Origin of the sequence: Pedobacter sp. Leaf132, assembly GCF_920984695.1 — a bacterium.
In the GTDB taxonomy this organism is placed as follows: domain Bacteria; phylum Bacteroidota; class Bacteroidia; order Sphingobacteriales; family Sphingobacteriaceae; genus Pedobacter.
Map to the genome: position 1 here is coordinate 319,661 of NZ_CAKLBO010000003.1, position 57,671 is coordinate 377,331.

The window sequence follows — 57,671 nt, forward strand, 5'->3', positions numbered from 1 at the left end:
CCCGAGCAGGCGATTAACCTTTTAAAATAAATGCCTCCTGGTAAGAAGGCATTTAGAGCGAAAGACGAGATTCGAACTCGCGACCCCGACCTTGGCAAGGTCGTGCTCTACCAACTGAGCTACTTTCGCATTAACAAAACTGATATGCTGTTTCGTTTTGGTGATGCAAATATAGAGAGATTTATATTTCTGTCAAGAGATTTTTTATTAAAAATTTAATATTTAGTTTAAATTGCTGGCTTTCAGCGCTAGTAAAATTAAATCATTTTCAAATCCTCTTCCTTGTAGGTAGGTCATTAGCTTAATTTTCCGTTTTAACGGGTTAGATTCATTTAGCGTAGCGGCCTTTTTTTGTGCTAAATTTTCTAAAGTCTGCATGTAATCATCATCATCCATACTATACAATGCTTTTTGTAAAATTCTATCAGGCACGCCTTTTAATTTTAAACCTTGCTTAATTTTTATTCTTCCCCATTTTTTAATATTGAATTTGCCCGATGTGTATTGTTTAGCAAAACGCTCTTCGTTAATAAAATTATTAACAATTAAGTCTGATAAAATTTCTTCGAGTTCATCTCCGCGTAGTCCCCATTCTACTAATTTGTATCGTACTTCTTTTTGAGAACGTTCCTGATAAACACAGAAATTTTCAGCTTTTGCTAAAGCCTGCTTTTTATCTAAAATTGCGCCTTCTCTTTTATCGCTTTTCATAATTATTTACTGAAATTCGTAAAAATAAAAACGATTACCATATTTTTTTAAATATAGACCATGCTAAATCCGATATATACCATTTCAAACATTGTAGAAATATTAAGTGCCGATGCAAGAATTTTTGATGATAAATCTATTATACAGTATTTGGTTACAGATAGCAGGTCAGTTCTAATTCCCGAAAATTCGCTTTTTTTCGCACTTCAATCCCATAGGGATGGACATGAGTTTATAAAAGATGCTCGTAATAAAAGAATTACGAACTTTGTAATTAGTGATGAAAAATACATAAATCAGTATCCTGATTGCAATTTTATTATAGTTACAGATGTTTTGGTCGCGTTGCAGAACTTGGCTGCCGTTCATCGTAATCATTTTGATTTAACCACTATAGGCATTACCGGAAGTAACGGAAAAACGATTGTAAAAGAATGGTTGTACCAGCTTTTGGCTGCCGATTATAATATTGTTCGCAGCCCTAAAAGTTATAATTCACAAATTGGTGTACCACTTTCAGTTTGTCAAATTGATGCGCAAAATACATTAGGCATTTTTGAAGCAGGTATTTCTGCTGTAAATGAAATGGAAAATCTTGCCAAAATTATTAAGCCAGATATTGGTATTTTAACCAATATTGGCGAAGCGCATGCTGAAGGTTTTGCATCAAAAGAAGAAAAACTAATAGAAAAGCTAAAGCTATTTAAGAATGCTGAATTACTTATTTATTCTCCTGACTATGTAGGGGAGGTAAAATTTACGGATTTACCTGGAAAAACAAAATTTAGCTGGAGCAATAATCAAGCAGCAGATTTAAGAATAATCTCTGTAGAACAAGTTGATGAAACTTCTTATTTAAAGGCGATTTTCAATGATCGTGAAATTGAATGTGTTTTACCCTTTCGGGATAAAGCCTCAATAGAAAATGGAATAATTTGTTGGGCAACTTTACTCGCTTTGGGTTACACCGCAGAGCAAGCTGATTTTAAATTAGAAAAGCTGAGCCACGTTAGTATGCGTTTGGAGCTTAAAAACGGCATTAACCAATGTTCTATAATTGATGATTCTTACAGCGCTGATATTTCCTCATTGGTGATTGCCCTCGATTTTTTAAACCAGCAGAATCAACATCCCAAAAAAACAGTAATTCTATCTGAATTATTTGAAACAGGCAAAGCCGACCTCGATTTATATACTGAAATTGCAGATTTACTTTTGCAAAAGAAGGTTAACCGTTTAATTGGAATTGGTTCGCACATTAGTAAATATGCTGAAATTTTTAAATTTGAAACTCAATTTTTTGAAGATACTGATGTCTTTATTGAGGCTTTCCCAAGCCTGCAATTCAGCCACGAAACCATTTTAGTAAAAGGAGCGAGGCGATTTGAATTCGGCAGAATTAGCAAATTGCTTACACAAAAAATACACGATACGGTTTTAGAAATAGATTTGAACGCGATGGTTAATAATTTGCAGTTTTATCGATCTAAAATAAAACCAGGCGTTAAAATTATGGCTATGGTTAAGGCTTTTTCTTATGGTAGTGGAAGTTTTGAAATTGCAAATCTTCTTCAATTTCACAAGGTGGATTATTTGGCAGTTGCTTATGCCGATGAAGGCATCGCTTTGCGAAAAGCCGGAATAACCTTGCCAATTATGGTTATGAGTCCGGAAGTTTCTGCTTTTGATGCCATTATTAAACATAACCTTGAACCGGAAATTTATAGTCTTGATATACTAAACAGCTTTTTGAATGCCCTTTCGGGTACTGAACTCAATTACCCAATTCACTTAAAAATTGATAGTGGAATGCATAGGTTAGGATTTGATGCAATCGAAATTGAAGAGTTAAGTGATATCCTTAAAGATTCTAACAAAATAAGTGTTCAAAGTATATTTTCTCATCTCGTAGCCAGCAGCGAGGCCGAACATGATGGTTTTACACAACAACAGATTGATAAGTTCAATCTGATTGCACAAAAATTAATAAATGCTTTAGGCTACAAACCTCTACTTCATATTTCAAATACATCTGGCATTAGCCGTTGGTCCGAGGCACAAATGGATATGGTGCGCTTGGGTATCGGCTTATATGGTTTTGATGCTGCTTTGCAACATAACAAAGGTTTGAAAACGGTAATGGTTCTAAAAACAACTGTTACGCAGATAAAAACACTTGATGCAGGCGAAACCGTAGGTTACAGCAGGCGAGGTGTAATGCCCGAGGGCGGGAAAATTGCTACAGTAAAAATTGGCTATGCCGATGGATATAGCAGAGCCTTCGGCAACGGTGTCGGGAAAATGATTATTAACGATAAGTTGGTGCCAACAATTGGTTCTATTTGTATGGATATGACAATGCTTGATGTTACCGGAATAGATGTAAAGCCTGGTGATGAGGCTATTGTTTTCGATAAAGAGCATTCAATAATGCAACTTGCAAAAGATACAAACACAATCCCTTATGAAATTTTAACAAATATTTCTCAAAGAGTAAAAAGAGTATATTTTTATGAATAATTGGTTTATTCGTTCATTTGTCATTGTTCTCATAGTTCATTGGGCGTGATGCTGATTGTTCATTCATTCATTTTTCATTGGGCTGGATGCAGATTATAAATCAAGCTAACCAATGAACTAATGACAAATGAACTATTTAAAGAATTTTAAATAAATTTGTAGCATGAATAAAGTAGGGAAAGCTATTATAAACTATTTGATTAAAGGTTTGTTAATTGTTGTGCCCATTGCAGTGAGTATTTTCATCGTAATTTGGGCAGTTACCACTGTAGATAGCTGGTTGAATGTTAATAATATTTTAGGTGTAAACCCGCAAACGGGCGAAAGTAGAAACATACCAGGGTTGGGTTTACTAACCGTTTTAACCATTATTTTACTTGCCGGAATTTTTGTAACCAATTTAGTTACCGAACCAATGTACAATTGGTTTCATAGAATGATGCATCGTTTACCGCTGCTTAATTTTATTTATTCTTCGATAAAAGATTTAACCGAAGCTTTTGTGGGTGATGAAAAGAAATTTAACCATCCGGTAATTGTGGAAGTAGAAGGGAACCTGAAAAAAATTGGTTTTTTAACACAGAACGATTTAAAAAAACTAAACCTAGTTGATGAAGTTGCGGTCTATTTTCCGCTTTCTTATTCCTTTGCCGGACAATTATGTATCGTAAAACGAGATAAAGTTAAAGATTTGAATATGACAGCGGCTGATGCAATGAAACTTGTAGTAAGCGGTGGCGTTAGTGGTTTATAAAATAAAATGATTCAAATTTATCATAATAACAGGTGTACAAAAAGCCGCCAGGCTTTACAAATGTTAGAAGCCAGCGGAAAGCCGTTTGAAATTGTTTATTATTTGGAAACGCCGCCAAATAAAGCGAAGCTCGAAGAATTAATAGCAAAGCTGAATATTAAGCCTTTAGACTTAATTCGTAAAAGCGAGCAGATTTTTATCGAAAATTATAAAGGTAAAAGCTTAAGCGATGCTGAATGGATTGAAGCAATGGTCAAAAATCCAGTTTTAATTGAAAGACCAATTATAGTTTCCGCGGATAAAGCTGTTGTTGCAAGGCCAACAGAACGAATTAAAGAAATTTTGGGATAGATTATTCGTTATTGCGAGGAACAGTATATCCTTAATGCCCGGGAAAGCAATCTATTGTTTGTATACTTTACTTTTTTAACTTGATGTTTCGATATTATTTATCCCTGACTGTAAATTACAAGGATTAAAATAGTTAGAAACAAAATTTTACACTAGTAAACTTAAAAAATACTCCTTACTGTCGACATAAATATTACGAAGAGAACCAAAGCATAAATTAACCTTGAATAATATTCTCTTATAAATAGCCCGGCAAAAATCAATAAATCGTCATCAACGTTGCTATGAATTAATCCACTATTTGTTGTCGAATTAAATATAATTTGTTTATCCTGATGGTTATTCAGGCTCCATCTGCTTAACCAGCTATTCTGAAAACTCCAGTCAAATTGCTCTCCTGTTGGAATGGAAACCTTCGCCTTAAAAGCCATCCAATCATAACGAATTACAGCTAAAACCTCGTTTTTATTATTTAGAATTTTAGTTTCCGGAACAGAATAACCTTCACTTTTTAATAAGTAAATTCCATTTTGTGTGGTTGCAATAGCCGTATTTTTAAATGAGCTAAAGTTTAACGAAAATTTTAAATACGCTTGCTCGTATACCTGATAATTACTATCAAATAATCCTTTTCTCCAATTTAATATTTTCTCCATCTGTATCGCCTTTACCTTTTTGACTCCCGAATAAACCAATCGTTACAAATAATGTTTGCAAATAAAAAAAGTGCTTGCGTTAACAAGCACTTTTTTACCTATAATTGAATTTTGAAGGATTAACTTGAAATGATTAAATTTTGAATCACTTAATTATAGAATTTTTATAAAAATCTTGAAAATCCTCTCAATCCTACTTAAAAATTAGGTTTTAATACATACTTATCGTAGAATCTGAAGATATGTTCAGCAGCCTCTTCAGCAGTATCAACCAAGCGGAAAAGATTTAAATCTTCTTCGTGGATATTGTGTTCTTTTAGTAACATGGTGTTTTTCAACCAATCAATCAAACCGCCCCAATAATCTTTGCCAATTAATACAATAGGGAAACGGGCAATTTTGCCGGTTTGAATCAAAGTTAAAGCTTCAAAAAGTTCGTCCATTGTGCCAAAACCTCCAGGTAAAACAATAAAACCCTGACTGTATTTCATAAACATTACTTTACGCACAAAGAAATAATCAAACTCTAATAATTTGTTGTGGTCGATATATTTATTGTGAAATTGCTCAAATGGCAACTCTATGTTTAAACCAACTGATTTACCTCCATTTGTATGTGCACCTTTATTACCGGCTTCCATAATACCCGGACCACCGCCTGTAATAACGCCATAACCACGGTCGGTTAATAATTTGCCGCATTGCTCTGCAAGTTGGTAATATCTGTTTGTTTCTGCTGTACGTGCAGAACCGTAAATGGTAACACATGGACCTATTTTGGCTAGTTTTTCAAAACCATCTACAAATTCGGCCATTATTTTAAAAATCTGCCAAGAATCTGTTACTTTAATTTCCTGCCAATCTTTATTTTCAAAAGCACTCCTAATTTTTTCTTCACTCGTCATATAAAAGTATTCTAATATTAAAATTTTGTTTGCGCATCAGTTTTTTTGCTGATGAAGAGCAAACCTATAAATGTGATTAAACCATTAATTAAAATAAGCTCAACACTAAACACATATCCGCCGAAAATTTCTTTGGAATAGCTCGAAAGCAAGTAACATAAAAAAGGCGATAAAATGCAAACTATCGGCACTAATTTATCGTGTAAACCTCGTTTTTTTACAAACAATCCAAAACTATAGAGGCCTAAAAGCGGTCCGTATGTGTAAGATGCAATAGTAAAAATTAAACTTACCACCGATGAACTATTCAATGCATTTATCACAATAATTACCAGGAACATTAAAATTGAAAAAGCAATATGAACAGTATGGCGTTTTTTTACAGCATCTTTTGCATTCATTTTATCAGCTTTTGCCATGTCTAAAAAATCTACACAAAAAGATGTGGTTAGCGCTGTTAAAGCAGAATCTGTTGTGGCAAATGTGGCTGCGGTTAAGCCCAACATAAATATAATTGCGGGTAAAGCACCTAAGTTATTCAGTGCAATTTCGGGGAATAGCAAATCTGTTCTTGGTTTTCCCGTGATGTGATCTAAAGGAATATCAATACCATTTTTAGCTGCATAAATGTATAACAATGCACCAACGCTTAAGAAAAATACATTGAGGATTACAAAAACTCCGGTAAAGGTAAACATGTTTTTCTGAGCTTCTTTGATGGTGCCCATACTTAAGTTTTTCTGCATCAAATCCTGGTCTAAGCCAGTCATAGCGATGGTTACGAAAATCCCGCCAATAAACTGTTTACTGAAATAAAACTTGTTCGTTAAGAAATCATCCAAAAAGAAAATTTTGGAATAGCTGCTGTTTTTAACGGTTTCAAAAGCTTGCGGAATGCTGTAATCTAAACTATTACAAATAAAATAGATGGTTAAAAATACTGATAAAACAAGAAAGAATGTTTGTAAGGTATCGGTGATGATAATGGTTTTTAAGCCGCCTTTAAAGGTATATGACCAAATTAATGCAAGCGAAATTAACACGGTTAACCAAAACGGAATGCCATAATTATCAAATATAAATCGCTGTAAAACAATTACTACAAGGTATAATCTGGTTGCCGAGCCAAGCGTACGACTTAGCAGAAATATTGATGCGGCGGTTTTATAACTGTAATGCCCTAAACGTTGTTCGATGTAGCTGTAAATGGATGTTAATTTCATCCGATAGTATAGTGGTAATAAAACCGTACAAATGATGATGAAACCGACTGCGTTACCTAAAACAAACTGAAAATATTGAAACTGATTACCAGCAGGAGCACCAACTTCGCCAGGTACGGAAATAAAAGTTACGCCAGAAAGCGCCGTTCCAATCATTCCAAAAGCCACTAAATACCATTTAGAATTTCTGTTGGCAACGAAAAACGAATTATTGTCTGATGAATCTTTTGAAGTAACGAATGAAATAATAATCAGCAGTAAAAAGTAGCCAATTAGGAAGCATAGAAGAATGGTTGGTGACATAATTTGGTTTTAAGCTGATAAATGTAAGAAATTACTAATTAGTAAAGAAGTTCATTTCTTTAGTAGTTCATTTGGCTGAAAATTTAATCAGTTCATAAGCCTTTTATTTAGCCATTTAATATCTTCACACACCCTAATGGCTAATGAACCAATCACTAATGAACGCTTAACTAAAATACCAAACGACTAAAAAACCAAACAACTATTTCCTATTTTTACAGCATGAATTTTTCATCCAAACTGCTTGAAGATGCGGTAAACGAATTCTCGAAATTACCTGGCGTAGGACAGAAAACCGCTTTAAGGTTAGTTTTATATCTTTTGAATAAGGAGCAAGAAGAAGTTAATCAGTTTGGAAATACTTTAATTAAGCTTAAGCAGCAAATTAAAAACTGTAGCATTTGTTACAATATTTCTGACCATACCATCTGCGAAATTTGTACATCGCACAAGCGAGATAAGGAAACAATTTGCGTTGTGGAAGATACGCGTGATGTAATGGCAATTGAAAATACTGGTCAGTATTTTGGCGTTTACCATGTTTTGGGTGGCTTAATTTCTCCAATGGATGGGATTGGTCCTTCTGATTTGTATATCGATAGTTTAGTTCAACGTGTTGCCGCCGGCGGAATTAAAGAAATAATTTTGGCGCTTAGTCCGAACATGGAAGGCGATACTACACTTTTTTACCTGTACAAAAGGTTAAAAGAATTTAATATTCCGGTTACTACAATTGCCCGCGGAATTGCTTTTGGTGGCGAATTAGAGTACACAGATGAAATTACACTCGGTCGGTCGATAATTACACGTGTGCCATACGAGACCGCGATGATGAAATAAGGGCAGGACTTTTAGGATTTTAGATTTCCAGTATAAAATCAACAGAAAAAGGACCTGTAAACCAAAACGACCAAAAAACGAACAAAACAATATATGAAAGATAAAGTAATCATCATTACAGGCGCATCTAGCGGAATAGGGAAAGCGTGTGCTGAAGAATTTGCCAAACGCGGTGCAAACCTTGTTTTAGCGGCACGCCAATATGTTACACTTTGCGAAATAACTGCCGATTTAGAAAAAAGATTTGGCATTAGAGCAGTAGCAGTTCAGGCTGATGTAAGTAAGGAAGCAGATTGTGAATTGATAATTAAACAAACTTTAGTTTCTTTTCAGAGAATTGATGTTTTGGTAAACAATGCAGGTTTATCTATGCGTGCTTTATTTAATGATTTAGATTTATCGGTTCTTAAAAACCTAATGGATGTAAACTTTTGGGGAACGGTTTACTGTACAAAATATGCTTTACCGGAGATTTTAAAAACCAAAGGAACGGTTGTCGGGATTTCATCAATTGCGGGTTATCGTGGTTTGCCAGGCAGAACAGGCTATTCTGCATCTAAATTTGCAATGAATGGTTTTATGGAATCTTTACGTACCGAACTTTTAAAAACCGGCGTTAATGTTTTGGTTGCTTGTCCGGGGTTTACGGCATCAAATATACGGGTAACTGCCTTATCTAAAGATGGTGCAGCGCATGGAGAAACCAGTATGGATGAAGGCAAAATGATGACCTCGGAAGAAGTTGCGAGTATAATTGCCGATGGAATTGAGCAACGCAAGCGTACTTTAATAATGACCGGCCAAGGTAAATTAGCCGTTTGGATGAATAAATTGTTCCCTGCTTTTGTAGATAAAAAGGTTTTCGATTTGTTTGCAAAGGAAAAAAATCCGCTGATAAAAGCATAAAGATATCTGTACAGCAACGACCTATTATTTGAGTTTCTGGCACAAGCTTAAATTAAATAGCCCCGACAGAGTGGAAAGCCCGGAATGGTAGCGCAGCGAAATGAGGACTTGGAGCGGTGGCGGGACTGCTGTAACCAATGAGCAGAGGTTTGACGCTACAAAAAAAGAAAGAAGAATTATGTTAATATTTCAGTAATTGCCAGGCACAGTTTGTTACGACTGTTCGGGAAAGCAATCTTTATACAATTGATGCTGTGGCTTACACTAACGAATTATAAAAACATTTTTATTAGCCTTAAAACAGCTCTGAAGTTCCTAAATAGCCATTAACAGATTTTAAAATATCTTTACCAATTTCAACAGCATTACCAACGCCAACACCTTTTATTGCCGCAAGTTGCTCGGTTGTTTTGGGTAATTTAGCAGCAATTGTTTGTAAAGTTTGGTCAGATAGTACGTTGTGTTCTTGTACATTCCTTTTATCGCTTATTTTCTTCCTTAAAATTATAAGCTCATTATACAATTGCTGATTTACAATTTCTTTAGCTTGTTCAACAACTTTTTTCACCCTACCGGTTTGGATGTGTTCATAATTGCTTCCGGCTTTATGGTAGACTTTAGCAAACTCATCGGTAGTAAAATTGCTCCAGGAGATTTTAAAAAGTGCTGATTTTATCGCTAAATCATTTACAAAATCGCTAATACGACCTAATATTTTTTCTGCCCGCTCATCTCGGTAAACATTCATGTCATTAAACTTATCTGCAATTGCAAGTATTGATTTAAGTTTCGGGCTAAAATATTGTGACGCTTTAATTAATCTATCTACAATAACTGTATTTTCTACAACCGGCAAAGATTTATTTTGTCCTGATAATTCCTTTTTGATAAATCTATCTCCAATGGCAATAATCTCCGTTTCTAAAGGTTTAGAAATTTCATCAACAATAGTATGAAAAGCTGCGTTTTCATGATTGTTCGGAAAGTTTGATTTTTTAAGAAAATTCCAGTTTTTCGCAAGGGCACTAAAATCCAGCAAATCGTGAATAAGATTCCATTCATAATTTATGGAGGCTTTAGCTAATGTTTCTGCACTTGGTTTGGTTAAAATTGCATTATGGGTAAAACTTATCACTTTGTTATCTGTAATGATGTTTTCTGGCTTTACAGGCGACTTTAAAATTAACCCTTCTAAACTCCTGCAACGGCTTAAAGCAACATAAGCCTGCCCGTGGGTAAAAGAAGAACTTACATCGATAATCGCTTTATCAAAGGTTAACCCCTGGCTTTTATGAACGGTAATTGCCCAAGCTAACTTAAAAGGGAATTGTGTAAAAGAACCCGTATTTACCTCACTAATTTTATTTTCACCGTCTAGATTGTATTTTACATTTTGCCATTCTTCTCGGTTAATTTCTATGGTTGTGGCATTATCATTGTCAAATGAAACTTTTATAACGTCTCCATCAATGGCTTTAACAACCGCAGCTTTTCCGTTATAATACAGTTTTTTACCCGATGAATCGTTTTTAATAAACATAACCCTTGCACCGATTTTCAGTTCTAATACTTCATCAACCGGATAGGCATCTTTAGGGAAATCGCCCGTAACTTTTGCTGTAAACTGAAAAGTTTCACCATTCAATTTCTCCAGGTACTCTTGATTAATTTGAGTTACCTGATTGTTGTGTGTAGTAAGCGTAATGTATTCTTCCTTACGGATATCGCCTAAATTTTCGTCATATCGCTCATTCAGTTTTGACAGTAATTCGCTGCTTAAATTATTTTCCCTGATTCCGTTTAATATATTTAGAAAAGTTGGGTCGGATTGACGGTAAACTTTATCTAATTGAAAAGTGATTATCGGGTTTGAAAGTATCGCTTTACTATCAAAAAAATACGGACTAGCATAATAATTTTTAAGGATATGCCAGGCATCATGTGCAATAGGAGAGAGCTGGTAAAGGTCGCCAATCATTAAAACCTGAACACCACCAAACGGTCGGTTTATGGCTTTTGTTTTTCGCAAGGCGATGTCAATATAATCGAGCACATCTGCCCGAACCATACTAATTTCATCAATAATTAATAGCTCCAAGCACATTAAAAGCTTAATTTTCTCAACCGAATACTTTACCTCATCGCTAACTTCCTTATCAGGTATTATTGGTCCGAATGGAATTTGGAAAAAGGAATGAAGCGTAACACCACCGGCATTTATTGCAGCAACGGCAGTAGGTGCAACAATTGCATAGTTTTTTTCAGTGGTTTCTTTTATGTGTTTTAATAAGGTGGTTTTACCGGTTCCGGCTTTACCGGTTAAAAAAACTGGCTGGTTTGTACTTTTAAGAAAATCGAGAATAAGCTGATGTTGATGCGCCAAGGTTTTTGGATATTTTAAATTATGCAATAAAACATGCGTAAGACACCAAAAATACAATGTTACTTTTGTTTATGCTAATAATGTTAGTATTTAAATAATATTATAAACATCTTTAATTTGGTATTTTATGATTTTTCTCAAAATTTACCGGTAGTTGGTATTGAAGAGATAAAATTACTAGCTTAACTCTTAAAAGTTATTTTTTACTAATGCTTGTTGTTATCTGGCTGATTTTCAATAAAAACGATATAGTATAGCTTTCTAAAAGCTTGCAAATAGAGGTTGTGTTTGTATTATTCGTAATACTTTTAAGTTGTTGTTGAACAATTTGTGTTATTAACTGTTCTGTACCTTAATGAATAGCCCTAAATTATACAGTTGTGTCCTCGTTGATGATGACAGAACATCCCTCTCTCTATTAAAAAATTACATCAATCAAATTCCAAAGCTAAAAATGCTTGGTAGTTTTGATTCTGCAGCAGAGGCGATTACCTACGTAAGAAATGCCGATGATGAAATTGATTTTCTGTTTCTGGATATTGTAATGGATATATCAGGTATCGATGTTGCCCAGATTTTACGCGATAAAGTTAAATACATAATCTTCATTACCGGCTACGATGGTTTTGCTTTGAAAGCGTTTAATGTAGGTGGCGACCAATATTTAACTAAACCTGTGCAATTTTCTAAGTTTTTAGAAACTATAAACCAGGTTTTAAGGCGGAATAATGTTCAGGTTAACCGAAAATAAACACTTGGTAATTTTTGATTTTTTATTAATATTTTTCAGGAAGTTTATTCTTTAAGAATTTTGGTAGCCTGCCAGCTTTCTGATTTGGTAGAAAAAACGTTCTATCAATCTTAAATCCTGAGTAACAATTTCAGCACTGCCTTTAAGTTCTTTATCAAATGTTAAAGTTTTTTGGTAAGATGTTTTTAAGCCGTTTGGAAGTAAAACATCTACATAATAATTCCCCTTTTCATCTGGTGTGAAAGAGATATTCTGAACAATACCTTCAACAATGCCATATTCCTGAAAACGGTAATTATCTAATTTTATTAACACTTTTTCTCCTTTAGCTATTTTACCAGAATTAGTTGCGGCAACTAACATTTTACCTATAAGTAAACTGGTATTATTGGGTAATATAGAAAGAACAGGTTCTCCGCGTTTTACAAATTGATTTTCGCCCCAAAACTGCTGAAAACTTGCTACACCTTCGGTAGAGGAGATTATCAAATAATTTTGCTCCCATTGCCGCAAAGATTTTCTTAATTGTTCCAGAAGTTGTAGCGTTTGCGAAGCAAAATTAATCTTATCCTTTTCTGCATTTATGGTTGTTCCACTTTTAGCTTTATTAAGGTTATCAATCGCTTCTACTGTTTGGGATAATGAAATATCTATATTTTCTATGCTTTGCTGCGCCTGTAAATATTTAATTTTTTCATTTTCAAACTCAAAAGATGATATTACTTTTTGGCTAAAAAGCTGCTGTGCCCTGAGATAATTTTTTTTTACTAATTCTATCTTTGAAAGCTCGAAAACCTTTTGGCGTTTTAAGGTTGCGAGTCTGCTTTTGTTGGTTTGTATATTTTGGTCTGTAGCAATATTTTCAGGAGCATAAGGCTTAAGTCTTGTAAACAACTTTTCATCTTGTAAAGCTTTTGAAAAAGTGTTGTAATCACCTTGTAGCTCACCCAGCTTGTATTTAGATAGTTTTTCTAACGGAAAAGAATTTAATTGATTTGGGGCAACAGAATCTATAAGTTGTTTAAGCGATAGTACATCTGCATAATTTGCTGTTGATTGCAAAACCATCAATACATCGTCTTTTTTAACCTTTTGATGGTCGGCTACAAATATTTTTTCAATTTTAGAATCAGTTCTGAATTGCAGTTTTTCTGGCGGATTTTGAGAGGTAACAATTACAGTTGCGGGTACAAATTCTGGGTATTTGATAAAATAACTCATCAAAAAAATCATTAATAATATAGCAAGTATTATAACATTTCCCCAACGGAACATCCAATGTGGTGGTTCTGATAAAACGTCCTGTACAGCTTCAGAGCGAAGTTGCACTTCATCTAATTTATCTCTTTTAGTTTCCAAGTTCGAGCTGATTTTTAATAAGTTTATAATATTCACCTTTTTTAGCAACCAATTCATCGTGATTGCCTTCTTCTGCAACCATTCCTTTATCCAATACGATAATTTTATCGGCATGTTTAACAGTTGATAATCGGTGTGCAATTACCACGGCGGTTTTACCTTTAAAAAACTGTTCTAAATTTTCGATGATTACTTTTTCGTTGTTCGCATCTAAAGCACTTGTTGCCTCATCAAAGAAGATATATTCTGGCGATTTGTAAACGGCTCTTGCAATAAATAGCCTTTGTTTTTGTCCGCCACTGATGCCAATACCTTCGTTACCAATTTTGGTGTTGTAGCTTAGCGGTAAATTTTCTATAAATTCCTGTATGTTGGCAATTGCTATGGCTTTTCTTAGCTTCGTTTTATCTACAGTATCTTCGCCAATGGCGATGTTATTGGCTATGGTATCATTAAATACATAGCTTTCTTGCATCACCACGCCGCAATGGTTTCGCCAGTAACGAGGCGAAATATTTTTCATATCCGTATTGCCGATTTTAATTTCGCCCACGCCAGGCTCGTAAAATTTAGTCAGCAATTTTAACAAAGTTGTTTTTCCGCTACCGCTTGCACCAACTATTGCTGTTGTTTTTTGATATGGGATGGTTAGGCTTAAGTTTTCGAATACAAAAGCATCTGTACCGGTATACCTGAAAGAAACATTCTTTAATTCAATATCTTTCGGTGCTATTTCCGTAGTATATTGAATTAATTCGCTCTCTTCATCTTCTTTATTGTGAATTTCACCTAACCGTTCAAGCGAAATTTTCGCATCTTGAGTTTGACGTATAAAATCGATTAATTGCATTAACGGATTATTCAGCTGCCCGATAATATATTGGACCGAAAGCATCATGCCTAAAGTAAGGTTACCGCTTAATACTAATTTTGCAGCTAAAAAACTCACCAGAATATCTTTTATCTGGTTAATGAAACCACCACCAACAGATTGCCATTGTTCTAAGGATAGGGCTTTAATTTTTATTTTAAAGAGTTTGACTTGTAAAAATTCCCAGTTCCATCGTTTTTGCTTTTCGGCATTATGCATTTTAATTTCCTGCATACCGTTAATTAATTCTATTACAGTGCTCTGTTCCTGGGCTACTTGAGAGAACATTTTGTAATCTAATTCTTTTCTTTTTCTCAGGAAGAAACTAATCCAACCAACATATAGAATAGCTCCAAATAAATAAACAGTAAATAGCTTGTAATCGTAAATTAGCAATACAACACTAAAAATTATTAGGTTCACCATCGAGAATAATGTGTTTAAAGAGGAGTTAGTCAAAAGTTGCTCTATTCTATGATGATCATTAATTCTTTGCATTATATCTCCAGTCATCCGGGTATCAAAGAAACTAATTGGAAGTTTCATCAACTTTATAAAAAAATCAGAGATGATGGAAATGTTAATTCTTGTAGAAAGATGCAGTAAAATCCAGCTTCGTATAATTTCGATACCCATTTTTCCAATAAAAAGCATAACCTGAGCAAGCAATACCAAATAGATAAAATTAATATCCTGATTTTGAATGCCTACATCAACAATACTTTGTGTAAGAAACGGGAAAATTAAAGAAAGTAAACTGCCAGCTAATAAACCAACGGCTAGCTGGATAACAAGCGATTTATACTTAAGCAAATACCTTGACAGGAAAGAAAAACTTGCTTTGCTCTCTTCTTCGTCAAATTCGTTTTTGTAAAAAGACGGGCTTGTCTCTATAATTAAAGCAATGCCTTCTTCAGTATTTTCATCCGCATTTTCACCAATCCAATGTTTAATAAATTCTTCCTTTTTGTAAGAAATTAAACCAAAACTCGGGTCTGAAACATAAACGTTTTCCGCTTTATCAATATTATAAACTACAACATAGTGGTTCTTATTCCAATGAACGATGCATGGTAGGGGTGCATCAGCAACCAGGGTGTTAAAATCTATTTTAACTCCCAAGGTTCTAAATCCTAAAGTTTCTGCCGCATTACTAAGGCCAAGCAAACCGCTACCTTCTCTGGTGGTTTCAGAGAGTGTTCTTAAATGTTGCAAGGGTATATTTTTTTTATAGTGTTTAGCTATAATACGTAAGCACGTTGGTCCGCAATCTTTAGAGTCTGGTTGTTTGTAAAAAGGGAATTTTTTCATGTTAAGTATTCCAAATTCTGTCGAAATTTTCGGATAACTTTTCTTCGTTTATTGTACAACCTGATTCAGAAATTGTAACTCCAGAATCTTTTAAATTGAGATAACCTTCTTCATTATTCCATTTCGAAATATAGGGGTTGTAAGTACATTCAGAATGATGAAACCAATGTTCTGCACCCTTGCTTGGCACACGACTATCTACACACATGTATCTAAATTCACAGTCTTTACATACCAGCATCTGATGTTTTTTTATTTCGCCTAGTTCATTGTATTTTGATGATGAAATTATTTCTAAAAATTGTGTTAAAGTCATTGATTTGATACTACCAAAACTCTCTAAATTATTTAACCCATTCTTTATATTTCCAGTTTCATCGATGTAGATTTTGCCAAAATAGTAAGAATGAAAATTGTTAGATTCTAGAAAATGTTCTGTATTAATAACCAATTTATCGATACTGAGATTTCTTTTATAGGTAGAAAATTCTTCTTCATAAAAGTTATAGTATATGTTTTGAGATAGTTGCGTTTTCTCTACAACGTTTTTTGAATTGAAAAAATTTACTGAAAAAATTATACTGTATTTTGCAATTTGCTTTTTATACGCTTCCAAATTTTCAATGTTAATGTTTTCGATATATAGATAAATACTATCTATCTCAAGCTGACTGACTTTTTCTAAAATCGAAAATAAGTTTTCATCTATATTCTCCGATATAATTGATAGATTTAAAAGATATTCAACTTTAATTAAATTTAAAAAGTTAGAATCTATGTTCGAATGGATAATAACATTAGTTACGCGATTAGGAGTTTCAAAATTCTTATCCAAAATTGTGAAATGCTTTTTTTGTTCTTTATTAGATAGTCTAAATATAATTTCCTCTTTCATCAAAAAATCGATGAGTTCATCTCGCTCTGCAACATCTTTAATTTTGTCGAATTGTATGAAGTCGTTTGTATCCAGAAGATCATAATGTTCTTTTGGAATAAGAAAATAATCCTTTCTAAGAATATCATAGATAATTGCTCTGTTGTATCCATTTACTGGCACACATAATTGATTTCTCAAAAATAAATTGTTCATAATGGGGATTTATAGAGAAAGTTTAATTGCAAACTATTGGTTGTAAAAATTTTTGACTGCCTGGTTTTTATCAGGTATTTAGGTTTATCTTTTTTTATTAAAGATTTTAAATGGATAGGAGCATGTCCAATAAGTATCTCGAGTTCGATATTTTTCATATTAGAGATTTAAGGCGATTTGCTTTTCTAAATTGTAGTTGCAGGGTGTAGAAACCATCCCAAATTGACCAATTGGATTTAGATCTAAAAAATAATATTGATGATCTTCTTTTGAATAAACAATATCGAAAGATGCACAATTTAAACCTATCGCATCAAGCAACTTTTTTATTTTGCGTTTGTACGATTTGGGCAATTCATATGGGGTTATCCTATTGGGTTTTGAATTGTCGTAATTTCTAAAATCTACTTTGGTTTTATTATTATTTTGCGAAAAAATAGCCATTGCATAAAAGCTCCCATTTAGATAGAAACATCTTAATTCGTAGGCCTTAATAATATTTTTCTGAAAAAATGTAGGCACAAATTCATCTGGTAAACTTTGAATATCATCAAGGACTATTTCACAGGTGTATGCCATGTGAAGCGAATTTTCCGAGTCGTAAACAGAAAATGGTGCATTAAGAGGTTTTGAGATAATATTTTTTTCTTTATTGTAAAAATCTATAAGTACGTTTTTGAAACTTGTAACTACATAATTTGGAGCAAGTACATTAAATCTTTTGCATAAATCTAAAATGTATAATTTATTAATATCGCTAGTTTTAAAATTATTTACAGAATTGATTTTATCAAAAGCATAATGCATATATTCCACTAAGCATGTATTTTCTATAGATAAATAATTGTCAATATGCTTGCTTTTAAAGTTATTCATCAAATATAAATCGCCTCTTCTGTACCATATTTTGCTTATTTCGTTGCTTTTCAATATTTTACCATCAATATTTAATGAGAAACCTTGATCTTTAAGCGATATTAATTTTACACTGGTACTTTCGTTAATGCGAATAAATTCTTTTTTTAGATATATTAGCCAATTAATAACTCGGCTTGTAGAATAATCATCATCAATAGAAAAAATTAAAATCATAGGTTTATAAATTCAGCTTTTAATTAATTAGTATTTCAAAAACGGAGGGCAGAGCCTCCGCTTTTTAATAAATTGTTTTTACTCAACTAGCAAGGGCTACAATCATAAAAATCCATATTCGATCCGGTCTGTTTACCATTATCATCAAAAGTAGTAGTGTAGGTGTCAGAGCAATGACGGGCTTGCGTTGCGCTCGAGCATTCATGATAAGTTGTAGCTAGTCGGCCTCCGTTGATTTGGCAGCTTGATAGATCAATCCTTTTTTCGAATAAATTTTTGTTGTTTTTCATGTTTTTGTGTTTAAATTTTTAAAAATCTGCTTATTAAAATACTTTAATAATTAAGGGCAGTTGAAGTCTGTACATGTTTTTATCACAGTACCTTTGTCTGTTTTTGTTATGTACTTTGTGTCTGAACAGTTATCAGTACTTGTGGCCGTTGAACTTTCTTTTTGAGTAGCTTCTTCAGCCAATCTTCCCCCATTAATTTGACAACTTTTTAAATCGATTTTCTTTTCAAATAAGCTTTTGTTTGTTTTCATAATAAATAACTTAATTAAGGTTTCGCCAACTTACCCTGGCGTTTAGGTTTTTAATTAATCTAAAATCGATACACAACGTATGGCTTACAACAGGTAGTTAATATGTGTAAGGTTTGAATGTTTTTTCGTGAATTTTTGAGGTAAATTCGTTAAAGAATCTATTTTGAAAAAAAGTTTAAACGATTGAATATGCTGATTTTAAGGTTCAGATAGCCATAAATTAAATTGTTTTTGAACAGCATGATTTTGTTTTGTTTATTCTCAAATAAAGCGCAAACCGATACAGATATGAGCTGAAATCCAGCAGATATTTGATGATTATTTTTTTTAGCTTGTACTATTTATATTTTAGGCACTTCTTATATTTTAACTAAAAGTTTGGAGAGGCAAAATTTTACTAACGATAACTTAATTCATGACGTTTGATAAAAAAATCACATATACCTTTTGTTTAATCTTTAGTTTTTTCTTGGTTTCAAATTGCAGAAACGATGAAAAAAAATCTAAAATAGAAATTGGAGTAGCACCAGTTGAATCAAATAAAAAGGATTATTTGGCGCTGATTATTTCATTAGATACTTTGCCGTCATCATCAGTTAAAGAAGTTATTTTAAAGGAAGATAGTCTGCTCAATTCAAGCAATGGGGGTGAGGCAAATCCTTTTATTTATTATTTTAAAGCACGTAGATACGTTTACGATAAGAAAAAAGACAGTGCCTTAGCAAGCTATCAAAAAATTAAGAGTACAAATCCTAACTCGGATGTAGAATTTCTTAAGGTAAGTTCTATCATAAATCTCAAAATAGGTGGTGGCGTAATGGTAGATCCACCTTTAATGAGCGAAATTTTTTCTGCTTTAAAAGCTGCTGAGCAGGTGAAAAGTAAATTAACATATCGTTTTTATGATTTACTGGCACAGGCATATTTCCAAAATCACGAAGAAAAAAAATCAATTGAGTATGCTGCTATTTATTATAAGCTTCACCCTTATAATACACATACAGTTGTAAGTCAACGTTATTTTGATATTTCATTTTTACTGGCATCCCGTTTAGGTGATTTTAAAAAAATGTCTCTTTATAATGCTAAGGCGAGAGCTTTAGCTCTAAAAATAAACGATAGTTTAGCTATAGCCCGAACTTATGATAACGAAGCACAAATTTACAGTAAGCAGTTACAAACGGGTAAGGCATTAGCAAGTAGCAAAATTTTCTTCGATTACTTAAAAAGGAGCAATAACCTTAATGATGTTGCTTTTAATAATCTTGGAACCGCTTTTTATCAAAATAAGCAGCCAGATTCTGCTATAAAATACTTCCGAGATGGCATTGCTTTGGCTAAAAAAGATATTTCAGGTAAACAAAAGGCCATGCACTACAATGGTTTGGTTGATGCCTTTAAAATGAAGGGCGATTTTTTACATGCGCTTGAAGCTGCAGATTCTGCTTATTTAATCGAGTTAAGAAGTTATAAAGCAATTGAAGCGGTTAAAGTGGCCGAAATGCATGAAAAATACGAATCTGAGAAAAAAGACATTAATATTGCTGAATTAAATGCCAGAAATAAACTTAATGAAACCATTATCGGGCAGCAACGCTGGACTATCTTTTTAACGATATTGGTTTTTGTAAGTGCGCTTTCCTTCTTTTATATATTTTATCGCCAACAGCGTTTAAGGGAAAAAAATAAACTGCTTAAATCCGAAAATAAGCGGTTAAATGTAGAGCAAAAAATGCTGCAGGCTCAATTAAATCCACATTTCATATTTAACGCTATCGCAAATTTACAAAGCCTTATTGCATCTGGGCAGAATGATGAATCTGTTCAATACCTCAAATCATTTTCGGGGTTATTGCGTGGTATTTTAGAGCAAAATAGAAAAGATTTTATCGAAATTGAAGACGAAATTTGCTCTTTAAATAACTACCTCCACCTGCAACAAATGCGCTACACCGATGCTTTCGATTATAAGATTATAGTTGATGAGCATTTAGATACGCAAGAAACGTTAATTCCGCCAATGCTTATTCAACCTTTTGTAGAAAATTCAATTGAGCATGGATTTAGAAATTTAACTTATAAAGGTTTGCTTTTAATATCTTTCACAATCAAAAATGAAAAGTTAATTATAGAAATTGATGATAATGGCAGCGGCTTAAAAGCAAAGCAAAATGAAAAGCACAACAAGCAATCGCTTGCTCAGGTTATTTTAAAAGAAAGAATGGATTTGTTATTTACACAAAATGGAGAAAATGCCTATTTCAAAGTAAAGAATAAACTGGGGGATGCTGAAACTGGTGTGCATGTCGAAATTCAAATCCCGGTAACAATTGATTAAATATAAGCCATGAAGCTATACATTTTAGAAGACGAAATCAGAATTTTACAGCATATTTTGCAGATTGTTGAAAAGATAGACTACCTTGAAGTTGTAGGTTCGGCAGGTGAAATTGCAGTTGCCGGTAAAGAAATACCTGCCTTAAAACCCGATATAATTTTAGCAGACATCAGACTTAAAGATGGAGATAGTTTCCATTTATTTGATGCAATTGGAACAAATGATTTTCAGGTAATATTTTTAACAGCCTATGACCAATATGCCATTCAGGCTCTAAATTTAGGCGCATTTGGATACTTGCTTAAACCCATTGATGAGTTATCATTAACCACTCATTTAAATAAATGTTATCATCATCGTCAGCAGGAAGCAATAGGGCAGCAGCAACTTGCCATTGCCAAAGAGCATTATCTTGCGCAAGGCCTAGCGGCAACAAAACGCATCGCTTTAAAAAGCCTTGAATATATCGAGGTGGTATCTATTGAGGATATTATTTTTTGCAAAAGCGATAAAGGCTATACAACCTTTTATTTGAATAATGGTAACGAAATTTTGGTTTCCAAAGGGTTAAAAGAATACGAAAGTTTGCTAACGCCTTTTGGTTTTTTAAGATGCCATCAATCTTATTTAGTTAATTTTAAATATGTAAAAAAATACTATCGCGAAGGCTATTTACAAATGGAAAATAAAGTAAAGATTTTAGTTTCAAGCCGAAAAAAAGATGAAGTTTTACGGTATTTAGAAAATATCGCATAGCTTCTATCAGCTTAGAAGATTGAACAAAATTCAATTTTTTATTTTTTTTTAAACTAAAATACAATTACAGCGTTTAATAAGTGTAATAATAACACTAAGCCTATGTATAATTCAGCAAAAACTGAAACCAGAATAATAAATTTCGATGGAACAATTATCGTTCTAAATGCTGAGAAATTTAATGCAAAACGATATGCTGTTAGAATAGATGGCATTTTTAGCGGTCATTTGGAAAGAAAGAATAACGCATTAATCCTTTCTATGGGTACCGAAATAAAAGAACCTTTTTTACAGAAAATAAGCGAGATATTTAATGTTGATAAGCAATTGGCTATAAACTAATGTTTTCTGCTGACTTAAATTTTCAGAATTAAAGTTATACGAGGCATAACAAACGTTCTCAATAAAATTTAATAGCTTCTAAAACTTTTTTTGCTGGTTAGGGTTATAACAGTTATAATATCCCAATAATGTCGAAACGTAACTCGCAACTAACCAAATTAATATTAGATACTCCTAAAGATAAATTCTCATTTATCTGGCCAATAAGCTTAATCATATTATTGCTTTCATTAACTTATTTTTTTGGTCCTGATAATTACGCATTCTGGCTTGCAAAATAATATCCTATTGTAACATAATTACCGTTAAATTTTCTCTTAAACTGTAGATTTCTTTACATTAACATAAAGCTTTATGGCATTATAATCCTTATTTTTGCGCCATAAAATCAATATCTCTTTTGAAGTCTAACCAACAAAGATCTTTCGGTCTAAATATTTTATATTTCTTTTTGGGTGAGTATTTTTCTGATGCATTGAGAAATACAATTACAATTGTTTTGCCAATAGTGCTGTTTTTTTGGCTCAAACTACCCGAAATGGCTTCTGGAATTGGTGTTGGAGCATTATTGGTAAGCTTAACAGATTTTCCTGATAATAAGTTCAATAAATTTAAAACTGCCTTATATGGCATTGTGGTGTTTTTCTTAACAACCATTATCATCTCACTTTCGCTATCGTCTGCGTGGTTGCTTGCAGTTGTTATGACAGGTGCCGCCTTTGTTTTTTCGATGTTTGCAGTGTACGGAAACCGAATTAGTATTATTGGTACAATGGCACTTGTGGTTTGCTGTTTTGTTATGGGCTTGCATCCCGTAAATCCATTTCATTTTAGTTTTTACATGCTTATTGGCGGTGTTTGGTACTATCTGGTAAGTTTATTACAGATTTTAATCTTTCCTTATCGCTCCTTAAATCATGCAATTTTTGAGTGTATGATGAGTAGTGCAGTTTTTTTAAAGGCCAAGGCGAATAATTATGATGTTAATATACCCTTTGATGCATCGCAGAAAGAAATTATTAAACTTCACATAAAGGTAAATCAAAAGCATGAACTCATCCGTAATTTATTGCTAACGGATAAACAGGCAATGGCGCCAGATAATAATGAGGGGCAGATTTTATTGGGTAGGGCTTTATTGCTGATAGATTTATACGAGCAACTTAATGCCGTACATTACGATTATGCTCGTGTACGTGAAGTTTTGAAAGCATCATCGCTTGCCTTAATGACGAAGCTACTAAATTTACTGGCTTTTGAACTCGAAGATTTGGCAAGAAACATCAAAGATAAAAGCAAAGATTCTATCCATTCTTCAAATCAGAATTATCATGAATTAATTGATTTACTGAACGTTGAAATAGCAAATGCAACAGCCATACAAAAGGATTTTCTATCGCAGTTTATTGCGAATACAGATTCTGTAGTGCACAGTCTTGAATTAATTAAAGCGCACACTACAGCAAAAAATTTACAATCTGAAATAGTTGGTATCAAGCCGAATTACCCGGCATTTGTAACGGTAGACAATTCTACTTTGAAAGAAAATTTATCGTTTAAATCACCATTTTTCAGGTTTGCTTTACGCTTGGCGCTTTGTTTCCTTTTTGGTTTTTTGTTAATAAGTCAATTATCTTTAAATAAATATAGTTATTGGTTGTTTTTGACTTTGGTTATTGTGGCAAGGCCAAAATTTACCGTAACCTGGAGAAGAAACCTGCAGCGGTTAGCAGGTAGTTTGGGTGGTATTATCCTTGGTTTGGTATTAATCTATTTAATTAAAAGCCCGGCAATACTGTTAAGCTTATCTGTGTTTTTTCTACTTGGATTCTTTTCTTTCAACCGGATAAATTATACCATCAGCGTTTTATTCATTACTCCGGCAGTAATTTTAACACTTGGAAGTTATCATGGGCATTTCGATCATATTATACAAGAACGGATTCTTTTTACAATTCTAGGCTGTTTGATAGCCGTTTGTGCATCAATTTTATTTCCTATATGGGATAGTAAACAACTAAAAGATAAAATTAATCAGGCCATAAAACTCACAAAAACCTATTTAATAAATACGGTCAGCAGCCAACATCAAGCAGATAAAAATTTGCTTAGAATATCAAGGAAAGATGCAAATATGAGCCTATCATCACTTTCAGAAGGTATAGATTCTGCCAGTCAGGAACCTTTCAGAAAACGCGGCAGTCTAAATACTTACTATCAGATTCAACTGTTTATATATCAGATGAATGCCTTGATTACTTCGTTAAATATTTTAGACAATGATGTAACCATTTTTGAACAAAATATCATCAATAAAATATCTAAAAATTTAAGTTTTGAAGATGATAAATTAAACAATCTGCACGAGGAAGATGAGGGTGCTATTAGACAAAAGAATTTACCTGAACAAAAGTTAGCTCATATCTTAGTATTATCAGAAAATTTTAAATCTCATTACAAAGAATTAATCTGATTACATCCGGCATAAATAAATTTTTAAAACTCAGCTTTTACCTATTTATCGCTTAATTACAAACGCGTTTTGTGTTTTGCTTTATGGTTTCGTAAATCTCTTTTGCTATGTCGCTTTCTGCCAATTTGGTAATAATTGCATAAACAGGATTTACAATTATGGATACCAGATTTTCATCTTCTCTCTCAATGCTTAGCGTTTTATTATCCTTGCTTAAAACTGTTTTAACGTGAAACAAGCCAGTAGAGATTAACTCCATTTCATGCAAATAGTTATTTACTGATTTATTAAAAGGGATATAGATATATTCTTTAGTCGTCATAATTGTATATGGGTAGATATTAATAACAATGAGATTTCAAAAAGGTTACGAAATATTTTGAATATCTATATCAGGGTTTGTTAACCACATATCAAATCATGTTTTATATCTTTATAATGATGATTAAAGCTATGGAGTCTATCCAAAATATTTACGGAAATATCGACATTTATCTTTTCGACCAACTGATGAAAGGTACTTATGCAAACTGTCAGCGCATTTTAGATGCGGGTTGCGGTAGCGGTAAGAATATTGAATTCTTTTTACGTAGCGGCTGCGATGTTTATGCAATTGATAACAATCCAGATGCAATAGAATCGGTCAAGCAACTGGCTTTGAGTTTATCACGGCAAAGCTTAAAAAATCATTTTCTTATTGGTGATGTAGCGCTAATGCCATTTAAAGAAAATTTTTTTGATTTGGTTATCAGCAGTGCTGTTTTGCATTTCGCAAATAATCAACAGCATTTCGAAACCATGCTCAGTGCTATGTGGAAGGTGTTGCGAAAAGGTGGTTTTCTTTTCGTTCGTTTAGCTTCTGATATTGGTATCGAATCTTTAGTGCAACCAATTGGTAATGGCAGATACATTTTACCCGATGAATCTGAAAGATTTCTAGTAAATCAGGATATGCTTTTAAAGCTAACCAAAACCTTAGGTGGTGTTTTGCACGAACCAATTAAAACAACCAATGTGCAGAATTTAAGGTGTATGACTACCTGGTGTGTTCAGAAACTTTAAGCCGAATGCAATTTGTATCATTTTAGCTGAACAATGTATATAAAGAAGCAATATTTGGTGCGTAATAACTATTTTCATTCCTTTATTACTTGCAAAAAACACTTTTAAATTATTGCTATTAAACCGTATTAGAATCATCAACCTGTAAAAAATGTCTGTAAAAAACCAAAACTTAGCAAATAGCAGTTCTTTAACTGAATCGGGGATTACGCCTGATAAGAAAACGTTTTTACAATCCATTACCGAAGATTGGTGGGCTTTAATTTTGGGTGCATTTATTATTGCTATTGTTTTATTGCTTAAAGTTAATGCTGCAAGTTTGAATTTGCCGGTTTATAAATGGAGCAACCAGTCAGATTTATTTGATAAAATTCTTTCTACAAACAATCTCTGGCTTATCATTAAAACCGGCCTTGCATTTTTAGCATTAGCCGGAATTGCAATTCAATTATCCGGAGGAAATCTAATTCGCTTTGCAAAGGGTTTTATATTGATTTACATGTTGGCAACACTTTCGTTTATCATAGGAGGAAATAAAAATGTAGCCTATTACGGTTTGGAATATGTGGTATTTGCGCTTCTAATCGGAATTATACTGGGTAATCTTTTTAATTTGCCAAAATGGTTAAAGGAAGCAGTACGATCTGAGTTTTACATTAAAACCGGACTGGTTATTTTAGGTACAACTATACTTTCTGCAGATTTAATTAAAGCGGGCTTGCCGGGTATAATACAGGCTATTATTGTGGTGACTGCGGTTTGGTTTTTCTCTTTATGGTTAAGCAGAAAACTTAAAGTAGATGATGAATTTGGAATTATCCTCGCCTCAGCAGTGTCTATTTGCGGCGTTTCTGCAGCAATTGTTGCAGCGGGTGCCATCAACGGAGACAAAAAGAAACTTTCTTATGTAACAACGCTTGTGCTAATAATGGCTATACCGATGATGATTATTTTACCATGGATGGTGAAATATTTCAACATTCCTGAAGTGATTGGCGGAGCATGGTTAGGTGGAACCCTTGATACTACTGCAACAGTAACCGCTGCCGGAGATTTAATTGGACCAATAGCCGTTAAAGCAGGTGTAATTGCAAAATTTTCGCAAAATGTTTTTATTGGTGTAGCTGCTTTTTTTATTGCCATTTGGTGGGCTTACAAAAAACCAAAAACTGATGGCGTAGCAATAGAAGCTGCAAAAGTTGAAAAGCCTGGCTTGCAGATTGTTTGGGAGCGCTTTCCGAAATTTGTTTTAGGTTTTATTGGCGCTTCACTTGTGTTTTCTTTTCTATTATCTGTAGAAACAGCTAAAAGTGTAGCACCTACCTTAAATGGTATTCGAACCATTTGGTTTGCCTTAGCGTTTATCGCGATAGGAATGGAAGCTAAATTCTCATCGTTGGTTAAGTTGCAAGGCGGAAAACCAGCGCTTACATTTGTTACGGCTCAGATTTTTAACATCATCTGGACACTTTTATGGTCGTACATTTTATTTGGCGGCTATTTATTTCCAGTTCCTGATTTTAAATAACCATTTCATAAATCAGCATAATCTTTTTTTAAGCGTTTCATTAAAATGCTTTGGTTTTTATTGAAAGGTTAAACAGATAAAACTATTTTAATCTAAGGTCACTTTTTGGTTGAATAAGTCGGATTTGTACAACAAATTTTCTTTTTGGTACAAACATTAATAAAAATTATATAATAAGTTTGTTACACAATTTTACAATAGTCGATACGAATCATCCCATTTATCTCGATAAGTATCTGAACAGAAAAAATTATTAACTAAAGCTTTACTAGTATCAAGCAAAATATAAGTATTTGAGGATTGTTTTATTCAATATTATATTCTGATTGCCAGCAGCCGACAAACTAAATACTCAAAAACCAAATTGATTAATTTCTTTCAGAAAGAATAAAGCTTTAAAATATGCATAAAACGTTTTAGTTTAATTGTGCACTAGCAAATTCGAATTCTGAGAAACTAATATATAATCAACCTAAAACTAAATAACTAACCAACCAGTATGAACATGAGGGATATTTATTCCAGCAACTGTGTTAAAGAAAAAATGTTTTCTAGCACAACCAGAAACGTACTCAAATTTGCTTTGCTGAGTGCTTCAGTAATCGGTTTGCCAACTTTAGCAAGTGCAAAGGGTACTAATGCAAAGAACGTGATTCTGAAATCTTTGGAAGCCGCTAAATACACGGGCAGCACCAAAATGAATTTTTTTAAACCAATAACTGGCTTAGTAACAGATGAAACTGGTAGTCCACTGCCTGGTGCTACAGTAGTTGCTAAAGGCACGAATGCTAAAACAGTAACAGATGCTGATGGTAAGTTCTCCTTTAACATTCCTGATAATGCTACTGTTTTAGTTATTTCTTATATCGGCATGACACCGCAGGAAGTAAATATCAGTAACTTAACTAATGTTACGATAAAACTTTTACCATCGGGAAGTGCCAATTTAAATGAAGTTGTTGTAACCGCTTTAGGTGTAAAGCGTGAGAAAAAAGCATTAACCTATGCTGCACAACAACTTAACGCGGTTGAGTTAACCAAAGCAGGTGCGCCAAACTTTATGGAGGCTTTAAGTGGTAAGGCAGCCGGTGTAGATGTGGGTATTAGCAATTCGGGTGTTGGTGGTTCTACAAAAACTGTTTTAAGGGGTTCTAAATCTATTGCAGGGAGTAGTGAAGCACTATTTGTTATTGATGGTGTACCGGTAGTAAACAATAAAGGCGGACAGCCAGGCTCTTATGGTGGTACAGATGCTGGAGATGGTTTATCAGCGTTAAACCAGGATGATTTTGAATCGGTAACGATATTAAGAGGCGCAAATGGTGCAATTTTATATGGTAGCCAAGGCGCTAATGGTGTAATCTTAATTAATACAAAAAAAGGACAGGCTGGTAAGATTGCTATTGCTTTAAACTCTACAACCAATTTTAGCTCAGTTGCTACATTACCAGAGTTTCAGTACAATTATGGAGCTGTTGGCGGTAACGATAGAAGTTGGTCTAAAACAAAAGGCAACTATCAAAGTGGCTATATCGAAGATTTTTTCCAAACTGGTGTAAACACCATTAACACTATTTCTGTATCAGGAGGAAATGAAAAAACAACAAACTATTTTTCTTACGGAAATAACTATGCAACTGGCGTTGTACCTACAAGTACATACAATAAACATAATGTTACTCTAAGTCAGGAAACTAAATTATTTGATGATAAATTGGTTTTAAGCGGAAACGTAAGATTCTCTTATGAGAAATCAAAAAATCGGCCGGGTGCAGGTTATTATAATAACCCCCTAACAGGTTTATACCTTTTCGCACGTGAACGTGATTTCGACAGTTTCAAAAACAATTATCAAATCTTTGATACAACCAGAAATTTATTCAGACAGAACTGGTATTCTACAGAAGAAAAACAAAATAATCCGTATTGGGAACTTTATAACGACCCTAAACTTACAACAAGCCATAGGGTAATTGCTACAGCAAAGGCTTCGTATTCTTTCCTGCCTCACTTCAGATTTGATGTAAGAGGAAACATTGATTACAACGATAGGTTATTAGATTATCGTTATGCTGCCGGTGGTAACTCGGTAAGTGTAAGTAGTAATGGTAGCTGGAATTATTCAAAGTACAACGATAAGGCTTTATATGGAGATGCGATTTTGAACTATGATAATACCTTTGGTAAATTTAGTTTAAACAGTGTTTTAGGCGCAAGTATTCAAGATTATACTTTTAATGATGGAATGACATTCAGTAACGGAACTGTGCCATTGCAATACCCTAACTTTTACAGTTTTGCTAACTTACCATATAATTTGGTAGTTAACCAAACATTTAGCCGGGTTCAAAAACAGGGTTTGTTTGCCAATGCATCATTAGGATTTAAAGATATGTTGTATTTAGATTTAGCCGGTCGTAATGATTATGCTTCTACATTAGCTACCACGGGTAACGATTCATACTTCTACTATTCGGCAGGTTTATCAGCCATTATTAGCCAAATGGTTTCACTGCCAAAAGCAATCAGCTTCTTAAAATTAAGAGGTTCAACCTCAAGAGTTGGGAACGAAGTGCCATATAATATTGTAAATCCTGGTAACACCATTGGTGGTGCTGGTGGTCCGGATGGTATAGGTGGTATCAACAGAAATACACAAACTCCATTTGCTACATTGGTTCCTGAGAAAGTTATCAGTAATGAGATTGGTTTAGAATCCCGTTTCTTTAATGATAGGTTAAATTTAGATTTTACTTATTATAAAAATTCAAGCACTAATCAGTTTCTTTCTTTAACTGCGCCTTCGGGATCTGGTTATACTTTCTATTACGTTAATGCAGGTAAGGTAAACAATCAGGGTTTTGAGTTAACTTTAGGTGGCGACCCTATCAAAACTGATAATTTCAAATGGAATTCTACTGTGAATTTATCTCAAAATAAAAATAAAATTGTAGAGCTTATTGCAGATAATCCTAATTATCAGGTTGGTAGTAATGATGAAGGTTTTAATTCAATTATTAAATCTGGTGGTTCTTTCAACGATTTGTACATCTACAAACTGGCACGTAACGCTGCCGGGCAAATTATATTAGATACTGATGGTAAGCCAACAAGGACCACAAACCAGGAATATGTCGGAAATCTAAACCCGAATTTTATAGCAGGTTGGAACAATACATTTACATACAAAGATTTCAGCTTAAGTGCTTTAGTTACAGCTAAGTTTGGTGGTGTCGCATTTTCAAAAACAGAAGCATTCTTAGATTCGTATGGTGTTAGTAAAAGAACTGGTGAAATTCGCGATGCAGGAACCACTATGCCAATTAATGCTATTCAAGGTACAACACCTGTTACTTCAATAGATCCGGAAGTTTACTACAGCGTAATTGGTGATAGAAACGGAATTATGGAAACTTATGTGTTCTCCAGAACCAATGTGCGTTTAGCGCAGGTTTCATTAGCATATAACATTCCACTTAAAGGCTCTACCTTTAAATCTGCATCTGTTTCATTAGTAGGCAGAAACTTATTCTTCTTCTATAAAAAAGCGCCTTTCGATCCGGAACAAGCAATGAGCACAAGTAATAGCAACCAGGCAAATGATGTTTTTGCTGTTCCTGCAACCCGTTCTTATGGATTTAATTTAAAATTGAACTTTTAATAAATAAAGTGATGAAAAAAATATGTTTAGTGGTGCTCGCTTTGATTTTATTCAATTCCTGCACCAAAAATTTCGAAGAAATTAATACAAATCCCAATCAAATAACAGATAAGCTTTTAGAACAGGATTTTAATCTAGTAGGTTCTTCTTTCTCTGTAATGTTATTCAATCTTATGGGTCATCAAATTGAAGAAGATTTATGTTATGATAATTGGATGGGTTATATGGGTGCACCTACGCCATATGTTGGTGGTGTAAACAATACAACTTATTACTTACGTTGGATTGATGCTTACTGGAATCGTGTTTATGGAAGTGTTATGTCGCCTTCTAAACAAGTAATTCAATTGGCTCAGGAAAAAAATCTTCCGCTTTTTGGCGATTGGGCAAAATTTGTTAGAATATTGGCAATATCTAAATTAACGGCTATTCATGGCCCTGTTATTTTCTCAAATTACGGAACTGCAGGTTTAGGTACAATCAAATACGATAAAGAATCTGATTTGTACAACAACATGTTTACTCAATTAGATCAAATTGAAGCAAACTTCAAAGCAAGTCCTAATTACACTGGCTTCGCTAAATTCGATCCAAGTTACAAAGGCAGCATAGCCTCATGGTTAAAATTGATTAACTCCGTTCGTCTTCGTTTGGCAATGCGTTTAGTAAAAGTAAGTCCTGCAGTGGCTAAAACGCAAGGTGAAAAAGCTTTGGCAGATCCTGTTGGATTAATTAGCGCCAATTCAGAAAACTTTATGATTCCATTAAATGGTAACGTAATGCCGGTTTCTATGATCAGTTTTGATTGGGGTGATACACGTATGGGTGCAACTATGGAATCTTTTATGGTAGGTTTAAAAGACGGACGTATGGCTAAATATTTTAATGAAGTTACTGATGCTTCGTTAGTAACAGACCACCCGACTTATAAATACAAAGGTATTCGTAGTGGGGCTTTTATCAATGCAAAAGATGATAGAATCTCTTATTCTACAGTAAGTTCTGATTTTAAAACTGTTCAAAACCGAAGAGGGTTTACAGCTGCAGAAATTTCATTTTTAAAGGCTGAAGCTGCTTTAAGAGGCTGGGCTAACGCAGGTGATGCCAAAACAAATTACGAGAATGGTGTTAGACTTTCATTTTCTGATTGGGGAGCTGCTGGTGTTGATGCTTACTTAGCAGATGCAACTAGCAAACCAATTAATTACATCGACCCTAAAGATGCGAGAAATAGTTTTACCGCACTTTCTACCGTTACAGTTGCCTGGAATGCAGGAGATTCTAACGAGTTAAAACTTGAGAAAATTATCACTCAAAAATATCTCTCCACTTTTACAAATACGTTAGAGGCTTGGGTAGATTTTAGAAGAACAGGTTACCCTAAAATTCCGCACGTAGCTAAAAATGATAGTAGCCCGGATTGGGGTATTATCACTTCAGATCAATGGATTAAAAGAATTGTTTATGTTCCGGCAGAAAGAACAGGTAATGCTGCTGCGGTAACTGAAGCATCTACATTTTTAGCTTCTGGTAAAGATGATATTGCATCACGTTTATGGTGGGATACAACAACTACAAGCAATTTCTAAAATAACTTAAAATAGGAGAATGGCTACCTGAGATGGTGGCCATTTTTTTTGCAAATTTTTTTTAAAAAAAATTATAACTATGGAAAGATGTTTTTGTTAATGCGGTGGATACATCTGTTTTTTATACGTTCCGGGAGCCAAACCAGTAAATCTTTTAAACATTTTTGAAAAATACGATAGATTATCAAATCCAATTTGTGTAGCAATCTGACTGTAGTTTAAAGCAGTTGTAGCCATAAGGTATTGTGCCCGTTCTACACGTTTTTGGTTAACGAAATTAATCGGTCTCATCCCGGTATGTTGCTTAAATTGTCGGGAAAAATAATCGCTATCGTGGTTTATCCTTTGTGCAAGATGCGAAACCGATAAAACAAGATTTAAATTATCCAGGATGTAATTTACTGTTTCAACCATCTTTTTCGAATGGTGGTTGTAATGGATTCTGCTTTCGGTTTGTTTATTTAAAAACCTGGAACTTAGTTGTTGCAGTATGCCTTGTGTTTCATGAAAAACTGCAGGATGCTGCTTATAATTTAATTGCTTACAATCTGTATAAAAGGCTTCATATTCGTAACTTTTAGGGTCATAAGATTTACGAATGCCCCGGTCTGGATTAATCTTCAGAAGTCTGTTAAATAAATGATGATCTAATACGGATGCCGGCACTTTTTGAATCGATTTAATGTCTTGCAACATAGAATATCCAATACCTTCATCATCAAAAAATTGCACATAATACTGTGCTAAAGTGGTATCGCAAGCCATTGTAATCATAGTAAAACTCGGAATTAAGTATAAATAACCTTCCTCAAGAATTACCTTTCCGGTTGCATCTGAGAGATAGCCACTACCGCCATTTATGTAATAGATTCTTATGTAAGGACTTATGATGTTAGCATATTGCCAATTTGAAGAAAGTTCTACGTAGTCTACATTGAGCAGTGAGTATCGCTGTTGATTGAAACGGTTCGGCATTGCAGATTTTATTAATGTAACTCTTCCTTTAATGTGAGTTATTTAGGGATTGTATATAAATCTGTAATAAAGATATATAATTTTAGCTCAATGGGATTTTTTTGCTTCCGCTTTTCAATTTAAAATAATACATATTTTTTTTAAGTAGCTGTGAATTGTTGTGAAATAAGTTGATAAATTCGGGTCAAAAAAACTTCCTAAATCCCTGCAACCAGTTATGAGATATATAACCCTTACCATTTTACTTTTTGTATCGTTAACAAGTTTTGCTCAAAACAATTTACAACTATGGTATGATGCACCTGCAAAAGAATGGACGCAAGCTTTACCAATCGGTAATGGCCAAATCGGAGCAATGGTTTTTGGTGGTGTCGAAAATGAACTTTTCCAATTAAACGAAAGTACCTTGTACAGCGGCGGACCGGTTAAAAAGGTTATCAATCCGGGTGCAAAAGCCTATTTACCCGAAATAAGAAAAGCGCTGATTGAAGAGGAAAATTTTACGAAGGCAAATTTGCTGGCTAAAAAAATGCAGGGCTTTTATACAGAATCTTACATGCCATTAGGTAATTTGATTATAAAGCAATCTTTTAAGGGCAAAACATCAAATAGTTATAAAAGAACACTGGATATTTCTCAAGCCATATCAAAAACAAGTTTTTCGGTAGATGGCGTAATCTATAACCGCGAAGCTTTTACATCCTTAAATAAAAATGTTCTCGTTATTTACCTAACCTCTTCAAAAGTTGGAGGTTTAACGTTCGATGTATCGGCAAACAGCTTGTTGAAAAATACAGTCGTTTCAAAAGATAAGGCACTGGTTTTAATGGGGAAAGCACCAGCTCATGTAGATCCAAATTATTATAACGTTACTGGCAGGCAGCCAATAGTTCAGGAGGATACATCTGGTTGTAATGGTATGAGGTTTCAATATAGAATTAGTCCGAAATTAAAGGATGGAACCCTGCAGATTGACGCAACTGGCATCCATGTTTCCAATGCAACTGAGGTAATGCTCATCGTTGCGGCAGCCACAAGTTTCAACGGCTTTGATAAATGCCCCGATGCTGAAGGTAAGGATGAAAATGCTATTGCTTCGAAACTTATATCAAACAGCATTAATCAATCTTACGCATCTTTAAAAGCCGAACATGTAAAAGATTACCAACAATATTTTAACAGGGTTGAGTTTAGCTTAAATAAAGGAATTGATAACCAAAATACTAAATTACCATCTGATGCCCGCTTAAAAGCTTACAGTAAAGGCGCAAAGGATACGGATTTGGAATCGCTATATTTTCAGTTTGGACGTTACCTTTTAATTTCTTCCTCGAAACCCGGAAGCCCGCCAGCAAACCTTCAAGGCATTTGGAATAAAGAATTACGTGCCCCATGGAGCTCAAACTATACGATAAATATTAATACTCAAATGAATTACTGGCCTTCGGAGGTTACAAATTTATCTGAATTAACTACGCCTTTATTCGATTTTATTAAGGATTTATCGGTTACCGGAAAGCAAACTGCAAAAGAATTTTATGGTACCAGAGGTTGGGTTGCACACCATAATTCTGAAATATGGGCAACTGCAAATCCGGTTGGCGACCGTGGCGATGGCGATCCGGTTTGGGCGAATTGGTATATGGGCGGCAACTGGTTAACCAGACACTTATGGGAGCACTATTTATACACTGGCGATAAAAAATTCTTAAAAGAACAAGCCTATCCATTAATGAAAGGAGCTGCCGAATTTTCTATCGATTGGCTGGTAGAAAATAAGGAAGGATTGCTGATTACTGCGCCTTCAACCTCTCCCGAAAATAAATTTTTCGATAAAAATGGGGTAGAGCAAGGTTTATCAATGGCCACTACAATGGATATGTCTATCATTCGCGATTTATTTGCCAACACCATTGCAGCAGCCAAAATTTTGGGTATCGACAAATCTTTTAGAGATACCTTAATTGCTAAACAGGCAAGGCTTTATCCTCTAAAAGTTGGGCAGAATGGAGGCTTACAAGAATGGTATAAAGATTTTAAGGAAACAGATCCATTACACAGGCACGCGTCTCACCTGTATGGCCTATATCCGGGTTATGAAATCACTGAAAAAACACCTGAATTTTTTGCCGCTGCTAAAAAATCACTTGAACTTAGAACTGATTTAGGCACAGGATGGAGCAAAGGCTGGAAAATCAATTGGTGGGCCAGACTGAAAGATGGCGACCATGCTTACAAATTAATAAGGGGACTGCTAAATTATGTTGATGTTTCTGAAGACAATGGCCGTCAGGGAGGAACGTATCCAAACTTTTTCGATGCACATCCACCTTTTCAAATTGATGGTAATTTTGCGGGTACAGCTGGAATGGCAGAAATGCTTTTGCAAAGTCACCTGAATAATATACAATTATTACCGGCCTTGCCACAAGCATGGAAAAATGGTAACATTACTAGATTGCGAGCCCGTGGTGGTTTTGAAGTCGCCATATCGTGGGATAACGGCTTGTTAAATCATGCCGAAATTATTTCACTTTTAGGCAATACTTGCGAAGTTCAATCTGCTACTCCTTTTGCAATTAGGGGCGTTAACGCAAAACTCGAAAAAACAGCTGGTGGTTACAGCATGAAATTTGCGACTACCAAAGGCAAAAAGTATAATTTAATAAAAATATAGTTTATTGAAAATTCATTTCTGAAAAACCATTAGAGTATCTAAAGTTAATTTAAGAGATGAAAGCAATTGTCGCGATGCATTGTTAAACGTATATGGTAAAGCCAAAAAATATTGCCGAATCTATTATTTCTACAGCTCAAAATCGCGGGCCAGAAAAAAGTACTTGCCCATCAGAAATTGCACGAGGTTTATTTCCAGATGATTGGCGAACGCATATGAAAGAAGTTTTAGCAGTTGCTATAGAACTTGAAAAGGACGGACGTGTAATCATCACTCAAAAAGGAAGCAGAATTGATACGAATCATATCAAAGGACCAGTAAGAATCAAAATTGTATGATTTAGAATTATTCTGTTCGCTTTAAACATAAACTGCATTTTTATACTTCTAGATTTCACTGATTAATCAATAAAATTCATAATTTTTAAATATTAAGCACTACTGCTATCCTTTAACCGGAAACAAATTTTCATCTACCTGTGTGCCCTGGCCTGCAACTCTACACCATTTACCTGCATTTTTATGGTAAACTTCGAGTCTGCGTACTTTAATATCTACATCTTTATTGTCTACTACTAATTTAACCTCAATTAATAAATTAACCACAGCCATGGTACCATCATAAATTCTTATAAATTCATTTCCGGGAATGGGGCGAACAGATTTAAATATCAGTTTTTCTTTCTTCTGTACCTCAACCCATTGTTCATGAGAAAATGATATATCACCTTTTGGACCAACGGCAATAAAATCATTGCAATCTATAAGTGTGCCTGGTTTTTGATTGCGAAGCAACGTCCGTATTTCTGCACGTTCTTTTGCAAAACTTGTTGTATCAATTTGAGCGAAACCAGCAAAGCTGGTAACCGTTACGATTAGGATGGTTAGGAATGATTTCATCTTGAATTTTTATTTAAACTTAAGAAATTAAGTTTATTTTATGCCGATATTTTTAATAATTAATGAGGTTAAGTTATTGAAATTCAGCGCATATTAAAGCAATTTATAACATTCTGAATTAAATTATTTATATTTTATGTGTGCTTTAAAGAGGTGATACTCATAGTTAAATTTTTGATTAAGCATTAAAGAACTCAAAAAACCATTCTAATGTTGTTTTGTTGTTCCTACAAATTCAAATAATTCCGAAATTTAAGGCTTGCCAAAGCTTCCAATAGATTAAGGAATTACACGCCATTATGAAGAAAACCATTACAGTACCGAATCAGGAAGCAACAAAAAAAATGTTACCGGTAATTTTGGCAACAGCTATTTTTATGCAGATGCTCGATTCTACCATTTTAAATACTTCATTAAGTGCTGTAGCCGCTGATTTAAATGAATCGCCACTCAATATGCAAAATGCAATTATTGGATATGTTTTAACCCTGGCGGTTTTTATGCCAATCAGTGGTTTTTTAGCAGATAAATTCGGCACCAAAAAGATATTCATCTTCTCGCTCATTATATTTGGTTTAGGTTCTTTATGTTGCTCACTTTCTACCAACCTTACACAACTGGTTTTATCCAGAATGATACAAGGTGTTGGTGGCAGCCTGATGACACCCGTTGGCAAACTGGCCTTAATCAGAACATTTGCCAAAAAAGATTTGCTCAATGCTATGAATTTTGCCATTATACCGGCATTAATTGGTCCGGTGTTAGGGCCGCTTGTAGGCGGCTACATGGTTGATTATTTATCCTGGCATTGGATATTTCTTATCAATGTTCCGATGAGCATACTTGGTATTGCACTTAGTTTAAAATATATGCCCGATTATCGCTCTACAGTTATAGATTTTGATTTACGTGGCTTCTTAATTTTTGCAGCAGCTTCGCTGGCGTTGTCTATTGGTTTAGAACTTTTTGGTAGCGAGGTTTATGTAACGCCAGCCTTGTTTGTATTGCTACTGGGTTTCATGCTGATGTATTTTTACTACCGCCATGCCCGTAGTGATGATAACCCAATATTTCCACTAAATTTATTTAAAGTAAGAACCTTCAGAGTAGGCATTCTTGGTAATCTGGTTACCCGCTTGGGTATTAGTTCAGTTCCATTATTGTTGCCTATGATGGTGCAGATTGCCTATAATGAATCTGCCGTGGTTTCTGGTTGGATGGTTGCTCCGATGGCTTTAACGGCCATGCTTGGTAAATCCAGAGTGATAAAAATTCTGCGCCGTTTCGGCTATCGTTCTACGTTAATGGTAAACACCTTTATAATTGGTGTTTTAATATGCTGTATGGGTTTGCCTTTGGTAAGCCAATCCATCTACTACTACATTCCTATTATAGCCATATTGGGTTTCTTTAATTCTATACAGTTTACTGCCATGAATACCATTTCCATTGCAGATTTACGCCTATATCATACCAGTAGTGGCAATTCGTTAGTATCGGTTAATCAGCAACTGGCCATTGGCTTTGGCGTTGCATTTGGTTTAATTGTGTTAAAGATTTTTCAGGGAGATGTAAAGGTTATAACCGAAGACATACACGATGCCTTTAGAAAAACCTTTTGGGTTATTGGTATCCTTACCATTTGTTCTAGCTTTATTTTCAGGCGTTTACACGAGAAAGACGGACTGAATATGAACACCTAAAGCTTCTGCTAAATCAAACTCAAATAAGAAGTAGCAATTTATGGTCTTGATGGAAGAGTTTTGCTGCATAGTATTAATCATTTTAATATCAACTTCCAATAAGATGCCAGCTTACATGGAGATGATGTACACAGCGTAGGTTAAAAGATTTATTCTGCTCAAAACGTATAAATATAGTATGGGCAGTAATATTACTGCATTTAAAAAGATGGCATAGATTGAAGGGATAAATGAATAGCTTTAAACAATAATCGAAAAGCATAATGCCAACACAATTACCAAAGGTAAAGAAGCGGCGAATGTAACTTTGTTTTAACTAACTTAATCCCTAAAGTAAATATAATTTTAATATGCTTGTGTTAACATTGCAATTTTAAATGCCATTTGCTTAACTACTCACATCTCATTCAAAAAAAAATGACTACCCAAATAGATATATCTGCTGATTTCCAATCGATATTGAACCCTGATTTAGACACCATAAACTTCGAACGTATATTAGAACTCTTTCAGAAGATAAACTGGAAACACCGCATTGCCTCAGAAATAGAGTCTGCATTCCGCAAAAGTACAAGCACTTTATTTATATACCATAACTAGCTTTTAATTGCTTTTGGCAGGGTAATAGGCGATGGACGTTATTATGCAATGCTTGCAGATATTGTGGTAGATCCTGATCATCAGGGACAAAAAATAGGTTCTTACATCGTTAATGCCTTAAATGCAGAACTAAAAGATTACCATTTTGTAAACTTAAGTGCCGCACCCGGCGCCGATAAGTTTTATAAGCGTTGGGTTGGAAAAAACAAACTACCGCTTACATTTGGCCTCAAGGGCCGAAACAACTTAGGCAACATTGCGAAGATTCAGAATAAATTAAGTGCAGAATGTGCTAATCATGTAAGTCAATCATCAATTACTTTTTATTTTTATAAATGCTTTCTCATTGTTTCCTGCCTTTCATCTCCATGTCACTAAAACAATGAACATGTATTCGGGTTATCAATTCATATTTTAAAAGTATTTCCTTCGGATATTAAATTTTTAGAGATGAAGCATTTTGATGCAATAATTATTGGTGCAGGGCAAGCCGGTGTTCCTTTAGCAAAAAAACTTGCTGAGGCAGGTAAGAAAACCGCAATTATAGAAAAACGCATGGTTGGGGGAACCTGTATTAACGATGGTTGCACACCAACCAAAGCCATGATTGCTTCTGCAAAACTGGCCCATCAGGCTAGAAATTCTGATGAACTTGGCGTTGAAACAGGAGCCATAAAAGTTAATTTCAAAAAGATAAAGGCACGTAAAGATGCTATCGTTAGGCAATTCAGAAATTCTGCAGAGGAAGGCGTTAATTCAACAAAAGGCTTGACGTTGTTTATGGGCGAAGCCAGATTTAGCGGAAAGAAAGAAATCACCATATCGTTAAATACGGGTGGCGAAGAAGTTTTAACGGCCGACTGGATTTTTATTAATACCGGAGGCAAAACTGTAATTCCTGAAATTGAGGGACTGAATGAGATCGAGTATTTAACTTCAACAAGTATTATGGAGCTGGAAGAAATACCCGAACATTTGCTGGTGGTTGGCGGAAATTATATTGGATTAGAATTTGGTCAGATGTTTAGCAGGTTTGGGAGTAAGGTTACAATTCTTGAAAAATCAGCTTCAATAATAGCCAAAGAGGATGCAGATGTATCTGCAAGCTTAACCGAAATTTTAGAAGCAGAAAAAATACAGGTTATCACGAATGCGCAACTGCTCAAATTCTCATCAAAAAAGAAAAATGAAATAATTGCTGAGTTTAAATCTGGTAAAGATAACGAGAAGTTAAAAGTTAGCCATGTTTTAGTAGCAACAGGCAGAATACCCCAAACTGAAGTGCTAAACCTATCGCAATGCGGAATAAATGTTGACGAAAAGGGCTATATTGTTATAAATAATAAGCTGGAAACCAACGTTAAAGGAATTTTTGCTTTGGGCGATGTTACACCTGGTCCTGCTTTTACACATTTTGCTTACAACGATTATACAATTGTGTACCGAAATTTGATAGAAGGCGCAAATTATAGCATTAAAGGCCGGCCAATACCATATTGTATGTTTACCGATCCGCAATTGGGCAGAATTGGAATTTCAGAAAAGGATGCAAAAGCCCAAAAGCTTGATTATAAAGTCGCTGTTTTACCAATGTCGTATGTAGCCAGAGGAATAGAAACCGGCGAAACTTTAGGTTTGATGAAAGCTATTGTGGATACTAAAAGCAAAAAAATACTTGGAGCGGCTATTTTAGCATCAGAAGGTGGAGAAATTATGTCTGTTTTACAATTGGCAATGGAAGGCGGTATAACGTACGATAAGATTAGGTATTGCGTTTTTGCGCATCCAACCTATTCAGAATCACTCAATAATCTTTTTATGAAACTTGACGATTAAATGGTTGAACTTCAGAACGTTAGTAAAACATACGGCAAAAACGTTGCAGTAAACAATGTTTCTTTTAAAGTTGAAGAAGGAGAAACAATGGTATTGCTGGGTACAAGCGGCTGCGGTAAAACCACAACCCTTAAAATGATTAATCGCTTGGTAGAACCAGATGGCGGAACAATTTTACTAAATGGGAGCGATGTAACACAGCAAAATACCGAACAGTTGAGAAGAGGAATTGGCTATGTTATGCAAAATATTGGGCTTTTTCCGCATTATACAATTGAAGAAAATATTGCAGTTGTTCCGAACCTATTAAAGTGGGATAAAAAGATAACCTTAAACAAAATTGACGAGTTAGTTGATAAGCTTCATCTTCCGAAAAATATACTACAGCAATTGCCAGATGCCCTTAGTGGCGGGCAACAGCAAAGGGTAGGGCTTGCCAGAGCGCTGATTGCTGACCCCGCGATTTTACTTATGGATGAGCCTTTCGGCGCTTTGGATAATGTTACAAGGTCAAGCATTCAACAAGAATTTAAGAATCTAGAAGAACTCAAAAGAAAAACAATTGTGATGGTTACTCATGATGTATTGGAGGCTTTTGAACTTGCAGATAGGATTTGTTTAATGGATAAAGGCAGAATTATGCAGATAGGCACACCAAAGGAATTGCTTTTTAAGCCTGAAAATGATTTTGCAGAGAAATTTTTGGATGGTCAGCGACTTGCGCTAGCTTTTAAAGTAATTCAAATTAAAGATATTTGGTCAAATCTTCCTGATAATAAAAGTGCTGAAATGAAAGGTTTAAATGTGGATTTAAGTATTTGGGAGGCGATGGAAAAACTTCGTTCAGGAAACTTCAACGAATTAAATTTTAAAAATCCTAAAGGAGAAACTAAAAAAGTAAACTTTGAAGATTTAACAAAAGCCTTTAATCAACATACAAATTTAGTTAGGCATGAATGAGCAGCAAACCTTATGGCAATTCATGTCGATGGAATCGGATAAATTGCTTAGTCAAAGCTTACAACACATTGGCTTAACTTTTATCTCCTTACTTTTTGCCATTGCAATCGGGTTACCACTGGGGATTTTAATAGCACGTAAACGCAAACTATCCGGCACAGTTTTGGGTATTGCCGGTGTTTTGCAAACCGTACCAAGCATTGCCTTACTGGGTTTTATGATTCCCGTTTTAGGTATCGGTGCAAAGCCTGCAATTGTGGCATTACTTATTTATGCTTTGCTACCCATCATCAGAAATACTTTTACCGGCATTATTGGTATTGGTAAGCACATAACCGAAGCGGCAAAGGCTTTAGGAATGAGTAAAACTCAAATACTTTTTAAGATTGAAATCCCTTTGGCAATGCCGGTGATTCTTGCCGGTATACGCACCGCTACGGTTATAAATGTTGGCGTGGCAACTCTGGCATCATACATTGCAGCAGGTGGTTTAGGCGAATTTATTTTTGGTGGCATCTCCTTAAACAATACCAACATGATTTTGGCAGGCGCCATTCCTGCAGCTTTACTGGCTATAATTTTAGATGGGTTACTTTCCATCATTCAAAAATTCGATTTTAAAAAACTTAGGAGGATTTTGATGGGCCTCCCAATTGTTTTAGTTGTGCTAAGTGCATTTTACATTCTACCATCTGCCTATGGCTCTGGTTTGCGGGCGGGTTTTACACCAGAATTTATGGGTAGGCAGGATGGAGATTTAGGGCTTAAATCTGCCTATGGATTAAAAATACAAACGGTTGTTATCAGCGATGCGGTGATGTATAAAGCAGCTTTTTTAAAAGAACTTGATGTAATTAGCGGTTACTCTACCGATGGAAGACTGAAAGCTTTTGGACTTAAAATTTTAAAAGACGACAAAGGTATTTTTCCGCCTTATTATGCAGCGCCTATCGTACTTCAATCTTCCTTAAAAAAATTTCCTGAGTTAGAAAAAACCTTGAATTTACTGGCAGGTAAAATTACCGATTCTGTAATGACTGATTTAAATTACCGTACAGATTATCTACATCAAACGCCAGAAAGGGTAGCTAAAGATTTTCTGTTGAAAAATAATCTTTTCAAAACACCACGAAACGGGAGCGGAGAAACGGTGAAAATCGGCTCAAAAATTTTTGGTGAGCAATATATTCTTGCTGAAATCTATAGCATACTCATTAAAGGAAATACAGATTACAAGGTTGAAACCAAAACCGGACTTGGCGGCACTAAAATATGTTTTGATGCGCTGTTAAATAATCAAATTGATTTCTATCCTGAATATACGGGCACGGGTTTGCTAGCCATTTTAAAGCCAAATCCTAAATTAATAACTGAAATATCAAAAGACAAAAACAAAACTTACCGATATGTGCAGCAGGAATTTTTAGATAAATATAAAATCAAATGGTTAGCGCCAATAGGGTTTAATAATTCTTATGCTTTAATGATGCGACAAAAACAATCAGCAGAACTTAATGTTAATAGCATAACAGATCTAAAGAATCATCTAGATAAAAATTAATGAATTTTGCTGAAAAATACCTGAGCATCAGGAAGCACACTGAACAACTTTGCGGGCCTTTGCAAACCGAAGATTATGTAGTTCAGCCCGTAGCCGATGTGAGTCCACCGAAATGGCATTTAGGGCATACAACCTGGTTTTTCGAAACTTTTATTTTGAAGCCTTTCTCCTCAAATTATCAGATTTACAACGAAGACTACAATTTCGTATTTAATAGCTATTACGAAACCGTTGGAAATCGTGTTATCCGTACGGATAGGGGTAACCTGAGCAGGCCAAGTGTAAGCGACATTTATCAATACAGGAACTATGTTGATGAGGCGATGGTTAAATTTCTATCAAATGAAATTAAAGATGATGTTAATGAATTGTTGGTGCTGGGTTTTAATCACGAACAACAACACCAGGAATTACTTTTAACAGATATTAAATACATTTTAGGGAATAATCCATTATTTCCGGTATACAGCGAATTTAAATCTGAAATACTAAACTTACCATCGGCAGCCCAAAAGTTATTAAATATACAAGCCGGTGTTTATGAAATTGGTTTTAATGGAGATGGCTTTTGTTTTGATAATGAGTTAAACCGTCATAAAGTTTATTTAAATGATTTTGCTATTAGCTCTTCGCTGGTTTCTAACCATGATTTTATTGAATTTATAGCAGATGGCGGTTACAGCAATTTCAATTTCTGGCATGCTGAGGGTTGGGATTGGGTAAAAAGCAACCATATTGAAGCGCCAATGTACTGGCATAAAATTGATGGCAAATGGTTTAACTATACGCTTCAGGGATTAAAACCAGTTAATGATGAACATCCTGTAACGCATATAAGTTATTACGAAGCTTATGCCTATGCAAGTTGGAAAGGAATGCGGTTACCCACCGAGTTTGAATGGGAAATTGCAGCTAAACATTTTAACTGGGGCGAACGGTGGGAGTGGACCGAAAGCGCCTATTTGCCTTATCCTGGTTTTAGTAAAGCACCGGGTGCAATTGGAGAGTACAATGGCAAATTTATGGTTAATCAAAAAGTTTTACGCGGTGCATCGATAGCCACACCCGAGGCACATAGTCGCATAACTTACAGAAATTTTTTTCACCCGCATTTAAGATGGCAATATACCGGCATTCGCTTAGCCAAATAAAATTTTATGATACTATCAACAGAAAATACAGCTTTAGCAAATACGGAATTTCTAGAGGAAACGCTGGAAGGATTGAAACAAGAGCCGAAGCGAATGTATTCTAAATATTTTTATGACGAAACTGGAGATGTTATTTTTCAGCAGATTATGAACATGAAGGAATATTACTTAACCAATGCAGAAATGGAAATTATGAAGCATCAGGCTAATCATATTGCTGATGTACTCTCTGATAATAATGCAGGTTTTGATTTGATTGAACTTGGTGCCGGCGATGCCACAAAATCAATTCATTTACTTAAAGCATTGATTGATAAAAAACTCGATTTTAAATATTTTCCTATCGATATTTCTGAACATGTAATCGCTGAATTAGAACAAAGTTTGCCGTCAGAATTACCTGCGCTTAATTTTCAGGGATTAATTGGCGATTATTTTAAAATGCTTAAAAAAGCTACTGCCATCTCAGACAGAAAAAAGGTGGTTTTGTTTATGGGAGCAAACATTGGCAATATGGATGTTCAAGAAGCGCAAACTTTTTGCATGGGCTTGAAACATTTATTATCGCCAAATGATATTTTAATTATCGGTTTTGATTTAAAGAAAAATCCTCGAAAAATTTTAGAAGCCTACAATGATAAAGCAGGCATCACAAGCTCATTTAATTTGAACCTTTTATCGCGTATAAATAGAGAACTGGATGGTGATTTCGATGTGAATGCATTTGAACATTATGCAAGTTATAATCCCGAAAATGGTGCTTGTAAAAGTTATTTAATCAGTCTGCAGAATCAAACGGTTAAAATCGGTTCCGAAGAATTTAATTTTAGTAAAGACGAATATATTTTGATGGAAATTTCTCAGAAATATTCGAAGCAGGAAATTGAAGAACTGGCAAATGCATCGGGTTTTAAAGTGGTAAAATACTTTACAGATGAGCAACATTATTTTGTTGACGCAGTATGGAAAGTAGCCTAATCTATAAGTTCGAGTAAATGATTTAAATCGTTTTCGGTATTATAAAAATGAAAGGATATTCTTGTACCTGCGCCTCTGGGCGATACAAGGATCTTTTCGTTATTTAAGCGTTCTACAATAGCTTGATGTAATGGCAAACTCATAATTGAAGACTGTTCTTTTCGCTCCATCATCCAATAGGGAAGAAAGCCTTTTTTATGTAATGCAATTCTTGCTTTAGCAGTTAACTCCATTATCCTTTGCTCGATAACATCAAAACCAATGTTGTTAAGATAATTAAGTCCTTGATTTAATGTACCCAAATTTAAACTATCTAAATGGCCGGGCTCTAAAGTTAATGATAGATAGTCCCGACCGCTCAAAAATGGCACATCTGGTAAGCTTAATTTTTTCTTATGTTGATAAATGAGCTTTCTGGCAGCATCCGATAGGAAAATATAACCATTACCATAACCGCCCAACAACCATTTATAGCCGCTTCCTACCAAAACATCCAAACCCGATTGCTGGAAGTTAAAAGGAGCAGTTCCTAAAAATTGTGTACCATCAGCTATTAAAATCAAGTCTGGATAATCTGATTTCAGCTTTTTGATAAAATCGCTTTGCATTTTTAATCCGCTGATGTATTGAACCATGCTGAAAGCAAAAACCGTTGGTTTAAATTGTTCAATTGCCCTTAAAATTTGCTCTTCTAGATTTGCATTAATTGGAATTTCCAAATAATCGAAACCTCTGCTGGTAACCGGGTAATTTAGCGAAGGATAATCTTCCTGAAGCAACAAAAACCGATGGCTGATATCCATCCCATTTAAAACAGAATTTAATCCATTTGAGCAGTTGGAAGTTAAGAAGGTATTTTCACGTTTTACGGTAAAAACGGATGAGAGATTGGTTTTGAGTTCATCCATAATCTCCAGACTATTTGCCCTGAAAATACTTCCTTCATTAATGAAATTTTCATCGTGTTTTCTACGCCAGTTTGCAATTTCTGTAGATAGCAGGCCAGAATAAGCCGTATTTAAATAGGTGTAATTTTGAAGAATAGGAAAATGCTCAATAAAACTCATGCCCAAATGTAAATAATTGCTAACATAAATGATTTATGTTGTAAAAAACTGTAAGGTTTTTTATTTGTTGATAGTAAATCAATTGCCAGAAATATATGGAGCACAAGGAAATATTAATAGCCGAATTAAAGAAATTATTAAACGGCGGAATAGCCCATGCAAGCTTTCAGGATGCTATCTCTGGTTTGCCTTTTCATTTGCTTGGTGCAAAACCATATAATCTACCTTATAGTATTTGGCAATTAGTTGAGCATATTAGAATTGCCCAATGGGATATGTTTGAGTTTAGTAAGGATGTTAACCATAAATCTCCAGAATGGCCGGATGATTACTGGCCAAAAGAAACTGCTCCAAAAAACGAGCAGGAGTGGGAAGATTCGTTAAAACAAATTAATGATGATCTGGCAGCATTTATCAACTTAATTGAATCAGAAGATTTATTTGAAAAAATACCCCACGGAAGTGGTCAGAATATTTTACGGGAGGCTTTGCAAATTGCCGATCATAATGCTTATCATATTGCAGAAATAGTCGTTATCAGGCGTTTACTTGGTGTTTGGAAAAATTAAAATATCTAAAAATTAAAATATGTTAAAAAATTCAAAAGGGTTTAGTTCGTTTGCAGTAAACGACATTCCAAAAGCAAAAGATTTTTATGAAAATACTTTAGGCTTAACTGTTAAAGATAATCCGATGGGTTTAATAGAAATCGAGATTTCAGGGTCGGCAAACATTCTGGTCTATCCTAAACCAAATCATACACCTGCAACTTTTACGGTATTAAATTTTCCTGTTGATAATATTGAAGAAATCGTTGATAAATTGATTGATAATGGTATAAGATTTGAGCAATACAACGATGAGTATTTAAAGACAGATGTTAAAGGCATTTCAAGAGCTAATGGCGGACCGAATGTTGCATGGTTTAAAGATCCATCTGGAAACATTTTCTCGATTATGGAATTGCGCTAAACTGCATTAAAGTAGTAAGTTTATTCCCCTAAATAGATGGCCGCCACTCTTTTATATTTCGATATTTCAGTGGCCACATAAATCTCTAATGGTAACAAAGACATTGTCTGAAATAGAGCAAAAATAATGCAATGAAAAACGGAAGAAATGGCAACAAGATTTAATTTGGTAATATTAGCGTACAACATCTTAAAACCTTTACCGGATGATATGGATGTTAAGTGTGTATAGATTATAATTAATTTATATTTTTTGCTCTAATATGATGCTTAGCAGCATCTTTCAACGAAACGTTTCAGTAATCACTCAGCCAAGGGGAGGCTAATGGAAAATTTAGAACCTTCATTCAAACGACTTTCAAAACCGATTTTTCCGCCCATGCGTTCTGTATATTCTTTAGATAGAACTAAGCCAAGTCCAACGCCCTTTTCATTATTTGTACCATAGGTTGGCGCTGCTTTAATCGAAAAAATAGCCGACTGTTCACTCGCAGCCATTCCTATACCATTATCCATTACAGTGATGTTACATTCATTGTTAATAATTTCAGCGTTTATTTTAATCATGCCGCCAATTGCCGTAAATTTTATTGCATTATTGACCAAATTGCGCATTACAATCTGCAGCATATCTTTATCGGCTAATATCATAAGACGAGATGGAATTGTATTCTCAAATGTAATTTCTTTCTTCAGGGCAGTAACGCGAGCCATCTCTATCGTACTCTCGAGCACTTTCAAAACATTTATCGCTTCGAGCTGCGCAAATGATCCGCCCATCTGGGATTTAGACCAGTTTAACAAATTAGAGAGCATGGTGATGGTATGACTGGTTGCGGTTTCTAATGATTGCTCTATCAAAAGCCGCTGTTCATCGCGTAGCTTGTTTTTATTTAACAGAACAAGGTAGTTTTGAATATTAATTAATGGCGTCCTTACATCATGGGAGATGATGGACATCAAATTGTCTTTTTCCAAACTTCGTTGCTCCAACTCTTCTTTCTGTTTTAAAATTTGCTCATTGCTGCTTTCTAATGCAATTGTCTTTTGCAGGGCATTTGTGCGTTCTGTGTCATAGTTTCGCCTGATAAACCTGATAACAATATAAATAACAAATACTGGCAAAGGAAAAGCGGTCATCCGATCTAAATATTGTCCTTTAGGGGTATCAAAGGGATATTTTATAAACTCCGGATAATAATAGCCAAGGGTGTGCAAAACAAAAAACCAGGTTAAGTAAATCACAAGCCAGTTAAGATGATGCCTGTATGGTGAAATGACCAGTAAAACCAGCAAATAGGCTGGCCAGATGATGTCTGTTGAGCCGGCAATACCAGCGATGGCAAAATAATTTATTCCAAATATTAACAATCCCATCAACCCGAAAAGGACACTGCTGTGCGGTTTAGCTCGAAACCTGGAATAATAATATTGATAAGAAAAAAACAGACTGAAAAACATTGCAGAAATAGAGCCTACATAGAGACCTGCAAATAAATTATAAGGCGCATAAATCAATGTTGCTGCAATTAGGCCAAGGCTAACAGAATGAAATACCCTGCTTTCTAAGGAAAACTTTGTTGGGCTGCCAATAAGTGCTGACCAAAAATTCGTTTTTCCATTTTCAGCTGGAGCATAAAGAAAATCAAGATTAATGAATTTCGCCATAATTTAATTTAGGAATGATTTGATTCAGTTCATGCATAGATATAGTCAATACAAAGGCATCCTGCTATCTTGGGATTTATTGCCTTAAAGCTAACAAAGGGGCATTAAACTGAATGAAAGCTGAAATTAGTTATTTAATTGTGATTTGGAAAAACAACTTTTCTAAGCCTGTGTGTAAATAGTGCAATAATAAGATAACCAGCGATTTAAAAAACAGATAATTCTAATGTAAGGTTGGATAAACTATGCGCTATGATTTTTTTCGCTAAAAAAAATATCCTACATCCATTTACAGGGGTTTTAGTGCTACTAAAATAATTGTAAAAACCGCTGAACAATCTGCTGTAATTTCTGTTGACCTTATATTCATTTTTGCACTGAAACTCATTTTATCTCCCTAAATTGTTAACAAACCTTCCCGTACTAAAAGAGAGTAAAAGCTTAAGGTATTTTAGTTTCTTCTATTTATATGTTATGCAAGGCATTCCTTCGGGTTTTGCATTAACTGCTGTGGCAAATTATTTAGCCGCCAAGGGTTTATCATCTTATTCTGTTGGTTCGTTTATAGCTATTGTAGGTTTGCCATGGGTGCTTCAGTTTATCTGGGGTCCAATAATAGACCGATACCAGTTCTCTGTAATTGGTCATCGGAAACATTGGGTTGTGCTCACTCAAGTCCTAGCATTTGTTGCATCATTGGCCTTGATGATGGTTAACGATCCGGTTAAGCAAATTTCACTTTTATCCCTCCTTTTTTTTATCCATAGTAATTTTGCGAGCGTTCAGGATGCAAGTGTAGATGCAATGGCCATTTCTATTGTGCCCGAAGCAGAGCGAGGACGTGTAAATGCTTTTATGAGAGGCGGCTATTTATTAGGTATTGCAGCAGGTTCGGCGGGTTTATCTACCATTTTAAATCATTACGGGTTCTTTTATGCGGCAGCTACCCAATCGGCACTTTTACTTTTTTTTACTATAATAACATACATTATTAAACTCGATTCAGCGGATAATTACCTACCTGTTTTTAGACCAACACCTAGTGCAAATGATGTTCATTTAAATGATAATCCAAAATTAAAGTGGTTATTTATACAGTTGTACAAGGCGGTAACAGTAAAGAATAGCATGAAAACCTTTTTACAAATTGCAGTGGTATATACTTGTTTAAGCATATTTATAAGGGGGTTTTCGTTTCATTTGATTCATAACTTACATTGGGCGAATAACGCTGTATCTGTTTTGCAAGGTGGTTGGGGAACCATAGCAACCCTGATGGTTACCTTATTAGGAGGATATATGGCTGATAAAATTGGGCCAAAAATACTTCAAGGGAAGGTGATGTTCGTTATTGCGCTATTCCTGATTACTTTTTCACTCTTAGGGAGTTTTTGGTATTTAAAATCTGTTAGTATAACCGGTTTATTATTATTCAATTTCGCCGACCCAATGTTTAGTGTTGCTGCAATGCCGGTATTAATGTTGCTTTGCAGAAAGAGGATAGAGGGCTCGCAATTTACGGCTTACATGGCTATGGTAAATTTCTGCGATGTACTGGGTTCATACTTTTCTGGTTGGGCGATGACTTTTGCCTCTGCATCTCAGATTGGATTAGTTTGTGGTTTAATAATTTTATCAGTAATGATTTTTTTCCGAAATAGGCAGCGTAATATCTTATCTTCTGAGGTTTAGATTTCTGCAAATCTATCATTACCTTCTATGAATAGAAATGTTTTAATAACATAACGATTCAAATCTATCTAACTCTCAATTTTTAGCTTTGAACGCAATGGCTGGGCTAATGCAGGTCTTGATTTTTAGATAGTTGAGTTTGATATATGGGGAGAAAAATTTCCCTCTGCTCTGGTTAATAAAATATAAAAGGGGCTGATCATTACTATTTATGATGCAGCCCCTTTTCAATATTGCTATTACTTACGAAATGAATTGATAATTTAAGTTAATTCCCTGAATCTTTCACTTTCTCCACTACATCCTGGATGCTTTGGGGTAAATTTGAAAGCAGGTTGTAACCTGTTACACTTTCAATATCTCTTACTGATACGATGTAATCTTTCCAGCTTGCACTGGTACCGTTGATGTTTGGTGTATTAATTGCTATCACTCTTGTTGAAGAAGTTACGCGGCTTAAATCATTATCGCCCGTTTTCAGTAGCACTGCAACTTTCCAGACATTTGCAGGAACGGTTACTTTTCCATTGTTAATGGTATTCACAACTGATGCACTTGCGGAACCAATGCCACCAGTACCATAACTGCCCATAATTACATAAACTTCATAGCCATTTAAGGCCTGCCCGCGAAGGTAACTTTCGAACGATTCCCATGTTTTCTGATTATTGTTTGGTGCCTGCGGGATCATATTGGTCATCAAAAAAGTTGCTGAGTTGGCTGTGCTCGAACTGGTGCGGTCGCCACTTGGACAATTATGACCTCTATCAAAACCAGAACCTGAATAGCTATTACTCTGTACCTGATACCAATCTGTTGGCAAACCAGTAAAAGCAGCAAAATCGTCTTTTCTGCTTGCTGTGCCGTTGAAGTTATTAGGATCTAAGTGCCAGCTTACCCAATTAGGAATACCGCGGCTCATACTATAACTTTCTACATAATATTTTTGATCTATCAAATAGTTTTCTGATGAGACTACGGAAGCCAATGCGCCTGAAGGATTACCGAACAATGAGTTTGAATTGTCGCCACTTGCTGGTGGTGCATCTGCACCCGCTTCTGGTGTACCTCTCCCCGGAGTTGGGGGTGTTGCGTTTCCATTGTCCACGGGATCAGTATCAGGAGCACCTACGGTAATGCCAGGATCGCCAGTGCCTTTAAAAATTATATCATCAATATTGATTCGGGTGGTGCCTGCTTTTTTTATCTGAAAGCGAATTTTGCCTGTACTACTCACTTTAAATGAATCTGTTACTAATGTGGTACTGCTTTCAACAATATCTACACCCAGTTGTGTATAGGTTTTGCCGCCATCAACAGAGCTCAGTAGCTGCCATGTAGAATTTGCATCTGTACCGTATTTGGCATGCGATATGTAAATCATTTTAGCGCCTGCAATGTCAAAGTTCATGGATAAGTAACCCGTTCTTAATCGCACAGACTTGGTGCCATTCTTGGCATCAGCTGCAAGGTTGCCGATAAGAGCATCGCTCATTGTCCATTTGCCGGTTAATAGCTGCACACTGTCTAACGCATAGGCCCCTTTAGTGCCAGATTCGAAAGTCTCTGTAATGTTAAAAGCTCTTGGAGCTTGAGGAGGAGTTGCCGGCGTTTCGTTTTCAATTGACGTTTTTTTTGAACAGGCGGATAGAAACAGGATGCCAATAAATCCTGGATAGATAAGGATGTTTTTAAATTTCATTGTTTTTGAATGTCTAATGGGATGCGTTAATCAGATCATTCTAAAATGCATGCGAAGGTATAAAGAAAAGGCATTAGCCATGTTAATTTATTATTAACAAATTTGGATAAGCTTTTTTGTTCAGAGTTTCCTAATGTTTTGGTGGTTGTCTTATTGGAGATTCCGCAGGAAGTGGTCAACTTCTGGTGAGGAATTCAGATCTGTCCTCATTATTTCATAAACATTGTGGTAAAGTATTTCTGATTTAAACCTAAGCCTGCAATACTGAAACCAACAGTAGGTAATGGAGTGGGGTTAGTATTGAGGCATCCCAGAATGAATTGGGCATAAGCAACTCATAATATCAAACAGGCGTTTCCGATAAGGGAGCTTATCTAAATTTAGACCATAAAAAAAATACCGCATGGTTCAGAACCCTGTCTGCCAATTCGCTATTAATATCAAACAAATAATCAATGTTAAGAAGGCTTTTAAAAGCCCCTTATTTCAACTTATTGATAGCTAACTTTTCAACTTCCTGAAAAAAATATAAATGTAATTGAAAACAGTGACGCATTTTAGCTGGCAACATTAATATTCTATTACTATTTTGCCAACGGTTTTACCGCTTTCTAATAACGCATGTGCTTTTTTAAGATTTTCGGTGGTAAAGCCTTTCAGGTGTTGATTGATAGTTGAGCAGAGTGTTCCATTTTCAAACAATGATGCGGCTTCATTCAATATTTGGTGCTGTCTGCTCATGTCTTCTGTTTGAAACATGGAGCGTGTAAACATCAATTCCCAGTGGAAACTTACGCTTTTGCCTTTTAAAGCCCTCAAGTTAACGTTTTCTGTAGGGTCGCTTATTGAACCAATTTGGCCCTGTGGTTTAATCAGCTTGAGCATAGCATCCCAGTATTGGTTGAGATCCACAAAATCAAGAATGAAATCAACCTGCTCAAATCCAAGTTGCTGCACTTCCTGTACAAGGTTTTGATGGTTTACGATGAAGTCTGCACCCTGTTTTCTGCACCATTCTGCACTTTCTGGTCTGGAAGCTGTAGCGATGACATTTAATCCGGCAACTTTCTTAGCAATTTGAATCGCAATCGACCCTACGCCACCCGCGCCACCAATAATCAGTAGTGTTTTTCCTCTATCACTGTCATTTATCCGGATGCGGTCAAACAATATTTCCCATGCGGTGAGTAGGGTTAAGGACATGGCAGCAGCTTCAGCTGAAGTAAGATTTTCAGGTTTTCTGCCAACAATGCGTTCATCAACCAGTTGGTATTCTGCGTTACTCCCGCTTTTATTAAGATCGCCTGAATAGTAAACCATTTCTCCTTTGCTAAACAAGCTTACATCGGGGCCGGTTTCTTCAACGATACCCACTGCATCCCAGCCAATCACTTTTGGCTGCTCAAGCACTTTATCTTTTGCACTGTTTTGACGGATTTTAAAATCAACAGGATTGACACTGATTGCAGCAATTTTAATCAACAGTTCTCTGCCGCTGGCCGCTGGTTTTTCTGCATCGAAGGCAATAAAGCTTTCTGTATGGTTAATAGGTAAAGATTCCTTAAATCCTATGGCTTTCATTCTGGAAGATTCTGATTTTATTTATTAACAATAGTTACCCAGGTGGAATGCATAATTTGAGGTGTTCAACCTGATGGTGCTAATCTACCAGCTTGTGGGATTAATTTGATAATAGAGCTGTCATTTTAATTGAAGAAAATTTACTGTATCCCTCATTAATCTGGCAATTTTATAAAACCTCTAAATTTATCCATATTGAGGCAGTAAATGAATTAGAAAGATAATCAATTACTTGTTTTCTCAAATAGCAGAAAATGTTGCAAAGGCAAAAAATCACCGTTTTGAACCAGTTTAAAGCCGTTTGCCGCCAACTCTTTTTTTGCCTGTCTGATGCTCATCTTATGTTCAGCTTTAATGGCAACCGTTGGATCTTCCTCCTTGTATTCTAAAAGTAGCAGCTGTCCATTTGGTTTAAGGGCCTTTCTGAGTGCAGAGAGATAAGCCACCGGATGTTCCAGTTCGTGATATACATCCACCATAAAAGCTAAATCAATAGAATTTGGCGCTAAGTTAGGGTATAATTCTGTTCCCTTGATAATTTCTACATTGGTCAGCTTTTCTTCAGCGGTCTTTTTCCTAAGATAAGTTAAGGCATCGTTTTGAATTTCAACTGCATAAATCTTACCTTTAAGAATACGCCGGGCTACCCGGAAGGTATAAAATCCTGAACCCGCACCAATATCGGCAACAACGCTATTGCTTTTTAAGGGCATCGAGGCCAAAGCCTGGAGTGTATTTTCTTCCCTGATTCTGCTGTTTCGTTCGAGCCATTCAACCCCTTCAAAACTCATGACCTGGGCAATCTCCCTTCCTAAGTAGACCTTCCCGGTACCATTGGCGGATGGATTTTTATAGGTGTAGCTTGATTTGTCCTGAGCAGATGCAGTGTAGCAAACAATGTATAAAAAGAAGAATAGTAAGCGCTGGAACGTTTTCATAGAATGTTATTCTTTTATTGAACCAGCCAATCTTTTTTTAGGTTGATGGCTCGGTTTGTGCGCATCATAATCAAGCATAGTTTAAAAATTGACAACAGGGTTTCCGAAGAATGCTTCCAGAACTTTTTGAAATATAATTAATAATCATCATCGATTGGATTCTGCTCTGCTGAAATAAATCCTAAAATTATAAGTGATGCTGAAATGATGTAAAATGCGATTGGTGTGATTAAGAATGTGCTCATTGCAATAGGGTTTAGTTAGAGGATAAATATTTAGCTTCCAAATTGATAAAGTGGTTCATTTGGTAAGCTATTGGTTATTGAACGCAGAAGATGAAATTAAATTATGACACAAACTAAAATTTTTCAACCGGTTGTTTCTATTAAGTGGGGAGCTTTTTTATCCCAGTCTGGTTTAGTGTTCGCTATTTCAGCGGCCACTTTAACCTAAAATGGATAACAAAGACTTTGTCTGGAAATAAAGAACAGACGAAACCCTAAAAATAAAACCACTAAAAGAGTGGTCGTTCTTTGAAGTAATTTAGTGCAGCAAGCTATTTCGGTCTGGAGACCTGGGTTTTCAAAAGAGATTTAAGTGATCCGTTGGAACACTTAAACCAGGGGGGGTGAGTTGAACCTAACCAAGTGAATTGCCGAAATAACAGGAGATAAGGCTAAAAAGCGCCTTCTAGAGCATAAAAAAACCCCTTAAGAATGTCTCAAGGGGTGATTTATGTTTGTGGGCCCAGCTGGGCTCGAACCAGCGACCAAAAGATTATGAGTCTTTTAATTTTTCGCTCTAAATATCTGTAAATCAATGTTTTACAAATTTATTTTCAGATTTTCTTAAGTATTTATTAAGTATTTAATAGGGCATCAAAAATGTTTCTTTTACAATTTTCTGACTTTATAAATTTTAATGAAAATTTCGAGAGTATGGATTGTATTTAATGTTTAACATTTCGGAACAAATGTATCTGTGAATATTTAATCATGCATGTAATGAAAGACGCTAATTATTATGGTCAGGCATTCTGACTTATAGCAGTAATTATATTTTCTAGCGCCACAATTTGTTTACAATATTTCCAACTGCTACGGTTGACCGTTTCCGCCGGCTGCACCATATATTTGACCCGTTGAAAAACTCGCATCATTCGCTGCAAGTTGTACATATATCGAAGCCAGTTCTGCCGGTTGTCCCGGTCTTCCTAGTGGAGTTTCTTTTCCGAATTCTTTTAGTTTTTCTGGAGTAGAACCACCACCCATTTGCAATGGTGTCCAGATTGGGCCGGGTGCGACTCCATTTACCCTAATTCCTTTTGGACCAAGTTGCTTAGCTAGTGATTTAACAAAATTAGTTGTAGCTGCCTTTGTCTGTGCATAATCGTATAAATCAGGTGAGGGATCTGTTGCCTGAACTGAAGTCGTACCTATGATAGATGATCCCGGTTTTAAATATGGCAAGGCAGCTTTTATAATCCAAAATGGGGCATAAATATTTGTTTTTATGGTCCAATCAAATTGCTCTGAGCTGATATCTAAAATAGATGGATTTGATTGCTGGCGTGCTGCATTACTGATTAAGATGTCGAGGCCACCCAGCTGTTTGGCCGCCTCATCAACTAATTTCTTACAAAAACCCTCTTCACGAATGTCGCCAGGAATGGCAATTGCTTTTCTCCCTTCTTTTTTTATAAGCGCTAAAACTTCCTGAGCATCTGGTTCCTCTTGAGGTAAATAGTTAATCGCGACATCAGCACCTTCCCGGGCATATGCAATAGCCGCTGCCCTTCCCATTCCAGAATCTCCACCTGTAATCAAGGCTTTTCTTCCCATAAGTCGTCCTGAGCCCTTATAACTGGTTTCGCCATGGTCCGGTCTTGGAATCATTTTACTTGCAAGTGCTGGCCAGGGCTGATTCTGATGAGTGAAAGGCGGACGCGGGTACTTGGTCGTTGGATCTTGCAGATCATCCAATCTATCCAGACTTAAATTGGGTGTACTAGGCACTGCATTTCCCAAAAATGGAGTTGTGGCAACTGTGGCCATCGCTAAACCTAACCCTCCTAAAACTTTGCGTCTTGAAATTTTGTTGTCGTTATTCATAATATATGGTATAGATGTATAAAGACAACCTTCGTATTTTGGTTTAGTTTTGAAAACTTTGATTGATATGCAGTTCCTGGTAGATTTTTTTAAAACTTTTGTCTCTATCCCTACTGGTCGTTTCATTTATAAAAACTTAAATAATATGAGACATTTTAGAAGGTATAAGTTTAGAAGAAAATCAATTGGATAAACTATAGGTCCTTTCATTAATATCTCTTGCTGGTAAGTTGAAGTTTAATATGCTTGACACAGATATCAAACAGGCTAGTCGATGCTCTAAAG

Annotated in this window: 46 protein-coding genes and 2 tRNA genes; 27 read left to right on the forward strand and 21 right to left on the reverse strand. The window is 35.0% G+C overall.

Annotated features, from left to right (window positions below; all coding sequences use genetic code 11):
- Positions 1-56 precede the first annotated feature (56 nt).
- Positions 57-129: transfer RNA gene (locus tag LUA86_RS08680), tRNA-Gly, on the reverse strand.
- 93 nt (positions 130-222) lie between these two features.
- The gene (locus tag LUA86_RS08685; protein ID WP_231460227.1) at positions 223-711 is read right to left on the reverse strand and encodes a regulatory protein RecX; all 489 of its coding nucleotides are present in this window, start codon (positions 709-711) and stop codon (positions 223-225) included.
- A 60-nt stretch (positions 712-771) separates the two neighbouring features.
- Here LUA86_RS08685 and LUA86_RS08690 point away from each other — a divergent pair, with 60 nt between their 5' ends.
- From LUA86_RS08690 to arsC, 3 genes are all read left to right on the forward strand, one after another.
- The gene (locus LUA86_RS08690; protein ID WP_231460229.1) at positions 772-3,231 is read left to right on the forward strand and encodes a bifunctional UDP-N-acetylmuramoyl-tripeptide:D-alanyl-D-alanine ligase/alanine racemase; all 2,460 of its coding nucleotides are present in this window, start codon (positions 772-774) and stop codon (positions 3,229-3,231) included.
- A 163-nt stretch (positions 3,232-3,394) separates the two neighbouring features.
- Positions 3,395-3,985 (forward strand): DUF502 domain-containing protein, encoded by a 591-nt coding sequence (locus tag LUA86_RS08695; protein ID WP_231460230.1) that lies wholly within the window; start codon positions 3,395-3,397, stop codon positions 3,983-3,985.
- A gap of 6 nt (positions 3,986-3,991) precedes the next feature.
- Positions 3,992-4,336, forward strand: a complete 345-nt coding sequence (arsC, locus tag LUA86_RS08700) for an arsenate reductase (glutaredoxin) (RefSeq protein ID WP_231460231.1) — start codon at positions 3,992-3,994, stop codon at positions 4,334-4,336.
- A 161-nt stretch (positions 4,337-4,497) separates the two neighbouring features.
- Here arsC and LUA86_RS08705 read toward each other — a convergent pair whose 3' ends face one another.
- From LUA86_RS08705 to LUA86_RS08715, 3 genes are all read right to left on the reverse strand, one after another.
- Positions 4,498-4,992, reverse strand: a complete 495-nt coding sequence (locus tag LUA86_RS08705; RefSeq protein ID WP_231460232.1) for a hypothetical protein — start codon at positions 4,990-4,992, stop codon at positions 4,498-4,500.
- A gap of 197 nt (positions 4,993-5,189) precedes the next feature.
- Positions 5,190-5,897: a TIGR00730 family Rossman fold protein gene (locus tag LUA86_RS08710; protein WP_231460233.1), complete on the reverse strand. Its 708-nt coding sequence runs from the start codon at positions 5,895-5,897 to the stop codon at positions 5,190-5,192.
- Positions 5,898-5,914: 17 nt separating this feature from the next.
- Complete coding sequence (locus tag LUA86_RS08715) at positions 5,915-7,423, reverse strand: sodium:solute symporter (RefSeq protein ID WP_231460234.1); 1,509 nt, start codon at positions 7,421-7,423, stop codon at positions 5,915-5,917.
- 222 nt (positions 7,424-7,645) lie between these two features.
- On the opposite strand from LUA86_RS08715, the gene recR reads away from it, so the two are divergent.
- The gene (gene recR / locus LUA86_RS08720; protein ID WP_231460235.1) at positions 7,646-8,263 is read left to right on the forward strand and encodes a recombination mediator RecR; all 618 of its coding nucleotides are present in this window, start codon (positions 7,646-7,648) and stop codon (positions 8,261-8,263) included.
- A gap of 93 nt (positions 8,264-8,356) precedes the next feature.
- Positions 8,357-9,169 (forward strand): SDR family oxidoreductase, encoded by an 813-nt coding sequence (locus LUA86_RS08725; protein WP_231460236.1) that lies wholly within the window; start codon positions 8,357-8,359, stop codon positions 9,167-9,169.
- 295 nt (positions 9,170-9,464) lie between these two features.
- On the opposite strand, the gene LUA86_RS19275 is transcribed toward LUA86_RS08725, so the two are convergent.
- Positions 9,465-11,579: an HRDC domain-containing protein gene (locus LUA86_RS19275; RefSeq protein ID WP_304622659.1), complete on the reverse strand. Its 2,115-nt coding sequence runs from the start codon at positions 11,577-11,579 to the stop codon at positions 9,465-9,467.
- Between the two features lie 328 nt (positions 11,580-11,907).
- Here LUA86_RS19275 and LUA86_RS08745 point away from each other — a divergent pair, with 328 nt between their 5' ends.
- On the forward strand, positions 11,908-12,303 hold the full coding sequence (locus LUA86_RS08745; protein ID WP_231460237.1) for a LytTR family DNA-binding domain-containing protein: 396 nt from the start codon (positions 11,908-11,910) through the stop codon (positions 12,301-12,303).
- Between the two features lie 51 nt (positions 12,304-12,354).
- On the opposite strand, the gene LUA86_RS08750 is transcribed toward LUA86_RS08745, so the two are convergent.
- The 5 genes from LUA86_RS08750 to LUA86_RS08770 form a co-directional block, all read right to left on the reverse strand.
- Entirely contained in the window at positions 12,355-13,662 is a 1,308-nt protein-coding gene (locus LUA86_RS08750; RefSeq protein WP_231460238.1) for an HlyD family secretion protein, read from the reverse strand.
- A complete protein-coding gene (locus tag LUA86_RS08755; protein WP_231460239.1) occupies positions 13,652-15,844 on the reverse strand; it encodes a peptidase domain-containing ABC transporter in 2,193 nt (730 codons plus the stop codon). Before LUA86_RS08755 ends, LUA86_RS08750 begins: the two co-directional genes overlap by 11 nt.
- Before the next feature lies 1 nt (position 15,845).
- Positions 15,846-16,934, reverse strand: coding sequence for a hypothetical protein (locus LUA86_RS08760; RefSeq protein ID WP_231460240.1), 1,089 nt, complete (start codon positions 16,932-16,934; stop codon positions 15,846-15,848).
- A 159-nt stretch (positions 16,935-17,093) separates the two neighbouring features.
- Positions 17,094-18,026: a grasp-with-spasm system ATP-grasp peptide maturase gene (gwsG, locus tag LUA86_RS08765; protein WP_231460242.1), complete on the reverse strand. Its 933-nt coding sequence runs from the start codon at positions 18,024-18,026 to the stop codon at positions 17,094-17,096.
- A 340-nt stretch (positions 18,027-18,366) separates the two neighbouring features.
- A complete protein-coding gene (locus tag LUA86_RS08770) occupies positions 18,367-18,567 on the reverse strand; it encodes a hypothetical protein (protein ID WP_231460244.1) in 201 nt (66 codons plus the stop codon).
- 415 nt (positions 18,568-18,982) lie between these two features.
- Between LUA86_RS08770 and LUA86_RS08775 the strand changes: the two genes are divergently transcribed.
- The 4 genes from LUA86_RS08775 to LUA86_RS08790 all read left to right on the forward strand — a co-directional run bounded on the left by LUA86_RS08775 (position 18,983) and on the right by LUA86_RS08790 (position 24,476).
- Complete coding sequence (locus tag LUA86_RS08775) at positions 18,983-20,905, forward strand: histidine kinase (protein WP_231460245.1); 1,923 nt, start codon at positions 18,983-18,985, stop codon at positions 20,903-20,905.
- 9 nt (positions 20,906-20,914) lie between these two features.
- Positions 20,915-21,661, forward strand: a complete 747-nt coding sequence (locus LUA86_RS08780; RefSeq protein WP_231460246.1) for a LytTR family DNA-binding domain-containing protein — start codon at positions 20,915-20,917, stop codon at positions 21,659-21,661.
- Positions 21,662-21,763: 102 nt separating this feature from the next.
- Positions 21,764-22,003: a hypothetical protein gene (locus tag LUA86_RS08785; RefSeq protein WP_231460247.1), complete on the forward strand. Its 240-nt coding sequence runs from the start codon at positions 21,764-21,766 to the stop codon at positions 22,001-22,003.
- A 400-nt stretch (positions 22,004-22,403) separates the two neighbouring features.
- The gene (locus tag LUA86_RS08790; RefSeq protein ID WP_231460248.1) at positions 22,404-24,476 is read left to right on the forward strand and encodes an FUSC family membrane protein; all 2,073 of its coding nucleotides are present in this window, start codon (positions 22,404-22,406) and stop codon (positions 24,474-24,476) included.
- A 52-nt stretch (positions 24,477-24,528) separates the two neighbouring features.
- Here the strand turns inward: LUA86_RS08790 and LUA86_RS08795 are convergent, their stop codons facing one another.
- Positions 24,529-24,798 (reverse strand): hypothetical protein, encoded by a 270-nt coding sequence (locus LUA86_RS08795; protein ID WP_231460249.1) that lies wholly within the window; start codon positions 24,796-24,798, stop codon positions 24,529-24,531.
- 131 nt (positions 24,799-24,929) lie between these two features.
- Here LUA86_RS08795 and LUA86_RS08800 point away from each other — a divergent pair, with 131 nt between their 5' ends.
- From LUA86_RS08800 to LUA86_RS08815, 4 genes are all read left to right on the forward strand, one after another.
- Positions 24,930-25,538, forward strand: coding sequence for a class I SAM-dependent methyltransferase (locus tag LUA86_RS08800; protein ID WP_231460250.1), 609 nt, complete (start codon positions 24,930-24,932; stop codon positions 25,536-25,538).
- 151 nt (positions 25,539-25,689) lie between these two features.
- A complete protein-coding gene (locus LUA86_RS08805; RefSeq protein ID WP_231460251.1) occupies positions 25,690-27,066 on the forward strand; it encodes a YeiH family protein in 1,377 nt (458 codons plus the stop codon).
- A 544-nt stretch (positions 27,067-27,610) separates the two neighbouring features.
- A complete protein-coding gene (locus tag LUA86_RS08810) occupies positions 27,611-30,727 on the forward strand; it encodes a SusC/RagA family TonB-linked outer membrane protein (RefSeq protein WP_231460252.1) in 3,117 nt (1,038 codons plus the stop codon).
- A gap of 11 nt (positions 30,728-30,738) precedes the next feature.
- Complete coding sequence (locus LUA86_RS08815) at positions 30,739-32,316, forward strand: SusD/RagB family nutrient-binding outer membrane lipoprotein (RefSeq protein WP_231460253.1); 1,578 nt, start codon at positions 30,739-30,741, stop codon at positions 32,314-32,316.
- A 96-nt stretch (positions 32,317-32,412) separates the two neighbouring features.
- On the opposite strand, the gene LUA86_RS08820 is transcribed toward LUA86_RS08815, so the two are convergent.
- Positions 32,413-33,291 carry an AraC family transcriptional regulator gene (locus LUA86_RS08820; RefSeq protein WP_231460254.1) on the reverse strand — a complete coding sequence of 293 codons (879 nt, stop codon included), beginning with the start codon at positions 33,289-33,291 and terminating at the stop codon, positions 32,413-32,415.
- Positions 33,292-33,508: 217 nt separating this feature from the next.
- Between LUA86_RS08820 and LUA86_RS08825 the strand changes: the two genes are divergently transcribed.
- On the forward strand, positions 33,509-35,968 hold the full coding sequence (locus tag LUA86_RS08825) for a glycoside hydrolase N-terminal domain-containing protein (RefSeq protein ID WP_231460255.1): 2,460 nt from the start codon (positions 33,509-33,511) through the stop codon (positions 35,966-35,968).
- 92 nt (positions 35,969-36,060) lie between these two features.
- Positions 36,061-36,306 (forward strand): DUF3253 domain-containing protein, encoded by a 246-nt coding sequence (locus LUA86_RS08830; protein WP_231460256.1) that lies wholly within the window; start codon positions 36,061-36,063, stop codon positions 36,304-36,306.
- Between the two features lie 105 nt (positions 36,307-36,411).
- On the opposite strand, the gene LUA86_RS08835 is transcribed toward LUA86_RS08830, so the two are convergent.
- A complete protein-coding gene (locus LUA86_RS08835) occupies positions 36,412-36,867 on the reverse strand; it encodes a nuclear transport factor 2 family protein (RefSeq protein ID WP_231460257.1) in 456 nt (151 codons plus the stop codon).
- Between the two features lie 299 nt (positions 36,868-37,166).
- On the opposite strand from LUA86_RS08835, the gene LUA86_RS08840 reads away from it, so the two are divergent.
- From LUA86_RS08840 to egtD, 8 genes are all read left to right on the forward strand, one after another.
- Positions 37,167-38,570, forward strand: a complete 1,404-nt coding sequence (locus LUA86_RS08840; protein ID WP_231460258.1) for an MFS transporter — start codon at positions 37,167-37,169, stop codon at positions 38,568-38,570.
- A gap of 417 nt (positions 38,571-38,987) precedes the next feature.
- Positions 38,988-39,170 carry a hypothetical protein gene (locus LUA86_RS08845; RefSeq protein ID WP_231460259.1) on the forward strand — a complete coding sequence of 61 codons (183 nt, stop codon included), beginning with the start codon at positions 38,988-38,990 and terminating at the stop codon, positions 39,168-39,170.
- A 6-nt stretch (positions 39,171-39,176) separates the two neighbouring features.
- Positions 39,177-39,548: a GNAT family N-acetyltransferase gene (locus LUA86_RS08850; protein WP_370634345.1), complete on the forward strand. Its 372-nt coding sequence runs from the start codon at positions 39,177-39,179 to the stop codon at positions 39,546-39,548.
- A gap of 72 nt (positions 39,549-39,620) precedes the next feature.
- Complete coding sequence (locus tag LUA86_RS08855; protein ID WP_231460261.1) at positions 39,621-41,006, forward strand: mercuric reductase; 1,386 nt, start codon at positions 39,621-39,623, stop codon at positions 41,004-41,006.
- Entirely contained in the window at positions 41,007-41,966 is a 960-nt protein-coding gene (locus tag LUA86_RS08860; protein ID WP_231460262.1) for an ABC transporter ATP-binding protein, read from the forward strand.
- Complete coding sequence (locus LUA86_RS08865) at positions 41,959-43,527, forward strand: ABC transporter permease/substrate-binding protein (protein ID WP_231460263.1); 1,569 nt, start codon at positions 41,959-41,961, stop codon at positions 43,525-43,527. The genes LUA86_RS08860 and LUA86_RS08865 overlap by 8 nt, the downstream gene beginning before the upstream one ends.
- Positions 43,527-44,678 (forward strand): ergothioneine biosynthesis protein EgtB, encoded by a 1,152-nt coding sequence (gene egtB, locus LUA86_RS08870; protein WP_231460264.1) that lies wholly within the window; start codon positions 43,527-43,529, stop codon positions 44,676-44,678. Before LUA86_RS08865 ends, egtB begins: the two co-directional genes overlap by 1 nt.
- Positions 44,679-44,684: 6 nt before the next feature.
- Positions 44,685-45,656 (forward strand): L-histidine N(alpha)-methyltransferase, encoded by a 972-nt coding sequence (egtD, locus tag LUA86_RS08875; protein ID WP_231460265.1) that lies wholly within the window; start codon positions 44,685-44,687, stop codon positions 45,654-45,656.
- Here egtD and LUA86_RS08880 read toward each other — a convergent pair.
- A complete protein-coding gene (locus tag LUA86_RS08880) occupies positions 45,653-46,723 on the reverse strand; it encodes an aminotransferase class V-fold PLP-dependent enzyme (RefSeq protein ID WP_231460266.1) in 1,071 nt (356 codons plus the stop codon). The two genes, egtD and LUA86_RS08880, sit on opposite strands and share 4 nt — an antisense overlap.
- A gap of 95 nt (positions 46,724-46,818) precedes the next feature.
- On the opposite strand from LUA86_RS08880, the gene LUA86_RS08885 reads away from it, so the two are divergent.
- Positions 46,819-47,292, forward strand: coding sequence for a DinB family protein (locus tag LUA86_RS08885; RefSeq protein WP_231460267.1), 474 nt, complete (start codon positions 46,819-46,821; stop codon positions 47,290-47,292).
- A 19-nt stretch (positions 47,293-47,311) separates the two neighbouring features.
- Complete coding sequence (locus LUA86_RS08890) at positions 47,312-47,695, forward strand: VOC family protein (RefSeq protein WP_231460268.1); 384 nt, start codon at positions 47,312-47,314, stop codon at positions 47,693-47,695.
- Positions 47,696-47,997: 302 nt separating this feature from the next.
- Here the strand turns inward: LUA86_RS08890 and LUA86_RS08895 are convergent, their stop codons facing one another.
- Entirely contained in the window at positions 47,998-49,362 is a 1,365-nt protein-coding gene (locus LUA86_RS08895) for a sensor histidine kinase KdpD (protein WP_231460269.1), read from the reverse strand.
- Between the two features lie 402 nt (positions 49,363-49,764).
- Between LUA86_RS08895 and LUA86_RS08900 the strand changes: the two genes are divergently transcribed.
- On the forward strand, positions 49,765-51,054 hold the full coding sequence (locus LUA86_RS08900; protein WP_231460270.1) for an MFS transporter: 1,290 nt from the start codon (positions 49,765-49,767) through the stop codon (positions 51,052-51,054).
- Positions 51,055-51,322: 268 nt separating this feature from the next.
- On the opposite strand, the gene LUA86_RS08905 is transcribed toward LUA86_RS08900, so the two are convergent.
- The 5 genes from LUA86_RS08905 to LUA86_RS08925 form a co-directional block, all read right to left on the reverse strand.
- Positions 51,323-52,756 (reverse strand): DNA/RNA non-specific endonuclease, encoded by a 1,434-nt coding sequence (locus tag LUA86_RS08905; protein WP_231460271.1) that lies wholly within the window; start codon positions 52,754-52,756, stop codon positions 51,323-51,325.
- Between the two features lie 570 nt (positions 52,757-53,326).
- Positions 53,327-54,337 (reverse strand): zinc-binding alcohol dehydrogenase family protein, encoded by a 1,011-nt coding sequence (locus LUA86_RS08910; protein WP_231460272.1) that lies wholly within the window; start codon positions 54,335-54,337, stop codon positions 53,327-53,329.
- A gap of 224 nt (positions 54,338-54,561) precedes the next feature.
- Entirely contained in the window at positions 54,562-55,275 is a 714-nt protein-coding gene (locus LUA86_RS08915) for a class I SAM-dependent methyltransferase (protein ID WP_231460273.1), read from the reverse strand.
- 742 nt (positions 55,276-56,017) lie between these two features.
- Positions 56,018-56,096, reverse strand: a tRNA-Met gene (locus tag LUA86_RS08920).
- A 276-nt stretch (positions 56,097-56,372) separates the two neighbouring features.
- A complete protein-coding gene (locus LUA86_RS08925; protein ID WP_231460274.1) occupies positions 56,373-57,512 on the reverse strand; it encodes an SDR family oxidoreductase in 1,140 nt (379 codons plus the stop codon).
- Positions 57,513-57,671: the final 159 nt, after the last annotated feature.

Excerpts from the sequence above, each read along its gene's own strand:
- LUA86_RS08695 (WP_231460230.1), top strand. The coding sequence starts at position 3,395 with ATGAATAAAGTAGGGAAAGCTATTATAAACTATTTGATTAAAGGTTTG.
- LUA86_RS08890 (WP_231460268.1), top strand. The coding sequence starts at position 47,312 with ATGTTAAAAAATTCAAAAGGGTTTAGTTCGTTTGCAGTAAACGACATT.
- LUA86_RS08915 (WP_231460273.1), bottom strand. The coding sequence starts at position 55,275 with ATGAAAACGTTCCAGCGCTTACTATTCTTCTTTTTATACATTGTTTGC.
- LUA86_RS08860 (WP_231460262.1), top strand. The coding sequence starts at position 41,007 with ATGGTTGAACTTCAGAACGTTAGTAAAACATACGGCAAAAACGTTGCA.
- arsC (WP_231460231.1), top strand. The coding sequence starts at position 3,992 with ATGATTCAAATTTATCATAATAACAGGTGTACAAAAAGCCGCCAGGCT.
- LUA86_RS08715 (WP_231460234.1), bottom strand. The coding sequence starts at position 7,423 with ATGTCACCAACCATTCTTCTATGCTTCCTAATTGGCTACTTTTTACTG.
- LUA86_RS08800 (WP_231460250.1), top strand. The coding sequence starts at position 24,930 with ATGGAGTCTATCCAAAATATTTACGGAAATATCGACATTTATCTTTTC.
- LUA86_RS08820 (WP_231460254.1), bottom strand. The coding sequence starts at position 33,291 with ATGCCGAACCGTTTCAATCAACAGCGATACTCACTGCTCAATGTAGAC.
- LUA86_RS08885 (WP_231460267.1), top strand. The coding sequence starts at position 46,819 with ATGGAGCACAAGGAAATATTAATAGCCGAATTAAAGAAATTATTAAAC.
- LUA86_RS08705 (WP_231460232.1), bottom strand. The coding sequence starts at position 4,992 with ATGGAGAAAATATTAAATTGGAGAAAAGGATTATTTGATAGTAATTAT.
- LUA86_RS08845 (WP_231460259.1), top strand. The coding sequence starts at position 38,988 with ATGACTACCCAAATAGATATATCTGCTGATTTCCAATCGATATTGAAC.
- LUA86_RS08770 (WP_231460244.1), bottom strand. The coding sequence starts at position 18,567 with ATGAAAACAAACAAAAGCTTATTTGAAAAGAAAATCGATTTAAAAAGT.
- LUA86_RS08855 (WP_231460261.1), top strand. The coding sequence starts at position 39,621 with ATGAAGCATTTTGATGCAATAATTATTGGTGCAGGGCAAGCCGGTGTT.
- LUA86_RS08815 (WP_231460253.1), top strand. The coding sequence starts at position 30,739 with ATGAAAAAAATATGTTTAGTGGTGCTCGCTTTGATTTTATTCAATTCC.
- LUA86_RS08880 (WP_231460266.1), bottom strand. The coding sequence starts at position 46,723 with ATGAGTTTTATTGAGCATTTTCCTATTCTTCAAAATTACACCTATTTA.
- LUA86_RS08780 (WP_231460246.1), top strand. The coding sequence starts at position 20,915 with ATGAAGCTATACATTTTAGAAGACGAAATCAGAATTTTACAGCATATT.
- LUA86_RS08865 (WP_231460263.1), top strand. The coding sequence starts at position 41,959 with ATGAATGAGCAGCAAACCTTATGGCAATTCATGTCGATGGAATCGGAT.
- LUA86_RS08910 (WP_231460272.1), bottom strand. The coding sequence starts at position 54,337 with ATGAAAGCCATAGGATTTAAGGAATCTTTACCTATTAACCATACAGAA.
- LUA86_RS08725 (WP_231460236.1), top strand. The coding sequence starts at position 8,357 with ATGAAAGATAAAGTAATCATCATTACAGGCGCATCTAGCGGAATAGGG.
- LUA86_RS08795 (WP_231460249.1), bottom strand. The coding sequence starts at position 24,798 with ATGACGACTAAAGAATATATCTATATCCCTTTTAATAAATCAGTAAAT.
- LUA86_RS08685 (WP_231460227.1), bottom strand. The coding sequence starts at position 711 with ATGAAAAGCGATAAAAGAGAAGGCGCAATTTTAGATAAAAAGCAGGCT.
- LUA86_RS08810 (WP_231460252.1), top strand. The coding sequence starts at position 27,611 with ATGTTTTCTAGCACAACCAGAAACGTACTCAAATTTGCTTTGCTGAGT.
- LUA86_RS08745 (WP_231460237.1), top strand. The coding sequence starts at position 11,908 with ATGAATAGCCCTAAATTATACAGTTGTGTCCTCGTTGATGATGACAGA.
- egtB (WP_231460264.1), top strand. The coding sequence starts at position 43,527 with ATGAATTTTGCTGAAAAATACCTGAGCATCAGGAAGCACACTGAACAA.
- LUA86_RS08840 (WP_231460258.1), top strand. The coding sequence starts at position 37,167 with ATGAAGAAAACCATTACAGTACCGAATCAGGAAGCAACAAAAAAAATG.
- LUA86_RS08835 (WP_231460257.1), bottom strand. The coding sequence starts at position 36,867 with ATGAAATCATTCCTAACCATCCTAATCGTAACGGTTACCAGCTTTGCT.
- LUA86_RS08760 (WP_231460240.1), bottom strand. The coding sequence starts at position 16,934 with ATGAACAATTTATTTTTGAGAAATCAATTATGTGTGCCAGTAAATGGA.
- gwsG (WP_231460242.1), bottom strand. The coding sequence starts at position 18,026 with ATGATTTTAATTTTTTCTATTGATGATGATTATTCTACAAGCCGAGTT.
- LUA86_RS08690 (WP_231460229.1), top strand. The coding sequence starts at position 772 with ATGCTAAATCCGATATATACCATTTCAAACATTGTAGAAATATTAAGT.
- LUA86_RS08755 (WP_231460239.1), bottom strand. The coding sequence starts at position 15,844 with ATGAAAAAATTCCCTTTTTACAAACAACCAGACTCTAAAGATTGCGGA.
- LUA86_RS08805 (WP_231460251.1), top strand. The coding sequence starts at position 25,690 with ATGTCTGTAAAAAACCAAAACTTAGCAAATAGCAGTTCTTTAACTGAA.
- LUA86_RS08710 (WP_231460233.1), bottom strand. The coding sequence starts at position 5,897 with ATGACGAGTGAAGAAAAAATTAGGAGTGCTTTTGAAAATAAAGATTGG.
- LUA86_RS08925 (WP_231460274.1), bottom strand. The coding sequence starts at position 57,512 with ATGAAACGACCAGTAGGGATAGAGACAAAAGTTTTAAAAAAATCTACC.
- LUA86_RS08825 (WP_231460255.1), top strand. The coding sequence starts at position 33,509 with ATGAGATATATAACCCTTACCATTTTACTTTTTGTATCGTTAACAAGT.
- recR (WP_231460235.1), top strand. The coding sequence starts at position 7,646 with ATGAATTTTTCATCCAAACTGCTTGAAGATGCGGTAAACGAATTCTCG.
- LUA86_RS08785 (WP_231460247.1), top strand. The coding sequence starts at position 21,764 with ATGTATAATTCAGCAAAAACTGAAACCAGAATAATAAATTTCGATGGA.
- LUA86_RS08830 (WP_231460256.1), top strand. The coding sequence starts at position 36,061 with ATGGTAAAGCCAAAAAATATTGCCGAATCTATTATTTCTACAGCTCAA.
- LUA86_RS08895 (WP_231460269.1), bottom strand. The coding sequence starts at position 49,362 with ATGGCGAAATTCATTAATCTTGATTTTCTTTATGCTCCAGCTGAAAAT.
- LUA86_RS08905 (WP_231460271.1), bottom strand. The coding sequence starts at position 52,756 with ATGAAATTTAAAAACATCCTTATCTATCCAGGATTTATTGGCATCCTG.
- egtD (WP_231460265.1), top strand. The coding sequence starts at position 44,685 with ATGATACTATCAACAGAAAATACAGCTTTAGCAAATACGGAATTTCTA.
- LUA86_RS08775 (WP_231460245.1), top strand. The coding sequence starts at position 18,983 with ATGACGTTTGATAAAAAAATCACATATACCTTTTGTTTAATCTTTAGT.